The 54,817-nt window shown below is 66.8% G+C and carries 57 protein-coding genes (2 of these 57 running past the window's edge); 20 read left to right on the top strand and 37 right to left on the bottom strand.

The window, feature by feature from the left end:
• Positions 1 to 24, top strand: partial view of a YaiI/YqxD family protein gene (locus GPA22_RS10075; RefSeq protein ID WP_169255935.1) — the 3' portion only. Its footprint begins 435 nt before the window's first position; 24 of the gene's 459 nt are visible here — the last part of the coding sequence; its start codon lies off the left edge, out of view; the stop codon is at positions 22 to 24.
• 324 nt (positions 25 to 348) lie between these two features.
• A complete protein-coding gene (locus tag GPA22_RS10070; RefSeq protein ID WP_169255934.1) occupies positions 349 to 2,160 on the top strand; it encodes a M61 family metallopeptidase in 1,812 nt (603 codons plus the stop codon).
• Positions 2,161 to 2,178: 18 nt separating this feature from the next.
• On the opposite strand, the gene GPA22_RS10065 is transcribed toward GPA22_RS10070, so the two are convergent.
• On the bottom strand, positions 2,179 to 3,465 hold the full coding sequence (locus GPA22_RS10065; RefSeq protein WP_246264231.1) for an MATE family efflux transporter: 1,287 nt from the start codon (positions 3,463 to 3,465) through the stop codon (positions 2,179 to 2,181).
• Here GPA22_RS10065 and GPA22_RS22755 point away from each other — a divergent pair.
• On the top strand, positions 3,458 to 3,613 hold the full coding sequence (locus GPA22_RS22755; RefSeq protein WP_246264229.1) for a hypothetical protein: 156 nt from the start codon (positions 3,458 to 3,460) through the stop codon (positions 3,611 to 3,613). The genes GPA22_RS10065 and GPA22_RS22755 overlap by 8 nt on opposite strands.
• Before the next feature lie 43 nt (positions 3,614 to 3,656).
• Here the strand turns inward: GPA22_RS22755 and GPA22_RS10060 are convergent, their stop codons facing one another.
• From GPA22_RS10060 to ovoA, 5 genes are all read right to left on the bottom strand, one after another.
• Positions 3,657 to 5,090 carry a Y-family DNA polymerase gene (locus GPA22_RS10060; RefSeq protein ID WP_169255932.1) on the bottom strand — a complete coding sequence of 478 codons (1,434 nt, stop codon included), beginning with the start codon at positions 5,088 to 5,090 and terminating at the stop codon, positions 3,657 to 3,659.
• Positions 5,026 to 5,748, bottom strand: coding sequence for a translesion DNA synthesis-associated protein ImuA (gene imuA, locus GPA22_RS10055; RefSeq protein WP_169255931.1), 723 nt, complete (start codon positions 5,746 to 5,748; stop codon positions 5,026 to 5,028). The genes GPA22_RS10060 and imuA overlap by 65 nt, the downstream gene beginning before the upstream one ends.
• 39 nt (positions 5,749 to 5,787) lie before the next feature.
• The gene (gene lexA / locus GPA22_RS10050) at positions 5,788 to 6,399 is read right to left on the bottom strand and encodes a transcriptional repressor LexA (RefSeq protein WP_169255930.1); all 612 of its coding nucleotides are present in this window, start codon (positions 6,397 to 6,399) and stop codon (positions 5,788 to 5,790) included.
• 216 nt (positions 6,400 to 6,615) lie between these two features.
• Positions 6,616 to 9,321, bottom strand: coding sequence for a bifunctional acetate--CoA ligase family protein/GNAT family N-acetyltransferase (locus GPA22_RS10045; protein ID WP_169255929.1), 2,706 nt, complete (start codon positions 9,319 to 9,321; stop codon positions 6,616 to 6,618).
• 34 nt (positions 9,322 to 9,355) lie between these two features.
• A complete protein-coding gene (ovoA, locus tag GPA22_RS10040) occupies positions 9,356 to 11,737 on the bottom strand; it encodes a 5-histidylcysteine sulfoxide synthase (protein WP_169255928.1) in 2,382 nt (793 codons plus the stop codon).
• A 207-nt stretch (positions 11,738 to 11,944) separates the two neighbouring features.
• Here ovoA and GPA22_RS10035 point away from each other — a divergent pair, with 207 nt between their 5' ends.
• From GPA22_RS10035 to GPA22_RS10015, 5 genes are all read left to right on the top strand, one after another.
• Entirely contained in the window at positions 11,945 to 12,676 is a 732-nt protein-coding gene (locus GPA22_RS10035) for an SDR family NAD(P)-dependent oxidoreductase (RefSeq protein ID WP_169255927.1), read from the top strand.
• Between the two features lie 343 nt (positions 12,677 to 13,019).
• Positions 13,020 to 14,054 (top strand): chorismate transformation FkbO/Hyg5 family protein, encoded by a 1,035-nt coding sequence (locus tag GPA22_RS10030; RefSeq protein ID WP_246264237.1) that lies wholly within the window; start codon positions 13,020 to 13,022, stop codon positions 14,052 to 14,054.
• Positions 14,054 to 14,917: a MipA/OmpV family protein gene (locus tag GPA22_RS10025; RefSeq protein WP_246264227.1), complete on the top strand. Its 864-nt coding sequence runs from the start codon at positions 14,054 to 14,056 to the stop codon at positions 14,915 to 14,917. Before GPA22_RS10030 ends, GPA22_RS10025 begins: the two co-directional genes overlap by 1 nt.
• Positions 14,910 to 15,722, top strand: coding sequence for a lysophospholipid acyltransferase family protein (locus GPA22_RS10020; protein WP_169255926.1), 813 nt, complete (start codon positions 14,910 to 14,912; stop codon positions 15,720 to 15,722). Before GPA22_RS10025 ends, GPA22_RS10020 begins: the two co-directional genes overlap by 8 nt.
• Before the next feature lie 19 nt (positions 15,723 to 15,741).
• Positions 15,742 to 16,560, top strand: a complete 819-nt coding sequence (locus tag GPA22_RS10015) for a glycosyltransferase family 2 protein (protein ID WP_211169039.1) — start codon at positions 15,742 to 15,744, stop codon at positions 16,558 to 16,560.
• Here the strand turns inward: GPA22_RS10015 and fabG are convergent.
• From fabG to GPA22_RS09960, 12 genes are all read right to left on the bottom strand, one after another.
• The gene (gene fabG, locus GPA22_RS10010; RefSeq protein ID WP_169255925.1) at positions 16,541 to 17,260 is read right to left on the bottom strand and encodes a 3-oxoacyl-ACP reductase FabG; all 720 of its coding nucleotides are present in this window, start codon (positions 17,258 to 17,260) and stop codon (positions 16,541 to 16,543) included. The genes GPA22_RS10015 and fabG overlap by 20 nt on opposite strands.
• Complete coding sequence (locus tag GPA22_RS10005) at positions 17,257 to 17,736, bottom strand: hotdog family protein (RefSeq protein WP_169255924.1); 480 nt, start codon at positions 17,734 to 17,736, stop codon at positions 17,257 to 17,259. Before GPA22_RS10005 ends, fabG begins: the two co-directional genes overlap by 4 nt.
• A complete protein-coding gene (locus GPA22_RS10000; RefSeq protein ID WP_169255923.1) occupies positions 17,733 to 18,530 on the bottom strand; it encodes a beta-ketoacyl synthase chain length factor in 798 nt (265 codons plus the stop codon). Before GPA22_RS10000 ends, GPA22_RS10005 begins: the two co-directional genes overlap by 4 nt.
• Before the next feature lie 8 nt (positions 18,531 to 18,538).
• On the bottom strand, positions 18,539 to 19,726 hold the full coding sequence (locus GPA22_RS09995; RefSeq protein WP_169255922.1) for a beta-ketoacyl-ACP synthase: 1,188 nt from the start codon (positions 19,724 to 19,726) through the stop codon (positions 18,539 to 18,541).
• A 190-nt stretch (positions 19,727 to 19,916) separates the two neighbouring features.
• Positions 19,917 to 20,717, bottom strand: coding sequence for a polysaccharide deacetylase family protein (locus GPA22_RS09990; protein ID WP_169255921.1), 801 nt, complete (start codon positions 20,715 to 20,717; stop codon positions 19,917 to 19,919).
• Positions 20,687 to 23,050 (bottom strand): MMPL family transporter, encoded by a 2,364-nt coding sequence (locus GPA22_RS09985; protein WP_169255920.1) that lies wholly within the window; start codon positions 23,048 to 23,050, stop codon positions 20,687 to 20,689. The genes GPA22_RS09990 and GPA22_RS09985 overlap by 31 nt, the downstream gene beginning before the upstream one ends.
• Entirely contained in the window at positions 23,047 to 23,652 is a 606-nt protein-coding gene (locus tag GPA22_RS09980) for a LolA-related protein (RefSeq protein ID WP_169255919.1), read from the bottom strand. The genes GPA22_RS09985 and GPA22_RS09980 overlap by 4 nt, the downstream gene beginning before the upstream one ends.
• Positions 23,653 to 23,672: 20 nt before the next feature.
• Positions 23,673 to 24,617, bottom strand: a complete 945-nt coding sequence (locus tag GPA22_RS09975) for a lysophospholipid acyltransferase family protein (protein WP_169255918.1) — start codon at positions 24,615 to 24,617, stop codon at positions 23,673 to 23,675.
• The gene (locus GPA22_RS22620) at positions 24,614 to 24,913 is read right to left on the bottom strand and encodes an ApeI family dehydratase (protein ID WP_211169038.1); all 300 of its coding nucleotides are present in this window, start codon (positions 24,911 to 24,913) and stop codon (positions 24,614 to 24,616) included. The genes GPA22_RS09975 and GPA22_RS22620 overlap by 4 nt, the downstream gene beginning before the upstream one ends.
• Positions 24,910 to 26,205 (bottom strand): AMP-binding protein, encoded by a 1,296-nt coding sequence (locus GPA22_RS09970; RefSeq protein WP_343036002.1) that lies wholly within the window; start codon positions 26,203 to 26,205, stop codon positions 24,910 to 24,912. Before GPA22_RS09970 ends, GPA22_RS22620 begins: the two co-directional genes overlap by 4 nt.
• A 53-nt stretch (positions 26,206 to 26,258) precedes the next feature.
• On the bottom strand, positions 26,259 to 26,924 hold the full coding sequence (locus GPA22_RS09965) for a COG4648 family protein (protein WP_169255917.1): 666 nt from the start codon (positions 26,922 to 26,924) through the stop codon (positions 26,259 to 26,261).
• The gene (locus GPA22_RS09960) at positions 26,921 to 27,211 is read right to left on the bottom strand and encodes a phosphopantetheine-binding protein (RefSeq protein ID WP_169255916.1); all 291 of its coding nucleotides are present in this window, start codon (positions 27,209 to 27,211) and stop codon (positions 26,921 to 26,923) included. The genes GPA22_RS09965 and GPA22_RS09960 overlap by 4 nt, the downstream gene beginning before the upstream one ends.
• 311 nt (positions 27,212 to 27,522) lie before the next feature.
• Here GPA22_RS09960 and greB point away from each other — a divergent pair, with 311 nt between their 5' ends.
• Both greB and htpG read left to right on the top strand, forming a co-directional pair.
• On the top strand, positions 27,523 to 28,086 hold the full coding sequence (gene greB / locus GPA22_RS09955) for a transcription elongation factor GreB (RefSeq protein WP_169255915.1): 564 nt from the start codon (positions 27,523 to 27,525) through the stop codon (positions 28,084 to 28,086).
• Positions 28,087 to 28,164: 78 nt separating this feature from the next.
• Positions 28,165 to 30,093: a molecular chaperone HtpG gene (gene htpG, locus GPA22_RS09950; protein ID WP_169255914.1), complete on the top strand. Its 1,929-nt coding sequence runs from the start codon at positions 28,165 to 28,167 to the stop codon at positions 30,091 to 30,093.
• A 61-nt stretch (positions 30,094 to 30,154) separates the two neighbouring features.
• Here the strand turns inward: htpG and GPA22_RS09945 are convergent, their stop codons facing one another.
• Positions 30,155 to 31,549: a chloride channel protein gene (locus GPA22_RS09945; protein ID WP_343036001.1), complete on the bottom strand. Its 1,395-nt coding sequence runs from the start codon at positions 31,547 to 31,549 to the stop codon at positions 30,155 to 30,157.
• Between the two features lie 167 nt (positions 31,550 to 31,716).
• Here GPA22_RS09945 and GPA22_RS09940 point away from each other — a divergent pair, with 167 nt between their 5' ends.
• Positions 31,717 to 32,214 (top strand): MarR family winged helix-turn-helix transcriptional regulator, encoded by a 498-nt coding sequence (locus GPA22_RS09940; protein ID WP_343036000.1) that lies wholly within the window; start codon positions 31,717 to 31,719, stop codon positions 32,212 to 32,214.
• Between the two features lie 33 nt (positions 32,215 to 32,247).
• Here the strand turns inward: GPA22_RS09940 and GPA22_RS09935 are convergent, their stop codons facing one another.
• From GPA22_RS09935 to GPA22_RS09870, 14 genes are all read right to left on the bottom strand, one after another.
• The gene (locus GPA22_RS09935; RefSeq protein ID WP_169255913.1) at positions 32,248 to 33,426 is read right to left on the bottom strand and encodes a vWA domain-containing protein; all 1,179 of its coding nucleotides are present in this window, start codon (positions 33,424 to 33,426) and stop codon (positions 32,248 to 32,250) included.
• A gap of 48 nt (positions 33,427 to 33,474) precedes the next feature.
• A complete protein-coding gene (locus GPA22_RS09930; protein ID WP_169255912.1) occupies positions 33,475 to 34,317 on the bottom strand; it encodes an AAA family ATPase in 843 nt (280 codons plus the stop codon).
• A gap of 89 nt (positions 34,318 to 34,406) precedes the next feature.
• On the bottom strand, positions 34,407 to 34,832 hold the full coding sequence (locus GPA22_RS09925) for a DUF1841 family protein (protein WP_169255911.1): 426 nt from the start codon (positions 34,830 to 34,832) through the stop codon (positions 34,407 to 34,409).
• Between the two features lie 21 nt (positions 34,833 to 34,853).
• On the bottom strand, positions 34,854 to 35,486 hold the full coding sequence (gene nth, locus GPA22_RS09920; RefSeq protein ID WP_169255910.1) for an endonuclease III: 633 nt from the start codon (positions 35,484 to 35,486) through the stop codon (positions 34,854 to 34,856).
• Between the two features lie 14 nt (positions 35,487 to 35,500).
• The gene (locus GPA22_RS09915) at positions 35,501 to 36,205 is read right to left on the bottom strand and encodes an electron transport complex subunit E (RefSeq protein WP_169255909.1); all 705 of its coding nucleotides are present in this window, start codon (positions 36,203 to 36,205) and stop codon (positions 35,501 to 35,503) included.
• Between the two features lie 13 nt (positions 36,206 to 36,218).
• The gene (locus GPA22_RS09910; protein WP_169255908.1) at positions 36,219 to 36,881 is read right to left on the bottom strand and encodes an RnfABCDGE type electron transport complex subunit G; all 663 of its coding nucleotides are present in this window, start codon (positions 36,879 to 36,881) and stop codon (positions 36,219 to 36,221) included.
• Positions 36,878 to 37,885, bottom strand: a complete 1,008-nt coding sequence (locus GPA22_RS09905) for an RnfABCDGE type electron transport complex subunit D (RefSeq protein ID WP_169255907.1) — start codon at positions 37,883 to 37,885, stop codon at positions 36,878 to 36,880. The genes GPA22_RS09910 and GPA22_RS09905 overlap by 4 nt, the downstream gene beginning before the upstream one ends.
• Position 37,886: 1 nt before the next feature.
• On the bottom strand, positions 37,887 to 39,566 hold the full coding sequence (gene rsxC / locus GPA22_RS09900) for an electron transport complex subunit RsxC (RefSeq protein ID WP_169255906.1): 1,680 nt from the start codon (positions 39,564 to 39,566) through the stop codon (positions 37,887 to 37,889).
• Complete coding sequence (gene rsxB, locus GPA22_RS09895) at positions 39,563 to 40,114, bottom strand: electron transport complex subunit RsxB (RefSeq protein ID WP_169255905.1); 552 nt, start codon at positions 40,112 to 40,114, stop codon at positions 39,563 to 39,565. The genes rsxC and rsxB overlap by 4 nt, the downstream gene beginning before the upstream one ends.
• An 85-nt stretch (positions 40,115 to 40,199) precedes the next feature.
• The gene (rsxA, locus tag GPA22_RS09890; protein ID WP_169255904.1) at positions 40,200 to 40,784 is read right to left on the bottom strand and encodes an electron transport complex subunit RsxA; all 585 of its coding nucleotides are present in this window, start codon (positions 40,782 to 40,784) and stop codon (positions 40,200 to 40,202) included.
• Between the two features lie 96 nt (positions 40,785 to 40,880).
• A complete protein-coding gene (locus tag GPA22_RS09885; RefSeq protein WP_169255903.1) occupies positions 40,881 to 41,909 on the bottom strand; it encodes a quinone-dependent dihydroorotate dehydrogenase in 1,029 nt (342 codons plus the stop codon).
• Between the two features lie 87 nt (positions 41,910 to 41,996).
• On the bottom strand, positions 41,997 to 42,737 hold the full coding sequence (locus GPA22_RS09880) for an arginyltransferase (RefSeq protein WP_169255902.1): 741 nt from the start codon (positions 42,735 to 42,737) through the stop codon (positions 41,997 to 41,999).
• A gap of 16 nt (positions 42,738 to 42,753) precedes the next feature.
• A complete protein-coding gene (gene aat / locus GPA22_RS09875; protein WP_169255901.1) occupies positions 42,754 to 43,455 on the bottom strand; it encodes a leucyl/phenylalanyl-tRNA--protein transferase in 702 nt (233 codons plus the stop codon).
• A complete protein-coding gene (locus GPA22_RS09870) occupies positions 43,452 to 44,570 on the bottom strand; it encodes an ABC transporter ATP-binding protein (protein ID WP_169255900.1) in 1,119 nt (372 codons plus the stop codon). The genes aat and GPA22_RS09870 overlap by 4 nt, the downstream gene beginning before the upstream one ends.
• Positions 44,571 to 44,700: 130 nt before the next feature.
• On the opposite strand from GPA22_RS09870, the gene GPA22_RS09865 reads away from it, so the two are divergent.
• The 3 genes from GPA22_RS09865 (at position 44,701) to GPA22_RS09855 (ending at position 47,247) form a co-directional block, all read left to right on the top strand.
• Positions 44,701 to 46,383 (top strand): ABC transporter permease, encoded by a 1,683-nt coding sequence (locus GPA22_RS09865; protein WP_211169036.1) that lies wholly within the window; start codon positions 44,701 to 44,703, stop codon positions 46,381 to 46,383.
• Between the two features lie 39 nt (positions 46,384 to 46,422).
• The gene (locus GPA22_RS09860) at positions 46,423 to 46,740 is read left to right on the top strand and encodes a response regulator (RefSeq protein ID WP_246264225.1); all 318 of its coding nucleotides are present in this window, start codon (positions 46,423 to 46,425) and stop codon (positions 46,738 to 46,740) included.
• Between the two features lie 108 nt (positions 46,741 to 46,848).
• Positions 46,849 to 47,247, top strand: coding sequence for a hypothetical protein (locus GPA22_RS09855; RefSeq protein ID WP_169255841.1), 399 nt, complete (start codon positions 46,849 to 46,851; stop codon positions 47,245 to 47,247).
• A 158-nt stretch (positions 47,248 to 47,405) separates the two neighbouring features.
• On the opposite strand, the gene GPA22_RS09850 is transcribed toward GPA22_RS09855, so the two are convergent.
• Positions 47,406 to 48,425 (bottom strand): Fe(3+) ABC transporter substrate-binding protein, encoded by a 1,020-nt coding sequence (locus GPA22_RS09850; protein ID WP_169255899.1) that lies wholly within the window; start codon positions 48,423 to 48,425, stop codon positions 47,406 to 47,408.
• 126 nt (positions 48,426 to 48,551) lie between these two features.
• Here GPA22_RS09850 and GPA22_RS09845 point away from each other — a divergent pair, with 126 nt between their 5' ends.
• Positions 48,552 to 48,881 carry a DUF2325 domain-containing protein gene (locus GPA22_RS09845; protein WP_169255898.1) on the top strand — a complete coding sequence of 110 codons (330 nt, stop codon included), beginning with the start codon at positions 48,552 to 48,554 and terminating at the stop codon, positions 48,879 to 48,881.
• 34 nt (positions 48,882 to 48,915) lie between these two features.
• On the opposite strand, the gene GPA22_RS09840 is transcribed toward GPA22_RS09845, so the two are convergent.
• Positions 48,916 to 49,809, bottom strand: a complete 894-nt coding sequence (locus tag GPA22_RS09840; RefSeq protein ID WP_169255897.1) for an adenylate/guanylate cyclase domain-containing protein — start codon at positions 49,807 to 49,809, stop codon at positions 48,916 to 48,918.
• 336 nt (positions 49,810 to 50,145) lie between these two features.
• Here GPA22_RS09840 and infA point away from each other — a divergent pair, with 336 nt between their 5' ends.
• A complete protein-coding gene (gene infA, locus GPA22_RS09835; protein WP_169255896.1) occupies positions 50,146 to 50,415 on the top strand; it encodes a translation initiation factor IF-1 in 270 nt (89 codons plus the stop codon).
• 202 nt (positions 50,416 to 50,617) lie between these two features.
• Here the strand turns inward: infA and GPA22_RS09830 are convergent, their stop codons facing one another.
• Both GPA22_RS09830 and GPA22_RS09825 read right to left on the bottom strand, forming a co-directional pair.
• Complete coding sequence (locus tag GPA22_RS09830; RefSeq protein WP_169255895.1) at positions 50,618 to 51,601, bottom strand: HpcH/HpaI aldolase/citrate lyase family protein; 984 nt, start codon at positions 51,599 to 51,601, stop codon at positions 50,618 to 50,620.
• Positions 51,602 to 51,709: 108 nt separating this feature from the next.
• A complete protein-coding gene (locus GPA22_RS09825; RefSeq protein WP_169255894.1) occupies positions 51,710 to 52,699 on the bottom strand; it encodes a malate dehydrogenase in 990 nt (329 codons plus the stop codon).
• Positions 52,700 to 52,917: 218 nt separating this feature from the next.
• Here GPA22_RS09825 and GPA22_RS09820 point away from each other — a divergent pair, with 218 nt between their 5' ends.
• From GPA22_RS09820 to sdhA, 4 genes are all read left to right on the top strand, one after another.
• On the top strand, positions 52,918 to 53,646 hold the full coding sequence (locus tag GPA22_RS09820; protein ID WP_169255893.1) for a GntR family transcriptional regulator: 729 nt from the start codon (positions 52,918 to 52,920) through the stop codon (positions 53,644 to 53,646).
• Positions 53,647 to 53,749: 103 nt separating this feature from the next.
• The gene (gene sdhC / locus GPA22_RS09815) at positions 53,750 to 54,139 is read left to right on the top strand and encodes a succinate dehydrogenase, cytochrome b556 subunit (RefSeq protein ID WP_169255892.1); all 390 of its coding nucleotides are present in this window, start codon (positions 53,750 to 53,752) and stop codon (positions 54,137 to 54,139) included.
• Positions 54,133 to 54,480 carry a succinate dehydrogenase, hydrophobic membrane anchor protein gene (sdhD, locus tag GPA22_RS09810; protein WP_169255891.1) on the top strand — a complete coding sequence of 116 codons (348 nt, stop codon included), beginning with the start codon at positions 54,133 to 54,135 and terminating at the stop codon, positions 54,478 to 54,480. Before sdhC ends, sdhD begins: the two co-directional genes overlap by 7 nt.
• Positions 54,481 to 54,482: 2 nt before the next feature.
• Positions 54,483 to 54,817: the 5' portion of a succinate dehydrogenase flavoprotein subunit gene (gene sdhA, locus GPA22_RS09805; RefSeq protein ID WP_169255890.1), read on the top strand. Its footprint extends 1,459 nt past the window's final position; only the first 335 of its 1,794 coding nucleotides appear in the window; its start codon is at positions 54,483 to 54,485; the stop codon falls past the right edge of the window.

Here is a 54,817-nt window from a genome sequence, read left to right as displayed (position 1 = left end):
CGGCACCACCGGAGCGGTGGATAAGACGCTTATCCCCACGCGCCGTGAGCAGTCTTGTGGACAACTTGTGGGGACGTGCTGCAGATCACTGACGCACAAGGAATTGTTGTGTCTGCACAAAAATGAGGCATTCCTGCAACGTGCCCCTGGGGAAAACCCGTCGCTTATCCCCACCGGGCGTGGGCAGTCCTGTGGACAACTTGTGGGGATGCAGTGCAGGACCCTGACGCAAAAGGGAATGTTGCTCCTGCGCAAAAATGAGGCATCGACACAACGTCGCCTCGCCTCGTCCGGTCGCGGCCGCAGCAGCTAAAATCGACAACTTTGGTTCGTTTTGCGGAATTGCCGATGCCCCACCAGCCCCGTGTGTCCTACACGATTTCCCCCGCGCGTCCGGAGGCGCATATCTTCGACGTGAGCTGCACGGTCGCGGATCCCGATCCGTCCGGGCAGGTGTTTCGCTTGCCCGCGTGGATTCCCGGCAGCTACATGATCCGCGAGTTCGCGCGCAACATCGTGACGCTGAAGGCGGAGTGCGACGGCCGGCCGGTCGGGATCGAAAAGCTGGACAAGCACAGCTGGCGGGCGGCCCCCGTCGCGCGCGGGCGGGCGCTGACGCTGAGCTACGAGGTGTATGCGTGGGATCTATCGGTGCGTGCCGCGCATCTCGACGCGACGCATGGCTTTTTCAACGGCACGAGCGTGTTCCTCGCCGTCGAGGGCAAGACCGGGGAACCCTGTTACGTGGATATCCTGCCGCCGGCCGGCCCGGCGCTGCAGACCTGGAAGGTGGCGACGACGCTGAAGCGGCCTGCGGGTGATCCGCTGGCGGCGCCGGCGATGGGCTTCGGGCTGTATTACGCGGACAACTACGACGAGCTGGTCGACCACCCCGTCGAGATGGGCAGCTTCACCCATGCGCGTTTCGAGGCGGCGGGCGTGCCGCACGAAATCGTGCTGACGGGGCGCCACGACTGCGACCTCGAACGGCTGTGCACGGATCTGGCAAGCGTGTGCACGTGGCAGATCGAGCTGTTCGGCACGCCCGCGCCGGTCGATCGCTACCTGTTCCTGACGATGGTCGTCGGCGATGGCTACGGCGGGCTGGAGCACCGTTCGTCGACCGCGCTGCTGACGAGCCGCGGCGACCTGCCCTACGCCGGCATGGGCGAGCAGACCGAGGGCTACCGGACTTTCCTCGGCCTGTGCAGCCACGAATACTTCCACACCTGGAACGTCAAGCGCATCAAGCCGGCGGCGTTCACGCCCTATGACCTCGCGAGCGAGAACTACACGCGGCTGCTGTGGGCGTTCGAGGGCTTCACGTCCTATTACGACGATCTCGCGCTCGTGCGTTCGGGCGTGATCGCCGTCGAGGATTACCTCGCCCTGCTGGGCAAGACGATGTCCAACGTGCTGCGCAGCGGCGGGCGCCTGAAGCAGAGCGTCGCGGAATCGTCCTTCGACGCGTGGATCAAGTATTACCGGCAGGACGAGAATGCGCCGAACGCGATCGTCAGCTATTACGCGAAGGGCGCGCTCATCGCGTTGGCGCTCGACCTGCAGCTGCGCGCGGCGAGTGCCGGGCGCAAGAGCCTGGACGACGTGATGCGGCTCCTGTGGCAGCGGCATGGCCAGACGGGGGAAGGGGTGGCGGAAGACGGCCTGTTCGCGCTGGTCGGCGAAGTCGCCGAAGCCGGCCTGAAGGGCGCGGGCCGGCGCCTGTCGCGCTGGCTGAAGGACGCGGTCGAGGGCACGGAGGATCTGCCGCTGGACGAGTTCCTCAGGCCGTTCGGGATCGAATACCGCGCCGAGGCGGCGGCCAAGGGGGCGTCGCTGGGCGTGAAGCTGGCCGCCGGAAACGGCGAGGCGAAGCTGGCGAACGTGTTCGACGGCGGCGCGGCGCAGCGGTGCGGGCTTTCGGCCGGGGACGTGCTCGTCGCGCTCGACGGCCTCAAGGTGACGGCCGCGTCGCTCGACGGGCAGCTCGCCCGCCGCAAACCGGGCGAGCAGGTCACGATCCATGCCTTCCGCCGCGACGAGCTGATGCAATTCACCGCCGAGCTGGCGGCTCCGCCTGCCGACACCGTGAAGCTCGCGAGCGGCAAACGGGTGTCCGCGCCGATGCGGGCCTTGCGCAAGGGGTGGCTGGGCGCCTGAAGGCCGGGATCGGGCGGGTCAGGGCGCGGCAGGCAAGTCCTGCCGGCGCATCACCGCGCGCAGCAGCCAGCCGAACAGCACGGCAGCGACCACGGTGGACATCACGCCAGCTTCCCAGAAGCCCGCGACATGCGGGCCCGCCGTCCGCCACGGCGCGTGGAAGCTCGCCCAGTAGCCGCCGGCGAGGCCGACGCCCCAGAAGCACACGGCGTGCATCAGCATCGGCACGAACGTCACCTTGTAGCCGCGCAGGGCGTGCGCGGCGACCGTCTGCACCGAGTCGAACAGCTGGTAGATGCAGATGTAGAGCAGCAGCGCGAGGCCGACCGCACGGACCGCTTCGTCTTCCGAGAACAGCGCGATGACCGGTTTGCGCGCGAGCCACATGGCGAGGCCGATGAGCGATGCGAGGCCGCCCGTGACGATCATGCCGACGCGGACCGTCATGCGCGCGCGTGCCCAGTCGCGCGCGCCGGCAGCCTGGCCGACGAGCACGAGCACGGCGATCGACATCGCCAGCGGCAGCATGTAGATCAGCGCGGCGAGGTTCGCGACGACGCGGTGGCCGGCCACGGCCTCGGCGCCCAGTCGTGCCGCGAACAGCGCGATCAGGGTGAAGGACGACACCTCGATGAAGGTCGACAGGCCCATTGGCACGCCCAGCCGCAGGAGCGAGAGGATCTCCGCGGGTTGCGGCCCGCGCCAGTGCGCGAACAGGTGATAGGGCCGGTAGCCGGGATTGCGCGCGAGGTGGACGGTGCCGCAGGCGAAAGCCAGCCAGTTCACGATGGCCGTCGAAATGCCGCAGCCGAGCACGCCCAGCGGCGGCAGCCACAGGTGGCCATGCACCAGCGCCCAGGCGAGCGGGACATGCGTTGCCGTGACGACGAAGCTGATCGCCATCAGCACGCGCGGCTTGCCGACGGCGTTGTTGAACGCGTAGAAGGTGCGGTACAGCAGCACGGCGGGCAGGCCGGCAGCGGTCGCGAGGAGGTATTCGCGGGTCTTGGCGTCGACGTCGGGCGGAACGCTGCTCAGTTCGAGGAGGAAGCCGGGGAAGACCATCAGCACGATGCCCGGGACGGCCAGCATCAGGGCCAGCCAGAACCCCTGCTGCAACGTCGGCCCGATCCGCTCCGTGCGGCCGGCGCCGAAATGGTGCGCGACGGTCGGGGCGACGGCCTGCAGCACGCCCACGACGAGCATCACGATGGAGATGTAGACGCCGCTGCCGACCGCGACTGCCGCGAGGTCCACCGTGCCGTAGCGCCCGACGATGATGGTGTCGGCGATCAGCATGCTCATCGACAGGATCTGCGCAACGAGTATCGGCCATGCGTGGTGCAGCAGTTGGCGGACGATGGTGGATGGCGAGGCGGACGACGAGGAGGACGGCGAGATGGACGACGAGGGGGAGGCGCTCAAGCGAAAGGGGCCTTTGGGCTGCGGGTGAGGTCGGGGCCGGACACGACGTCCGGGCGCGGAAACTGCGGAGTCTAGCCAAAATAGCCATGCACGTACCAGCCGCCCGGCGGGTCCTGCAGCTCGAACACCCACCACAGCGCGGCATCGGGTGCGCGGGCGACGTAGTAGTCGCGGCGCACGTCGGTGCCGTCCCACCATCCGGACTCGATGCGCTCCGGGCCGTTCAGCAGCGTCAGCGCGCGGATCGAGTCGAGCGCGCGCGGTTCGCGCATCAGCCACAGGGGGCGCGGTCCGGCGGCTGGCGGGACATCGCGGGGGACGAGGCGGCCGGGTTCTGCCAGTCGCCAGGCGCGTTCCGGGCGGTGTTCGGAAACGGGGTGCACGGTGCGCACCGCGTCGCGTCCCAGCCTGGCGCGCAGGCGGTCGAGCAGCAGCGCGGCCGAGTCGCGCGCGCTGTCCGGATCGCCGAACAGGTCCGGCGTGCGGCCGGGCGTGCTGACCGGGTTGTCGGCCGACAGGCGCAAGGCCTCCACCGGGGCCGGCAGCGCCAGCGCGGCCAGATGTTCGCGGGCGAGCATCAGCAGCCGCCCGTCGTCGCGTCCGGGCGTTCCGGTGACGATCTCGAGCACGGTGTCGGGGCGGTCCTCGTGTTCCAGGCACAGGCAGCAGCGGTCGAGTGCGGCGTGGCGGGCGGCGAGCCAGGCGGACAGCCCGGAGAACAGCCGTCCGGCGGCGAACAGCAGCGGCTCGGTGTGCAGGATGCTCGCCGGCAGGGCGAGGCGCGCTTCGAAGCGTTCCGGCGGGATGAACCAGCGGCGCGGGTCGGGACGCTCGCCCCGTGCGCGCGCCAGCGTGTCGAGCACGACGCCGGCCTGGCGCCGCGCCAGTCCGTCGCGCGGCAGGCGGGCGACATCGCCGATACGGCGGGCTCCGATGCCGTACAGCAGGTCGAGCGTGGCGCGCGCCACCTCGGCGCCGTCGCCGAGGAGTTCCACGGGAAATTCGTCGAGCTGGCACCGCCACCCGGCAGTGCCCCGGATCTGCCGGCCCGGGTGCGTGCGGGCGAGCCAGCGGGCGGCAAGCGGGGTCGGGGCGGCGGCGATCGCGGCGTTCAGGCCGAGCGGCACGAGTCCGGCCCGGATGCGCCGCACCAGCCCCGTGACGCCGCCGAAGAGGCGCAGGCTGGCGCTCGTTTCCAGCACCAGCGTGTCGGGCGGGTCGATGCTGACGCAGGGGGTGAATTGCGCGGCCCAGGCGGCGAACTCCTCCAGTGTCGCCGCTTCGAGTGCGGGATCGCGTTCGCGCAAGTGCAGCGACGGGGCGACGGCGAGCGCGCCGGCAACCCCCTGGCCGGCCTCCACGCCGCGCGCGAGTGCCGTGGGCGTGGCCGCGACCACGCGCGCGCCGGGCGCATGCTCGACGACCGCGAGTTCGCCCGGCTCATCCACGCCGCGCGTGAATACCTGCAGCGGCAGGTCGGACAGGATCAGGGCGAACCAGAGCATCGTTGAAGACCGGGGCCCGGCGCGGACCGGGACGTTGCGGAAGCGGCAGGCGCAGCGGTGCGGCGAGGCCGGGGCCGCGTCGCTTGAGGATATCGAGCACGAGTCCGTCGTCGCGCGCGGAGAGCCGCAGGCGCAGGCTCGCGGGGGACGGCTGGCGTGCGGCGGACGCGGGGCGGAACAGGAACAGCGGCGTCGCAGAGGATTCGGCCGCGAGCTGCAGGCGCCGCAAGGCGGCGGTGTCCGCGCGCGCGAGCCAGGCGAGCACGGCGCTGCTGCCGCCCGAGATCAGCGCCTGGCGGGTTGCCCACAGGGTTTCGGCGTGACTGGCCGCTTCGAGCAGCAGCAGGCGTTCCAGCGGCACGCCTGCCGCGGCGAGGGCCGGGGCATAGGGAAGATGGGGCGGGGTGATCCAGACGATCCAGCGTTCGGCCGGCAGCGTGCGCAGGACGGGCAGCAGCAGCCCGATCTCGCCGATGCCGGGGCTGTCGGACAGCAGCTCGATCAGCGCGTTACGCGGCCAGCCGCCTCCCGGCAGCTGGGCGTCGAGCGCCGCAAAACCGGTTGCGATGCCTGCTTCGGCTGGCTGTGCAAGCCGATCGGCCTGCCAGACGAGGCCAGGCGGCAGGGCAGCGAGGGTGGCTTGGGCGAGGGCGGACATCGGGAGGAAGGCGGAACCGGGAGGGCACGGGGACGGGCTTCACAGCGAACCGTTGCGCACCAGGCCGACGGCGATCCCCTCGATCGTCAGGGGGGTGTTGCGGGTGTCGACGACGATGGGCTCGAAGTCGGGGTTGGCCGGCAGCAGGCTGACGATGGGGCCTTTGCGGGAGAAAGTCTTCACGGTGACCTCGTCTTCCACCCGGGCGACCACGATCTGGCCGGAGCGCGCCTCGGGGCTGCGGTGCACGGCGAGCAGGTCGCCGTCGAGGATGCCTGCGTCGCGCATGCTCAGGCCGCGCACGCGCAGAAGGTAGTCGGCGCGCGGCGAGAACAGCGCCGGATCGATCTGGTGGCGCGCTTCGATGTGTTCGACCGCAAGGATCGGACTGCCGGCGGCGACCCGCCCGATCAGCGGCAGGCCCAGCGCCTCGGCGAGGCGGATGCCGCGCGCCCGGCCTTCCTCGAGCAGGATCGCACCCTTGGCGGCGAGCGCGCGCAGGTGGCTTTCGGCCGCGTTCGGCGAGCGGAAGCCGAACGCGCTGCACACTTCGGCCCGCGTGGGCGGACGCCCCTCGGATTCGACCGTCTGGCGGATGAATTCGAGGATTTCGCCTTGTCGGGCGGTCAGGTTATGGTCGCTGCTGCTCATGGGGATATCCGGGCTGCAAATTTGAAAAGGAGCATCCTGTCGGTTCGGTCGGGGGTGCGAGTACTGAATATTTATATAATAGCGCCACTTGCCGGCATGGACCAGCCCGAGCCGGGAACGAAATTTCCGGAATCGTTTCGGGCGCCACATCTGCCCGAATCGGCGCCCTGCCGGGAGCGGGCCGCCCGTGCGGGTCCGGGTGGCCGGACTCGCGCCTCAGGCCTTGACCGAAGGCTCCTGCAGCGGCAGCCGCACCGCGAGGATCCCGGGTTCCTCGGAACCCTTGATGGTGAAGCCGAAGTGTCTGAGCAGCTTGAGCATCGGCTCGTTCTCCGCCATGACTTCGCCCGCCAGCACCTGCAGGCCGCGTTCCCGCGCGTAGCGGATGACCTTCTTCAGCAGGGTCGAGCCAATCCCCAGCCCCTTCATGTCGGAGCGCACGAGGATCGAGAATTCGGCCGTGTGGTTGTCGGGATCGGCGACGGCGCGCACCACGCCCAGTGTCTCCGGGCGGCCGGAGCTGTCCTTGCCGCTCGCGATGAAGGCCATCTCGCGGTCGTAGTCGATCTGCGTCAGGCGCGCCATCTCGGAGCGCGGCAGCGTGCCGATGTAATGGAAGAAGCGGAAGAGGATGTCCTCGGGCGTGACGCGGGACAGGAATTCGTAATGCGTCGCTTCGTCCTCGGGCCGGATGGGGCGCAGCACGGCACTGCGGCCGTCGCGCAACCTGGCCGTTTCGGCGAGCGCTTCGGGATAGGGGCGGATCGACAGGCGCTGGGGATTCGGCGGCGCGGCGGAAACCTGGATGTGCGCGTCGACGGCGAGGACTCCCTGGTCGTCGACGAACATCGGGTTGATGGCGAGTTCCTCGATTTCCGGCAGGTCCACGACCAGCTGCGAGATACGCGTCAGCATCAGCGCCACGGCTTCGCGATCGGCCGCCGGGTGGTTGTGGTACGCGTTCAGGAGGCCCGCGGCGCGGCTGCGGTTGATGAGGTCGTGCGCGAGCGGCAGGTTGAGGGGCGGTAGGCCGATCGCGAGGTTGCGGTACACCTCCAGTCCGCGGCCGCCTTCGCCGAACACGATCATGGGCCCGAACAGCGGGTCCGTGACGACTCCGACGATCAGCTGCCGCGCATGCGCCCGCGTTTCCATGGCTTGCACGGCGAACCCGGAAATCGCGATCTCGGGGCGCAGCGTGGCGACGCGCGCGAGCATGGCCTTGGCGGCCGATTCGGCGGCTTCGGGCGTTTCGAGGTCCAGGGCCACGCCGCCGACTTCCCACTTGCGGCGGATGTCGCGCGACATGACGGTGACCGAGACGGGCGTTCCGAGCTCCGTCGCGATCGCGGACACGTCCTGCGGCGTTGCCGCGAGGTGGGTCGGGACGATGGGGATCTCGTACGCGGCGAGGATGTGCTTCGCCTCGGGTTCGGTCAGGTGGGTGCGGCCTTCCGCCAGCGCCCGGCGCACCACGGCGCGCGCGCCGTCCACGTCGGGCCGGAAGTTGACCGAAGTGGACGGGGGCGCTTGCATCAGCACTTCGCGTGTGTGCCGATGGTTGACCATGTGCAGGAAGGCACGCGTGGCGTTTTCCGGCGTGTCGAAGGTGGCGATGCCGGCATCGACGAAGAGCTTGCGCTCGGCCGCCGCGGTCTCGTCGCCGATCCAGCAGGTGAGCAGGTTGCCGCCGACGCTGCGGATCGTCCTGATCACCGTTTCGGCGATCTCCACACTCGGCGTGAGCGCGTTCGGCGTGTGGATCAGCAGGATCGCGTCGCCGTCCTGTTCTTCGCACAGGATCTTCAACACGTCCTCGTAGCGCTTGGGCGGCGCGTCGACGCGGATCGCGATCGGGTTGCGGCCATTCCATTCCGGCGGCAGCAGGCGGCGCAGGCGGGTGAGCGTGTTCGGATGGAGGTCCGGCAGCGCGTAGCCGCCGAGGTGCAGGCTGTCTTCCGCCATGATGCCGGCGCCGCCGCCGTTGCTGATGACGACGAGGCGGTCGCCGTGGATCGGCCGCGAGCGCACGACGGTCTCGACGGCGCCGAACAGTTCGTTGAGGTGGTCGACGCGCAGGATGCCGGCGCGGCGCAGCACGGCATCGGCCACGTCGTCGCTGCCGATGAGGCCCGGGCTGTCGAGGAACAGGGGGTCGCCGACGTCGTGCCCGACGCGCTGGGCGCGTCCGGCCTTGATCGCGACGACCGGTTTGTTGCGCGCCGCGGCGCGTGCGGCAGCCATGAAGCTGCGGCGCTCGCGGATGGATTCGATGTACATCAGGATCGCGCGCGTGCCGGGGTCGCTGCCGAGGAAGTCGAGGACTTCGCCGAAGCCGATGTCGAGCGCGTCGCCGAGCGACACGAAATGCGAGAAGCCGACCTTCTTCGGCAATGCCCAGTCGAGCACCATCGTGCCCACCGCGTCCGACTGCGACACGAAGCCGATGTTGCCCGACAGCCCGCCGACCTGGGAGAAGGTCGCGTTGAGGCCGGCCTGGGGCACCATGACGCCGAGCGTGCTGCCGCCGAGAATGCGGATGTCGTGGCGGCGGGCGATCTCGAGGAGCGTGACGTCGAGCGGCCGGCCGTCGGTTCCCAGGGTGGTCGCGAGCTGGCTCGCCATGATGATGGCGGCGCGCGTGCCGCGCTTGCCGAGCTGCTCGAGGATGCCGGGGATCGCGGACGGGGGGGTGCAGATGATTGCGAGATCCGGCGTGCGCGGCAGGGCGTCCACGTTCGGGTAGGCCAGCACGCCTGCGACCGCGTCGCGCTTGGGGTTGACCGGCATGATCACGCCGCCGAAGCCCCCCGCGAGGAGGTTCCGCATCACGACGCTGCCGATGCGGCGCGGGCGGGCACTCGCGCCGATGACGGCGATGGATTGCGGATTGAACAGGCTCTGCAGGTATCGGAAGCTCATGATGGGGGACGGGAGTCGGTTTTCAGGGAAGGCGTCAGCGTACGCGCTGCCACAGCATGGCGTGCGTGACGATGTACTGGTACTTGCGTGCATGCTCGCGGATCACGAGCGGAAGTTCGGTTTCGCGGCGCAATTCGAAGCCGTCCGCGGTCAGCAGCGATTTCAGCGCGTCGCCGCTGCGCACCGGGCGCTCGCTGTCCAGGTAGCCGCCCAACCAGGCGCCGCGGGGGGTGAACTGCTCCATCCAGGTGTAGGGCGAGAGGATCGCGACGACCCCGCCGACGCGCACCAGCCCGCAGGGCCCGCCGAGCCGTCCGAGCAGCGACTTCGGGCTGGGGAGGCGGCACAGCAGGTTTGCGAGCAGGATGGCGTCGTAATCCATGAGCTCCGCCGGCAGCGAGCAGGCATCGGCCTGGCGGAAGCTGACCCGGGTGCGATCGATCGCAGGGTCGACGTGCGCCCGCAGCGGGTGGCCGAGGTCGCCTTCGTCGCGGCAAGCGTAGTCCAGCGCGCCGTCGCGCTGCAGGGCCGTGGCGGCGTCGATGAAGGCGCGGCTCAGGTCGACGCCCAGCACCTCGCCATACGTGCGCGCGAGTTCGAAGCAGGCGCCGCCCACCGCACATCCGACGTCGAGTGCCCGGCCGGTCGTCACGCCGAGCTCGCGCGCGCCGTCGATCAGCCAGCGCGCGGAACGCTGCGGGAACTGGCATGCGTCGCGCGGCCCGGACGCCCAGGGCATCTGCTCCTCGGCGCTGCCGTAGTGCAGCAGCAGGTACTCGTTGGTGACCTCGGCGCTTTCGTACACCTTGCCGCGCGCGCCGGTGGCGTCGAGCGTCACGGCGCCGCCGTCGTGCGCCGCCTGCACGACCCGGAAGCCGGCGTGCTGGAAGAAGTGCGGGCGGAAATGGAAGCGCGACCACACGCTCGCCTCGTCGCCGGTCGAGACCCACGATCCGCCGAGGATCATCTGGTGCTCGCCGTCGTAGCACGGGCTGCTGAAGTCGTCGTAATACGGATGCACCTGCGCGCCCGGCAGCGGGTTGAACTGGTCGCCCAGCCACTGCCAGACGTTGCCGAAGACGTCGTGGAAACCGTGCGCCGTCGGCTGTCCGTTGGCGACGGGCGTCGAGGAGCCGCAGCCGAGGTTGAGGTTGAGGCCGCGTTCGCGCAGCAGGGTCGCGCCGTCGGCGGCCATGACGGGATCGTCCGCAGCGGCGCCGACGGGGTCGCGCAGTGCGTTGTGTTCGGCCTCGCTCGGCAGGCGGCAGGGTACCCCGTCGCGCGCGCTCAGCCACGCGCAGTAGGCGCTGGCCTCGTGCCAGTTCACCTCCGCCGGCCAGTCCCAGGGCATGTCGATGACTTCGAACAGCGTGCGCAGGCGGAACTGGTGCGACCCCGCGGGGCCGTCGGGCACCCAGAAGGTCGGCCACTTGAGGTTGCGATAGGTGCGCCACGCCCAGCCCGTGTCCGACCACCAGCGCTGCTCGCGATAGCCCCCGGCCGCGACGAACTCCCAGAACTGGCCGTTCGTGACCAGGCAGCGGCCCGCGCGGAACGGCTGGGTGTCGACGCGGCGGCTGCCGTATTCATTGTCCCAGCCGTAGGAAGGCCAGTCGGCCGGTTTGCCGAGGCGCAGGCTCGCGGCGCCGACCGGCAGCAGTTCCAGTTCCGGGTAGTCGCGCCCGGCGACCGGCGGGAATGCCGAGGGCCGCGTCGCCGACGGATGCAGCGGCGCCCAGCCCGCGGGCCTGCGCACGAGTCGCAGCGGCAGCTCGTGGATCAAGACGGACGAGGTCTCGAGGTGGATGCGTTCGTGCTCGAAACCCATGAACAGCGCCCACAGCGGGTCCTGCTGCGTGATCGGCGGATGGCCGTCGGCCAAGCCGGGATGTTCGTCGATGACCCGGCAGACCAGCGCATACACCGCCTTGCGATAGTCCTGCGCCTCATCGAAGGCGGGCCAGCGCATCGCGTTCTTGGACATGTCGTCCCAGCGCATCTCGTCGACGCCGGTCTCGAAGATGCGCTCGAAGTACGGGTTGAGCGGCTCGGCGATCAGTCCCGCGACGCGCAGCTTGTTCACGTACAGCGCCGGCGGATGGCAGTAGTAGAACACCATCGGATGGCGCAGGTGATGGTAGGGCGGGCGGTAGAACGCCTCCTCGCCGACAAGCGCGGAGAAGAGCAGTTCGGTGAGCGTCCAGCCATTGTCGAAATACGCGCGCACCTCGGCACGGGTGCAGCTTGCGAGGTTCGGCAAGGGCAGCGACGTCAGCATGCCGTCCGCAGTCCAGCCGGGGCAGCGCTCGGGCGGCAGCGCCGTCCACCAGTCCGGACCCCGCGGCACCCGCAGGCGCTCGCCGAATCGACCGTCGAGGTTCTGTCGCCAGCTCTCTTCCATCACGTCGCCAGTCATCGCGGATCTTCCTCGCTACGCATTCGCCATCGTGTGGAGGCGCGGGAGGCCTCATCGGACGAGGATAACCCCGGACGCGGCTGCGCGCCAACGCCCTCGCGCACCGCGCCGCGTCGGCGGGCAAGGCGCGCGCGGTGGACGTGATCTAAGCTGAACTCACCGGCGGCCGTGCCATCGCACGGTACGCGAGCGGCAGAGGAGGCAGTCATGGAACAGCGGAAACTTGCACTGATCGTCGGCGCGGGGCCGGGGCTGGGGCGCTCGCTCGCTCGCCGTTTCGGCGCAGCCGAAATGAACGTCGCGCTCGCCGCGCGCAACGTCGATCGGCTGGAGAACCTGAGCGTGGAATGCGCGGGCATCGGCCGCGGTGCGCATGCCTATTCCTGCGATGCGAGCCGCGAGGCGGACGTTGCGGCGCTGTTCCGGGCGATCCGCGGCGACTACGGCTGTCCCGACGTCGTCGTGTATAACGCGGGCGCGTTTCTCGCGCGCGGCATCGTGGAGACGAGCGCGGAAGAATTCGAGCGCTGCTGGCGGGTCGGCTGCTTGGGCGGCTTCCTCGTAGGGCGCGAGGCGGCGCGGGCCATGCTCGAGCGCATCGGGCAGGGCGGTGCCGGGGGCACCATCCTGTTCACCGGCGCGACCGCGAGCCTGCGCGGGAGCGCGGGCTTCCACAACCTCGCCGTGGGCAAGTTCGGCCTGCGGGCGCTCGCCCAGAGCATGGCGCGCGAGCTCCAACCCAAGGGCATCCATGTCGCGCACGTGATCATCGACGGCCGCATCAGGCCGAGCAGCGTGGTCGAGCATACGGACGCCGCGGACGGGGATTCCCTGCTCGATCCGGACGCGATCGCCGAGGCCTACTTCCAGTTGTACCGGCAACCGCGCAGCGCCTGGACACAGGAGCTGGACCTGCGTCCGTGGGTGGAACGCTTCTGATCGGCCGGGCGGGCACCATCGCGAAATTCGCGACGCCCGCGCGCGGCACCGGGCACGTCGCACCCATCGTTCCGCTGCTCCTTGCAACTTGCCGGACGGTGTGTGAAGATTCGCCCCTTGTATGCGCTGTGTATTTGTAACTACATGTTTTGTAATGAAAAACATGTGGTGCATCGAGGTTTCGGACGGTCCCGGAATCTCCTTTCCTGCCGTACAGCGAAACCCGTTTTCCCGGTCGCGGTCCCGTCCCGGCTTGCGGGGTTTCCCGCGTCCGGCACGGGTCTCCCGAAAAAAATATCGTTCCCGGGCGTGTCCGCCCGGGGCAGGAAGGCGTGGTGTGCTGATGGAAGTGGTTCGCGGTTTGTCGCTGGCATTCATGCCGGCGGCTTCGCTCCGGGCGTACCCGGAACAGTGGTGGGACGACGTGCTCGGCATCGCGATCCTCGGCGACGGGGACGCAGGGCTCGTACCGCCTGCGATCCCGACCGCCCGCATTGCCACCCCCGTCCTTGAAGGGCCGCAGTCCATGTGCGAGATCTGGCGCACGCGCGGGCCGCTGGAGACGGGCTTGCGCGGGCGGGTCCGCTACCGGTGCAGCGACACGATGCTGTTCGGCGCCCTCGAGATCGGGGAGGGCGCCGTGCCGGTCGGGGGAGCCTCGCGATTGCAGCATGCGACGGAGGCCGCCTATCGGGAAGTGTTCGGTCTGCTCGACGAGAAGGGCTATCGGGCGCTCTTCCGTGCCTGGAACTACTTTCCCGGGATCAATGACGAGGCCGACGGCAGCGAGCGTTACCGGCAGTTCAACGCCGGGCGCCAGGAAGCCTTCCGCGCCGGCGGCCGCAGCACGACCGGGCACGTTCCCGCGGCATGCGCGCTGGGGACGGCGGGCGGACCCTTCACCCTGTATTTCCTGGCATTGCGCGAGGCGCCCGTTGCCATCGAGAATCCGCGCCAGGTCTGCGCGTATCATTACCCGCAGCAGTACGGGCCGCGCAGTCCGACGTTCGCCCGTGCGAGTCTGGCCCTCTCCGAGGCGCCGCCGGTGCTCTTCGTGTCGGGAACGGCGAGCATCGTCGGGCACAGGACGCTGCATCCGGCGGACGTGGTGGCGCAGACCGAGGAATCCTTCCGCAACATCGCGGCGGTGCTCGCCGAGGCGGGACGGGTTGCGCCCGATGGGACCCGGTTCGGGCTGCGGGATCTTTCCTACAAGGTGTACGTGCGCCATCCTGCCGACCTGGGCGCCGTGCGGGCGGGCGTTCGCGAGCACGTCGGCAGTGAGGCGCCGGTGGTATTCGTGCAAGCCGACGTGTGCCGCGCCGATCTGCTGGTCGAGATAGAGGCCTCGGGCGGGCATGCAGTGGAGGAGGCTTGATGGGGATGGCTGATGCGGTGGCGGTGCGTGGAATGCCGGGGCCGGCAGTGCTCCTGCTGGCGCTCGCTGCGCTGAACGCGGGCGGCGCAATGGCTGCGGAGAAGCCCCTGTGGGAACTGGGTGCAGGCCTCACCGTGCTGCAGTTCCCCGCCTATCGCGGTTCGGACGAAAACCGCCTGTTCGTGCTGCCCGTGCCCTATGTCGTGTACCGGGGCGAATTCCTGAAGGCCGACCGGCAAGGGGTTCGCGGCACCTTCTTCGATAGCGACCGTGTCGAAGCGAGCCTGAGCCTGGGGGCCTCGCCGCCCGTGAGCAGCGATCGGGTGAAGGCGCGCGAAGGCATGCCGGACCTGAAACCGACGGTGGAGATCGGGCCGTCGCTCGATGTGCGCCTGTGGCGGTCGGACGACGAGCGCCTGCGTCTGCGCACGCGGCTGCCCTTGCGTGTCGGTTTCACGGTGGAAGGCAGCCCGGAATCGACGGGCTGGCAATTCTCCCCGCAACTCAACCTGGACTGGCGTGATCCGGCCGGGATGGCGGGCTGGACGCTGGGTGTCGTGGCCGGGCCCGTCTATGGCGACCGGCGGCAGAACCGGTATTTCTATGCCGTGGAAGCGAACGAGGCGACGCCGCTCCGCCCGGCCTTCGATGCGCGCGGCGGCTACGGCGGGACACAGGTGCTTGCCGCGCTGTGGAAGCGGTTTCCGGGCTGGTGGGTCGGGGGCTTCGTGCGCTACGACAGCCTCCGGGGAGCAGTGTTCGAGGACAGTCCCCTCGTGAAGCGCAAGGATTACGTCGCCGCGGGCCTGGCGGTGACCTGGGTGCTGGGCGAGTCTTCGCGACGGGTCGAGGCCGATGAGTGAGCGCAGCAGGACGAGGCCCGGCCTGGTGCGCCGGCTGCGCGAGTACGTGCTGCTGTATCTCGGGCTGGGCTACCTCGGCGCGATCTGCCTCCTGTGGACGCCGTTCGCGATGGTGCTGCACCCGCTCCTGCCGGCGCGCGCCGGACGCCGGATCGGCCGCTTCATCATCAACCAGGGCTTCAACAGCTACATCCGCTTCCTGACCCTGATCGGCGCCTGCCGCTTCGACCTGTCGGCGCTGGACAAGCTGCGCGGGCAGGGGCCGCTGATCCTCGCACCGAATCACCCGAGCCTGCTCGACGCGGTGATGGTGATCTCCCGCCTGCCGGACGTCGCGTGCATCATGAAGGCGGGGCTGATGGACAACATCTTTCTCGGCGCCGGCGCACGTCTCGCTCGCTACATCCGCAACGACTCGCCGCTGCGCATGGTGGGCAGCGCGACGAGCGACCTGTCGGCCGGCAGCTTCCTGCTGGTGTTCCCGGAGGGCACCCGCACGACGCGCATGCCGCTCAATCCGCTGCTGAGCAGCGTCGGACTGATTGCGCGGCGGGCGAAGGTGCCGGTGCAGACGATCTTCATCGAGACGGAGTCGCCCTATCTGTGCAAGGGCTGGCCGCTCTTCCGCAAACCCGAGATGCCGGTGACCTACCGCGTCCGGCTGGGGCGCCGCTTCGACCCGCCGGTCAGCGTGCAACCGTTCATGGCCGAACTCGAGCGCTATTTCGTTGCCGAACTCGCGGGTGCGGTTCTACCGCGACCGCCGCGCGGCGACGGTGGCAAAATGTCGTCGTCCACGATCTGAACCTGTTCCGGTTGCAGCCATGACGTTCCATCAGGTCACCCTGCCGAAATCCGCGCCGCTGCCGAGTCCGGTGGCCGCCCCGACGTCCACGCATCTGGTGCTGATTCCGAGCTACAACCCGGGACCCAAGGTGTTCGAGACCGTGCGCGCCGCGCGCCACCAGTGGATGCCGGTATGGGTCGTCGTGGATGGCAGCACGGATGGCACGACCGACGGACTGCGCCGCATGGCAGAAGAGGATCCGGGCCTGCGCGTGATCGTGCTGCCGCGGAACTCGGGCAAGGGCGCAGCGGTGCTGCACGGCATCGGACTCGCGGCGAAGCAGGGGTTCACGCATGTGCTGACGATGGACTCGGACGGCCAGCACCCCGCGGAGCTGATTCCCGATTTCATGGCGGCGTCGGCTACCAGGCCCGAGGCGATGGTGCTGGGCATGCCGGTGTTCGACGCCAGCGCGCCGGCGCTGCGTGTGCGCGGACGCAAGGTGTCGAACTGGTGGGCGAACCTCGAGACGCTGTGGATGGGGATCGGCGATTCGCTGTTCGGCTTCCGCGTGTATCCGATCGACCCGCTCGCCAAGGTGATGCATGGCCAGCGCTGGATGCGTCGCTTCGACTTCGACCCCGAGGCAGTCGTGCGCATGGCCTGGCTGGGGGTGCCCCCGGTCAATCGCCCGGCGCCGGTGAAGTATTTCGGCGCCGACGAGGGCGGGGTGTCGCATTTCAACTACGCGCGCGACAACCTGCTGCTGACGTGGATGCACACGCGTCTGTTCTTCGGTTTTCTCGTGCGCCTGCCGATGCTCGTCGCGCGCCGCGTCAGATCATCCCGCCGTTGATCGAGATCACCTGCCCGGTGATGTAGGCCGCCTCGGCGGACGCCAGGAAGCCGATCAGGTCGGCGACTTCCTCGGGCTTGCCGGCACGTTTCATCGGCACGATGCGGGCGATCGCGTCCGCGTCGAAGGCCTGTTCGCTCATCGCCGTGTCGATGATGCCGGGGGCGACCACATTCACCGTGATGCCGCGGCTGGCCAGCTCCTGCGCGAGCGATTTGCTGGCCGAGTGCAGCGCGCCCTTCGCGGCCGCGTAATTGGTCTGGCCGCGGTTGCCGGTGATGGCCGCGACGGAGGAGACCGTGATGATGCGCCCCCAGCGCGTGCGGATCATCGGCATCGTCAGCGGCTGGGTGACGTTGAAGAAACCGTTCAGCGACACGTCGATGACGCGCTGCCACTGGTCGGGGCGCATGCCCGGGAAGACCGCGTCGTCGTGGATGCCGGCGTTGTTCACGAGGATCTGCAGCGGAGCGTCGGCCGTGATCGCTTCGAGCGCGGCGGCGGTTGCGGCCGCGTCGGTGACGTCGAACGTGACCGCCTGCGCGCTGCCGCCCGCGGCACGGATTTCGCGCGCCAGTGCCTCGGCCTTGTCGGCCTGCCGGTTGGCGTGGATGAAGACGTGATGACCGTCGCGGGCGAGGCGACGGCAGATCGCCGCGCCGATGCCGCCGCTGCCGCCGGTGACGAGGGCGTGCTTCAAGATCGACTCCCGTTGGGGTCGCCGGCGAGGACGCCCGCGTCGAGGATCACCGCGGCACGCCCGGAGACGAGCATGCGGCCGGCGGCCGCGACGGTGAAGGCATAGAGGATCTGGTTGTCGTTGCCGGTGATGCGTTCGGCACGGATGTCGAGGTCGGCGGCGAGCGTGTCGAGGCGCTCGACGCCGATCTCGACACCGCGCACGCTGGCGAGGTAGCCCGCGCGCGGCGCTTGTCCGGAAGGCGCGAGCAAGGCGCCGTGCATCGCCATGGCCTGCGCCGCGTACTCGATGGCGCTCGTCGCCGGCAGGCCCCAGGCCTCGCGCAAGGGGTTGCCGGCGTCGCGATGGCTCGTCGCGTGGCAGCGGATCGTGTCGGCATCCCATTCGTCCACGCCCGCGAGCAGGCACATGCTCCCCTGATGCGGAATGCGCAGTGCGATGGCGGCGCGGTCGAGCGCTGCGCTTGGCTGGCTCATGCGCAGAAATCCACTGCGAGGCGGGCGTGGTCTAGATAGTCGAGCACGACGCGGCCGCTACGGTCCCGGGCGATCGCGGCCAGCAAGGGCAGGCTGCGGGCGGCCGGGATCGCGCGGCGCAGTTCGTCGAGCGCCGGGTCGGCGAGCGAGTCCGCGGACCCATCCGTGAGTTGGGCGGAAATCCGGCCGATCGCTCGCCCGTCGGTCTCCGGTGTCAGCAGCAGCGCAACGCCGAAGGCGTCCGGGACCGGGCGTTTCGCGCGCAGGGGTTCGGGGTAGTCGGCGTCGTAGGCGATCAGCAGGCACGGCGCGCGATCGACCGCGACCTGGGTGATCGCTTCGAGGAGCCCCGCCGCGAAACTGCCGTCGTAGGCGCACAGGACCGCCGCGGACGCGGTCGCGCCGGTCGCGATGCTCCAGTAGCCGGCGGCAGCGTTATGTACGGAGTTGTGAAAGCGTGTCGGGGAGATCTGCCGGTCGTCGGAGGCGAGCGTCTCGCAGATCTGATGGCAGTTGACGCCGTCGCCGCCGGATGACGAGAACACCGTCGCGAGTTCGGCAGGATCGACGCCGGCGGCGCGCGTGGCTTCGAGGCCGACGGTCAGGGCGAGTTTGACGACGCGCACGGCGCGCCGGCGCTCGGCGGGCGGGAGGAGGTCCGGCGCGGCGAGGACGGTCTTCGCCGGGGCCCAGGCGGTCTCGCCGGAGAGGATCGCGGCGCAGGCGGGCCAGTCGGCGAGTCCGGGACCGAGCACGCCGATGCTGCGGATCGAGGCGGAAGGCGGGGTAGCCATCGTCGGATTCATGCTGCACGGCCGAGGATCAGGCTGCAGTTCGTGCCGCCGAACCCGAAGGAATTGCTGAGCACGCGCCGCACGCTGCGCCGGCGCGTCGCGAGCACGTAGTCGAGTCCCGGCTCGGGATCGTTTGTCCCGGCGCCGGCGGGAAGGATGCCGTCGCGGATCGCCAGCGCGGCGATCACGGCCTCGACGCCGCCGGCGGCTCCGAGCGTGTGCCCGGTCGCACCCTTGGTCGAGCTGCAGGGCGCCGCGTTGCCGAACAGGTCCGTCACGGCCCGGCCTTCGGCCGCGTCATTGCTCGGCGTCGCGGTGCCGTGCAGGTTGATGTAGTCGATATCCTGCGGCGCGAGTCCGGCGCTCGCGAGCGCGGCGGCCATCGCATGGCGCGCGCCGCGCCCCTCGGGATGCGGCGAGGACATGTGGTAGGCGTCGCTCGATTCGCCGCTGCCCAGCAGCAGGATCGCGTCGGGCGGCAATGCGTCCGGCGTGCGTTCGAGCAGCGCGAAGGCGGCGGCCTCGCCGATCGAGATGCCGTCGCGCGCGCGGTCGAAGGGCCGGCAGGCGTGCGAGGACGTGAGCTCGAGCGAATTGAAACCGTACAGGGTCGTCAGGCACAGCGAATCGACGCCGCCGACGAGTGCCGCATCGATGAGTCCGGCCGCCATCATGCGTGCGGCAGCGGCGAAGACCTTCGCGCTCGACGAGCAGGCCGAGGACACGACGACGGCGGGTCCCTTCAGCCCGAACCAGGCCTGCACGAAGGCGCCGACGGAAAACGTGTTGTGCGAGCCCGCGTAGTCGAAATCCTGCGGCAAGGCGCCGGTCTGCGGGTCGCGTCGCCGATAGGCGAGTTCGGTCTCGAGGATGCCGGAGGTGCTGGTGCCGAGGAACACGCCGATGCGGTCGTTGCCGTAACGGGCCGCAGCGGCGCGAACGGCATCGGCAAAGCCGTCCTGGACGAGGCCGAGCTGGGCGAGGCGGTTGTTGCGGCAGTCGAAACGGGCGAGCGCAGCCGGCAGCTTCTCTTCGTCTGTGCCAGCGACCTCGCCGATCCAGGTGGGCAGGACGACGGTTTCGAAATCACACGGCTTGAGGCCGGATGCGCCCGCGAGCAGGGCTTCGCGCAGCGGCTCCCGGCCGCGCCCGAGGCAGGTCGTCGCGGTGTAGGAGGAGATCAACAGCGGATGCACGGCGCCTCGGAAGCTAATGAAAAAAACGGCATTTTAGCAAAAGGCCGGGCGCATCCGGACCCCGTCGGGCGCAAGGAGGCACGGCCGGGTCCGGAGGGCCCAGAAGCGAAGACGGCATTGGCGACGCGCTCTTCGGCGGGGCAGCAGCTACTCGCCGCGTGCGAGGCAAAGGTACGCACGGAAGGGGTAGTCATGCCAGCGCAGCGGCAAGGGTGACGGGGGTGAGGCTGGCGCCGGCGCAGCGCTCGAGAAGGCGTGGGAGGGCGTCGAGGATCACCGCCCGGCCCGACGTAGTCCGCGCCGCGTTGCCGTCGTGCAGCAAGAGGATGTCGCCCGCAGCGAGGCCGTCCGAGAGCCGGCGGACGACGGATTCCGCATCGCCGTTACGCGTGTCGTAGGCCCGCCGCGTCCATGAAGCAAGTTGCAGGTCCAGTTGCGCGAGGACGGGTTCGAGGAAGGGGTTGCGCAGTCCGGCCGGTGCGCGGAAGAAGCGCGGCTTGCGGCCGCAGGTCTGTTCGATCGTCTCCTGCGCGGTGGCGATCTCGCGTGCGAGCCAGCGCGGCCCGCGCAGCGAGAAGGTCTTGAGGTGGTGCTCGCTGTGATTCTCGACGGCATGCCCGCGCGCGACGATTTCGCGGGCCACCGCCGGGTGGCGCCGTACCTGCCGGCCGATCACGAAGAAGGTCGCGCGCGCGCCGTGGGCGTCCAGCAGGTCCAGCACGCGGGGCGTGATTTCGGGGTCGGGGCCGTCGTCTATCGTCAGCGCAAGCTCGCCGCGTGCGGCGGCGGCGTCGGGGAGTCGCGTCCAGTTGGTGCCGAGCAGGCCACAGCGCGGCAGGAGTCCGGCGGCTGTCAGCAGGCCGTGGTTGGCGACGAGGGCACCGGCCGCCCACGGCCATGCGTCGGGGCGCAGCGCGACCCCGGCCGCCGCGGCCGCGTGAAGCGCGGCGGAGAGATGGATCAGCGCTCCGGGGCGCCAGCGGCGGGGCATGAGGGGCGTGCGAGGGTTGCTGCGAACAGCAGTGCGAGGAGGGCGCCGGGGCCGACGGTACCGCCGATCGCCTGCAGCACCGGAACCGACGAGAAGGCGAGGACGCCGAAGCCGGCGACCGTCGTGAGGTTGGCGAACAGCATGGAGGCGAGCGTGCCGGGTGGGGGGCCGTCGCCGTCGCCCTTGCCGTCGAAGAACAGTGCATAGTTGGAGCCGACGGCGACGATCAGCAGCAGCCCCACGAGGTGCAGGATCGTCAGCGCGACGCCGGCCAGCAGCAGCCCGGCGACCACGACCAGCACGGATGCCGCGAGCGGCAGCAGCACGCGGATGACGCGCCGTGCCGAGCGCAGGGTTGCCCCGAGCAGGGCGACGATGCCCAGCACGCCGGCGAGCGAGAGCTGGAGCGCCTCCCTGAAATAGCCGGCGTACAGGCGGTCGGATTCGCCCTTCATGTCGATGAACAGGGCGTCGGATCCGGGTGCGCCTTCGAGCGCGTGGCGCACGGCGGCGGTGTCGATCTCGCTCGGATGCGCTCCCGTCGTCGGTGCGCGCAGCGGCAGCAGCGCCGTCCAGCGTTCGCCCTGGCGCATCAGCAGCGAATCGACGGCGATGGCGAAGCTCGTGCCGTCGAGGTCGGCGCGTGTCAGGGGGGCGCGCTCGCGCGCCGCGGCCACGTCGTCGACGAAGGGTTCGAGCCGCGTGGCCGGGAGAGGAAGCCCATGCGTGGCTTCCGGCAGGCGGGCGCGAAGTTCGGCCGCATCGGGCAGCGCCGCCTTCCGTTCCAGCTGCCGCGCGCGGGAAGGCAGGTAGAGCGACGGGCTCTCGAAGCCACCGATCGCCCCGGACTCGACGAGCGGCTGCAGTCGGTCGGAAGCCGCCTCGGCGGCTTGCAGCGCCGCTTCCGCGTCGGCCGCGCGCACGACGACCATGTAGCGCACGTCGGGCGCACCGACATCGGTGCGCAAGGCGAGGTCGAGCGCCTGGGCCGCCGGCGGCACCGGACTCAGCGCTGCCAGCTCGTGATTCCAGAGGCGGTCCCGCTGCGCATACACCACGCCGCCCGCGGCACAGGCCAGTGCGATCAAAGGCCAGCGCAGTTTTCTCACAGCGGCGGCCAGCCCGCGAAGCCGCACGCCGAGGGGCGTGACGTCGCGGATCGCGAACCCGGCGGGCAGCAGCTGCGGGAGGATAAAGCGCGTCGTCAGCGCGGCAGCCACCAGTCCGGCGATCGAATACAGCCCCAGCTGCGCGAGTCCGGGAAAGCCGGAGAACATCAGCGCGCCGAAGCCGCAGATCGAGGTCAGCACGCCCAGGCGTATGGTCGGCCAGAAGGTATCGCGGCCGCCGCGCGTGCCCGACTGCACGAACAGGTAGATCGCGTAGTCGACGGCTTCGCCGATCAGCGTCGTGCCGAATCCGAGGGTCACGCCATGCACCATGCCGAACCCCAGGCTCACCGCGGCAACCCCCGCCAGTGCCCCGGACACGACCGGCAGCAGGCCGAGGACGAGCGCCGTCGGCGAGCGATAGATGAAGAGCAGCAGGGCGACGATGATCGCCGTCGATACCAGTGCGAGGCGCGTGACCTCGCTCTCGATGGTCGCGCGCGAATCGACCGCGAACGCCGGAGCGCCCGAGATCAGCAGCTTCAGGTCCGCTCCCGCGGGGAGCTTCGCCGCCTCCGCAGCAAAGGCGCTGCGCAAGGTCGAGATTGCTGCCTGCTGGCGATCGAGGTCCGAACCCGAAGCGCGTGTCTGGGCGAGCAGCAGTGCGCGGCGACCGTCGCGCGATGCCCATACGCCTTCCCGCGTGGCCGGGCGCGCCCCGCCGTCGAGCCGTTCCAGCAACTGCATAAGCTCGCCGGTCGGATCGCGCGGCAGCAGCGCCTTCGTGAGCATGCCGAGCGGCGATGCGAGCAGATCGACCGACTCGCCGATCGCCTGCTGCAGCCCGGCCGTCGTGAAGCGTTCGGTGGCGGTCGCCGGACTCAGCAGGTAGCGGTGCGTGAACAGCAGCGCCTGGTCGCGTTCGCGGTGCACGGGTTCGCCGTTCGCGACCATGCCGAAGGCTGCGTCGGTACGCAGCCGTTGCGCCAGTCCGCGCGAAAGCTGCGCGCGCTGCCCCGCGTCGCCGCCTTCGATGCCGACCAGCAAGAGGCGCGACACCATGCCGTCGCGCAACTGTTCGACGAGAACGCGCTGCTCCTCGTTGGGGGCTTCGGGCAGGAAGGCGGACAGGTCGGTCGTGAAGCGCGTCTGGGCGGCCACGGCGATGCAGGCCCCGACGAAGGCCAGCCACAGGAGCAGGGCCGGCACGAAGCGGCGCGTCACCGTATCGGCCCCGTCGCGACGATCTCCATCACCGAGCGGTCGCCGTCGGCCTGGATGATCTCGATCTCGCGCAACTGTCCGCGCGTTCCGGCGATATTGATGCGGACGATCACCTCTGCCATGCGCTGATCGCGCGGCAGCAGCGTCAGCGTCCAGCGTTCGGCACTGCCCGCAAGATGCAAGGCATAGGTGCGCTCCAGCGTCGCGCGGTCGCCGGCGAGGGTCGCGCGGATGCTGTCGATGAAGCCGGCGACTGCGCCGTAATCGGACAGACGGACGCTGAACTGCTTCTTGCCGCGCGTGACGGTCAGGTTGTCCCCCTCCAGCACCAGCGATTCCGGCCGCGGCTTGAGCGTGATCTTCTCGAGACGGTCGGGTGCCTGGAAACGCAACTCGCCCGAGGACTCCACCGGTTGGTCGAGGACTGCGAGGTGCTTCCGCTCCACGAACGTCGCCTGCCCGCTGCTCTGTTTGCCCAGGGCCTGCATCAGCTGCGCGATGGTCCAGCCCTCGGCGGCTGCAGCCGGCCCCGCAATGCCCAGGGCGGCGCCAAGTGCAAGCAGGATCGCGATTGACCAGCGCAGGTATGCGGCTCGTGACACGGAAACTCCACTCCCTCCGGTCAGCGGGCGTCGCGGCGGCGCGCGCTTTGCCAGAAGTCGAAAAAATTGAACCAGTTGAACGGCGCCTGCCGCGCGTAATAGGCAAGACGGGCGGCGTAGTGTTCGATAGCGTCGTGCTGCAGGCGTGCCCGGTTCTCGCGCGTCGCGGCGGAAAAATCCGCGATCCGCTCGAAATGCACGTCGTAGCGATTGCCGCCGCGATACAGGCCGACCATCAGGATCACCGGGCGCTTCAGCATTGCGGCGAGGCGCCACGGGCCGACGGGAAAACTTGCCGGCGCGCCGAAGAATTCCACGATCTGTCCAGGTTCGTCGCCCGGACTACGGTCCGCAAGGATGCCGACCAGCGAGCCGTCGTCGAGCCGCTCCTTCACCTGCAGCATCGAGTCCAGCTTGCCCAGCGCAATGATGTCCTGCCGCGCCGCCGGATTGATCGCCGCGAGCGTGTCGTTGATCTTGCGCGCGTTGTCCTCGTACATCACCATCGCGACGCGCATGCCGGGCTGCTGGCGCCCCATGGCCCGCATCACCTCGAAGCTGCCCATGTGCGCGCCCATCAGGAACACCCCTGCGCCGCGCGCCACCGCCTCCTTGACGAGTTCGCCGCCGTGCACGCGGATGTCGAACAGGTCGAAACGCTCATTCACGAGATAGACGCGATCGTGGATGGTCGCGGCGAAGGTGTAGACATGCCGGAACAGCTCGCCCAGTGACGGCTTGCGGCCGAGCGCATGGGCGAGCCAGTCGCGCGAAGCACGGCGTGCCTTCGGGGCAAAGAGCAGGAAGTAGACGGCGATCAGCCCCAGCACGGCGCGGCCCGTCGGGCGCCCGAGGCGCAGCGAGATCCACGTCATCAGGCGCAGCGTCGCGTAATTGCTGCGTTCCGTCTGCGTGGTCCATTCCGCGCTGCCGCGGGGGGCGCGTTCGGCGGAAGTATCCGTCATGGTGCGCCGACCCGCAGGGTTCCGGTCGCGACCACGTCGTCCGCGGCGAAGATGTCGAAGCGCCAGCCCGACGCGGATTCGCCGAGCCGGATGCGCAGTTCGGTGTCCGGGCCGACCGGCCGCAGGAATTTCGCCGCTGCGATCTCGTAGCGCGGCAGCGGATGTCCGCTCACGTTGCCGAGCGCACGGACGGCGAGCCCGAGCAACACGACGCCCGGCAGGATGGGGCGTCCGGGAAAATGGCCCGCGAACGCCGGATGATCGGCGGCAACGGTGATGGTGGACTCGTGGATCATTCCGCGTTGCCCAGTTTTCGCCGCAGCGCGTCGAGCGCGGTACGCGGAAGCTTGCCCGTGGCGTTGCGTGGAAGCTCGTCGGCGAAGAGCAGGGGGCGCGGCAGGAACAAGGGGTCGATGCGCTCGCGCAAGGCCTGCAGCAAGGTCGCGCGGTCCAGTTCCGGCGCCACGACCACGGCCGTGAGGCGGGTCACGCCGTCGGCCTCGTCGTCGGGCACGAAGAAGCTGCCATCGACCACGCCCGGGATGGCATTCAGCTGGTGGTTCAGATAGCCCAGCGAGCTGCGCTTGCCGGCGATGTTCACGAGATCGGCCGAGCGCCCATGCAGCAGGAAGCGGTCGCCCGACGTCGGTTCGATGATGTCCCCGAGGGCCGTCGGCGTCTCGACGTGGCCGCCGCGCGCCCAGGTCTTCCCGTCCTCGACACTCAGCTGCAGGCCGCGCATCAGCTGCCATTCGGCCGTCTCCGCGGTGCGCCGCGTGGCCGTCTGGCCCGTCTCCGTGCAACCGTAGATTTCGACCAGCGGGCACTGCAGGCGCGCTTCGACCGCAACGGCGAGGTTGCCCGACAGCGGAGCCGTCGCCGACACGACGAGATCGGCCGGCGGCACGCTCACGTCGGCAGCGAGGAGCGTGCGCAGGTGGAAGGGCGTCGACACCAGGACGCGCGGACGGGGAACGGCGTCCAGGGCTTCCGCGATGTCCGCGGGATAGAACGGCCGCCCGGACCAGATCGCGCCGCCCGACAGCAGCGCGAGCAGCACGGTGGACTCGAAGCCGTACATGTGTTGCGGCGGCACCGTGCCGACCAGCGTGAAGGGCGTGCCGACGACGCCGAGCCGGTCGGCCTCCGCCGCGATGTTGCGCACCAGCGGACCCCAGGTCTTGCGATGCGGCACCGGCGTGCCGGTCGACCCGGACGTGAAGACGTACGCGACGATCTGATCGGGGTCGATCGCCGGCACCGCCAAGCCTTCGGGCGATGCCTCCGCTTCGCCGGCTTCGCGGTACCGATGCTGCGGCAGCTCGATATCGCACGCCGCGCTGTCGGTCAGGCAGAACGCGTCGGGTGCGAATGCCAGCAGCTGACGGACCGTTTCCGGCGTATGCGTGGATGGCAGCAGGCTGATCTTGCCGCGCACCAGGCTCGCCGCGACCCCGACGGCAAAGCGGTAACGGTCTGCGCACACGTTCAGGACATGGCCGCCTGCGGGCAAATCCGAGGCGAGGCGTCGCACGTCGGCGAGGAAGCGCCCCGCCGTGACCGGGCCATCGGGCCGCCAGGCGACCACGGCGTCGGATCGTTCATGCGAAAGGAGCGGCAGTGCCGCGGGGCACGGCGGCGTCATCGCTCGTTCACCGGCGCCGTGCCTGTCGTCGACGACGCCCGCCGATACGCATGGAAGGCGTCGAGGATGCTGCTGCGGTCTTCCGGCACCACCTTCAAGCGCACCAGGTACTCGGCAACGAACATCAGGCCGACGAGCGGCATCGTCAGCAGGTTGGCGAACGTCGACCACGCTTCGAGCGTCCCGAACGCGAACAGTGCGCACGAGATTGCGGCGGTCGCGATGAAGAACACGGTCCAGGCGATCGTCACCTGCCGGGTGTAGCGGGCAAGCGCGGGGCTGATCGTGCCGTGCATGGCCCGTGCGATGCGCGTGCACATCGGCTCGCGTCCGGCCGCGAGCGTGCGGCCGAAGCCGATCGCGAGCAGGACATTGGTGCCGACGTGCTGGACGAAATACAGCCATCCGACGTTGTGCGCGAGCGTCGGCCAGACCAGTGCGAGCGCAAACGATCCGGCCGCGAGCAGCGCGAACATCGCGCCGCGCCGGGGCGACTGCCATGCAAAACCGGCCGCGATCGCGGCGAAGGGGGCGATCGCCAGCAGCGCTCCCCAGGACGACTCGTCCACCAGCGCGCTCGTGTAATGCGCGATCGCCGCCCAGGCGATCACGACGACGGCGACCGCCAGCCCGCGCCCGGCGCGGGCGAGTCCGGCCCTCATTTCGTGCGGTTGGCCGCGACGTACTCGGTGAGGCTGCGCAGGGAGCGGAAGATCCTGACGTTGTCCTCGTTGTCGGCGCGCAGCTGGAAGCCGTAGCGCTTTGACACGACCAGGGCCACTTCGAGGATGTCGATCGAGTCGAGGCCGAGGCCCTCGCCGAACAGCGAATCGTCGGCCGGGATCGACTCGGGCGCCATGTCCAGGTTGAGGGCTTCGACGACGAGTGCCGCCACTTCGAGGCGCAGTGCGTCGAGATCGGCGGGAGAGGAATTGGCGGCTTGATTCATGGATGGGCGAGAGAGGTGTTGATCCTGCGGCGGTGCGCGTTCCCGAAGGCGCGGCGCACACCGGCCGCGAGCGTACCGGAGTCTGGCGCAAGGGCGCCCGGTCACGATAGCTGCTCGCGGTTGCAAAATGTTTGTCAAAACCCTGCAGTCTAGCGGATCCGCGTGATGCGTGCAGCCATGGCGAGGCTCACCGCTATTGGCGTACGGTACGCCGCCGGGGCACTTGTCCGCTATCATGAAGCGCCGACGCCGCAGCCTTCAATGCGGTTTCACACGGTAACAGAACGCCCGCAACAGGATGGACTCCCAAGGTGAGCAAGGCATTTACGAAGGAAGGCGAAGGCCAGGACGAAGACGACGACGTCCCCGTTTCGGTACGCCTGCCGCCCGGCAGCAAGAACTACATGACGCGCCGCGGCTATGACGCGCTGCGGGTCGAGCTTGACCAGCTCGTGCGTGTGGAGCGCCCCAAGCTCGTCGAGACCGTGGCCTGGGCGGCGTCGAACGGTGACCGTTCCGAGAACGGCGACTACATCTACGGCAAGAAGCGCCTGCGCGAGATCGACCGCCGCATCCGCTTCCTGATCAAGCGCATCGAGTCGGCCGAGGTCGTCGATCCCGAGCGCCAGCAGGGCATGGAGCAGGTGTTCTTCGGCGCCACCGTGACCGTGCTCGACGTCGAGGACGAGAGCGGCGAAGGCGAGCAGACCTGGCAGATCGTCGGCGTCGACGAGGCGGACGCAACCTCGGGCCGCATCAGCTGGATCTCGCCGCTCGCGCGCGCACTGATGAAGGCGCGCGAGGGCGACATCGTGCGCTTCCAGAGCCCGGCGGGTCCGCGCGAGATCGAGGTCGTCGAAATCCGCTACGAGTGATCCGTCCGGGCGGTACTTGAAATTCCGCGAACGCGCCCCATATGCAGGCGCGTTCCTGTGTAACTGGAGTTTCCACCGATGACCACCGCCGCCGGCGCCCAGACCCTCAATTTCCAGGCCGAGGTGAAGCAGCTGCTTCACCTGATGATCCACTCGCTGTACTCCAACCGCGAGATCTTCCTGCGCGAGCTGATCTCCAACGCGTCGGACGCCTGCGACAAGCTGCGCTTCGAGGCGCTCGACACGCCGGCGCTCTTCGAAGGTGAGGGCGAGCTCGCGATCCGCATCTCGTTCGACAAGGACGCGAAGACCGTCACCGTCGCCGACAACGGCATCGGCATGAGCCGCGACGAAGCGATCGCCCACCTCGGCACCATCGCCAAGTCCGGCACCAAGGAATTCTTCTCGCAGCTCACCGGCGACCAGAAGAAGGACGCCCACCTCATCGGCCAGTTCGGCGTCGGCTTCTACTCGGCCTTCATCGTCGCCGACAAGGTCACCGTCGTCACCCGCCGCGCGGGCCTCCCTGCCGCGGAAGGCGTGAAGTGGGAATGCTCGATGACCGGCGATGCCGCCGGCGAGTACACGGTCGAAGCGGTCGACAAGGCCGGCCGCGGCACCGAGATCACGCTGCACCTGCGTGACGACCAGGAAGACCTGCTTTCCGGCTGGAAGCTGCGCGGCCTCATCCGCAAGTACTCCGACCACATCGTCCAGCCCATCCTGATGAAGAAGGAGGAATGGGACCAGGACAAGAACGAGCAGGTCACGACCGACGAGGACGAGACCGTCAACCAGGCCAACGCGCTGTGGACGCGCTCGAAGAGCGACATCACCGAAGACGAGTACAAGGCCTTCTACAAGCACGTCGGCCACGACTTCGACGAGCCGCTCGCGTGGAGCCACGCCCGCGTCGAAGGCCGCCACGAATACACGCAGCTCCTCTACGTCCCGTCGCACGCCCCGTTCGACATGTGGGACCGCAACGCCCGCCACGGCATCAAGCTGTACGTGAAGCGCGTGTTCATCATGGACGACGCCGAGAAGCTGATGCCGATGTATCTGCGCTTCGTGCGCGGGGTCGTCGATTCGAGCGACCTGCCGCTCAACGTATCGCGCGAGATCCTGCAGGAGAGCAAGGACATCGACACGATCCGCGCCGGCTGCACGAAGAAGGTGCTGGGCCTGCTCGAAGACCTCGCGACCAGCGAGGACGCCGCCGAGAAGGAGAAATACGCGACCTTCTGGAAGGAATTCGGCAAGGTGCTGAAGGAAGGCGTCGGCGAGGACGTCGCCAACAAGGAGAAGATCGCCGGCCTCTTGCGCTTCGCCTCGACGCACAACGACACGCCGGACGAGACCGTGTCGCTCACCGACTACATCGGCCGCATGAAGGAAGGCCAGGACAAGATCTACTTCGTCACTGCCGAGACCTTCAATGCCGCGAAGAACAGCCCGCACCTCGAGATCTTCCGCAAGAAGGGCATCGAAGTGCTGCTGCTCTCCGATCGTGTCGACGAGTGGGTGATCGGCAACCTGACCGAGTTCGACGGCAAGCAACTCCTCTCCGTCGCGAAGGGTGGTCTGGACCTGGGCAGCCTCGAGGACGAAGCGGAGAAGAAGGAAGCCGAGAAGGCCGCCGACGAGTACAAGGACCTGCTCGAGAAGATGAAGACGAGCCTCGGCGAGCGCGTCAAGGAAGTGCGCGTCACACACCGCCTGACCGATTCGCCCGCCTGCCTGGTCGCCGACGAGCACGACATGGGGATGAACCTTGCGCGCATCCTGAAGGCTGCCGGTCAACAGGCGCCGGCGTCGAAGCCGATCCTCGAGATCAACCCGAACCACCCGGCGGTGATGCGCCTCAAGTACGAGGAAAGGCAGTTCGACGACTGGGCCGCGGTGCTCTTCGACCAGGCGCTGCTCGCCGAAGGCGGCACGCTCGACGACCCGGCCACTTTCGTCAAGCGTATCAACCAGCTGATGATGGCGATGAGCGGCAACTGATCCGCCTCCGCCGCCTCTTCGGCATCATCGAAACCGCCCGCTTTTGCGGGCGGTTTCGCGTTTACGCGGCGCCCGGCTTCCCTGAGGCCACGGAGGCGACCTCCGCCTGGGCGCGGTCCAGGGCGGGTGCCGCGAGGGCGTCGTAAAGGGCGCGCGGCGACACCGACTTGGAAAAGCCGTAAGCGATCACGGAGGCGGCCATCAGCGGGATCAGCATCTGGTGATTGGCGGTCATCTCCATGACGATCACGAAGGACGTGATCGGGGCGAGCGTCATTCCGGAAAGGAAAGCCACCATCCCCAGGATCACCAGCGCCGGTTCGGCATTCCCGGGACTCAGGCCGGCGAGGGCGGAACCCAGCCCCGCGCCGACCGCCAGCGCGGGGGCGAAGAGACCTCCGGGAATCCGGCTGACGAAGGCGAGCCAGATCACCAGCATTTTTGCCGCGAAGAAGTAGACCGGCAAAGGGGCGAGGCCTTCCAGTGCTGCCTTCGACTCGGCGTAGCCGGTCGCGTAGGTGGCGCCTCCCGTTGCGAGCCCGACCAGGGCTGTCGCGAGTCCGCAGCCGCCCGCGAAGGCGATCGGGTGCGCTGCGGCGAAATCGCCGACGCGGCCCGGCAGGCCGCGTGCCGACGCGACCAGCAGCCGGCTGAACGTACCCCCCAGGAGGCCCCCGGCGGTACCGCATATCAGGACCGGCCAGATGCCGAGCGGCCAATTGAGTGCGGCGGGCGTGCTGCCGAAGTACGTGTAGTTGCCGAGGATGCCGAGCGACATCAGGCCCGCGAAGATCACTGCCGTCAGCGTCGTGCCGTTGGCGCGGAAGGCGTGATCGCGGCACATCTCCTCGATCGCGAACATTATTCCGCCCACGGGCGTGTTGAATGCAGCGGCAATGCCCGCACCGCTGCCGGCAACGATCAGGTTGCGGCTGGATGCGATGCGGCCGAAACGTCGCCCGGCCAGCGCATGCATCACCGATGCGCCGATCTGCACGGACGGCCCCTCGCGACCGATGGATGCCCCGCAGAGCAGGCCGCCCAGAGTCAGGAACACCTTGGCCACGGCGATCTTCAGCGACAGCAGCCGGCCGCGTACTGCGGGATCAGGGCTGAGCGAAGCGGCAATCGTCTGCGGGATGCCGCTGCCCTGGGTCGCGGGGACGAAACGGCCGGAGAGCCACGCCATGGCGGCAAATCCGGCCGGGGCGACCAGGAGCGACAGCCACGGCGAGGTCGCAATGAGCCGGGCGTGCAGGCCGATTGCACGTTCCGACCCGATGGCGAAGACGATGGCGATGAGGCCGGCGAGCAGCGCTGCGCCGACGAGGAGCGCACGCCTGCGCCAATGGCCCACCGATATGAGCGGGTTGGTGTAGCGGCGGCCTGTACGCGCGATCTGACGGAAGGTGAGAGAGGCGCGTTTCTCGTCCGTCGGCAGCTTGGGGGGCGACACGATGCTCCGTTGCGATCGAAGTCCGGAAGGTCCGGATTGTTGGGAATAAGCGGTGTCTCCGCTACGATATCCGTAAAAGACGGTATCCGGACATGAAGCGTCCGGTATAACATTTGTGAAAATATTTTCCGGGGTTTCCCGGCATTGAGCAAAGGGAAGCTTCAAGCGTGAGCAAACCGTCTGACCCCAAGCAGCAATCGCAGGTGACGCCGCTGTCCGTACTGCAGCGCTTCCGGGTACTCATCCGCACTGCGCAGCGCCACTCCCAGTGGGTCGAGAAGCAAAGCGGCGTGACCGGCGCCCAGCTATGGGCACTGCAGGAGCTTCTCGAGGAGCCCGGGTTGCGCGTCGGCGAGTTGGCCAAGCGGATGGCGCTGCACCAGTCGACCGCCTCCAACATGATCGACAAGCTCGAGACCAACGGGCTCGTCCTGAAGGAGCGAACGAGTGCCGACCAGCGGGTCGTGCGCCTGTCCCTGACGACGGCCGGGCGCCAGTTGCTCGCGCGTGCGCCGTCGCCCGCGCGCGGCGTGCTGCCCGAAGCCCTGCGCCTGCTCGACGAAGCGGCGCAGGCACGCCTGCAGCAGGAACTCGACGGGCTGCTGCATCAGATCAAGGATCTCGACGAGGGCTTCGGCATGCAGCCCTTGCCGTTTTCGGAATAAGGGCGGCGCCGCGGGGCGGGTGCCCGGCGGCGTTCAGGTCTTCTTCGACAACTGCCGCATCGCCCGCTCGAGTCCCTCCAGCGTCATCGGATACATGCGCTGCCCCATGATGCCGTTGATGATCTCGATCGACTGACGATAAGGCCATAGCCGCTCGGGTTCGGGATTGAGCCAGGCGGCGGCGGGCCAGGCATCCAGCAGACGCCGCAGCCAGGTCGCTCCCGCTTCCGCGTTCATGTGCTCGATCGAGCCATGCTGGTGCAGGATCTCGTACGGGCTCATCGTCGCGTCCCCGACGAAGATCAGCTTGTAGTCGGGCCCGTACTTGTGGATCAGGTCGTGCACCGGGAGTGTTTCCGCATGCCTGCGGCGGCTGTCCCGCCACACGCCCTCGTACACGCAGTTGTGGAAGTAGAAGTGCTCCAGGTGCTTGAATTCCGCGCGGCAGGCCGAGAACAGCTCCTCGCAGGCCTTCACGTGATCGTCCATCGATCCGCCGACATCGAGGAAAAGCAGCACCTTCACCGCATTGTGGCGCTCGGGGCGCATCATCAGGTCTAGCCAGCCCGCGTTGCGCGCGGTCGCCGCGATCGTGCCGTCGAGGTCGAGCTCGTCCGCCGCGCCTTCGCGCGCAAAGCGCCGCAGCCGCCGCAGGGCGACCTTGATGTTGCGCGTACCGAGTTCGATGGAGTCGTCCAGGTTGCGGTATTCGCGCTTTTCCCAGACCTTGATCGCGGTGCGATTGCCCGCCGACTCCCCGCCGACGCGGATGCCCTCGGGGTGATAGCCGCCGTTGCCGAACGGGGACTTGCCGCCCGTCCCGATCCACTTCGAGCCGCCCTGATGGCGCTCCTTCTGCTCCTCGAGACGCTTGCGGAACTCCTCCATCAGCTTGTCCCAGCCCAGTTTTTCGAGTTGTGCCTTTTCCTCGGGCGACAGATGTTTCTTCATCATCGCCCGCAGCCATTCCTCCGGCAGCTCCTTCTCCAGGCCGGGAATCTCCGTTACACCCTTGAAGTACGCAGCGAACGCCTGATCGAAGCGGTCGTAGCGCGACTCATCCTTCACCAGGCAGGTGCGCGCGTAGAAGTAGAACTCGTCGATCGCGTGCCCGCACACGCCGTCGCGCAGCCCCTCCAGCAAGGTCAGGAACTCGCGCGTGGAAACAGGCAGCTTGCTCGCCTTCAGATGCAGGAAGAAATCGATGAGCATGTGATTCGCCCTTGGCGTGGCTTCTCGGCTTTCGAACGCATCCGTTCGTCAGCGGTTGTGCCGGGCCATGAAGACCAGTCGTTCGAACAGGTGCAGGTCCTGCTCGTTCTTGAGCAGCGCGCCGGCAAGCGGCGGCACGACCGCGCGCTGATCCTGGCTCCGCAGCGTCTCGGGCGGAATGTCCTCGGCCACGAGCAGCTTGAGCCAGTCAATGAGCTCGGAGGTCGAGGGCTTCTTCTTCAGGCCGGGAACGTCGCGCAGGCCGAAGAACACTTCCAGCGCCTCGCGCAGCATATCCTTCTTGAGGTCGGGGAAGTGGACATCCACGATCTGCTGCATCGTGTCGCGATCGGGAAAGCGGATGTAGTGGAAGAAGCAGCGGCGCAGGAAGGCGTCCGGCAACTCCTTCTCGTTGTTCGACGTGATGAAGACGATCGGCCGGTGGCGCGCCTGGATCGTCTTGCGCGTCTCGTACACGTGGAACTCCATGCGGTCGAGTTCGCGTAGGAGATCGTTGGGGAATTCGATGTCCGCCTTGTCGATCTCGTCGATCAGCACGACGCACGGGCTGTCGGACTCGAAGGCCTGCCACAGCACGCCCTTGACGATGTAGTTGGCGATGTCCTTGACGCGGTCGTCGCCCAGTTGCGAGTCGCGCAGGCGCGAAACCGCATCGTATTCGTAAAGCCCCTGCTGGGCCTTGGTCGTGGACTTGATGTGCCACTGCAGCAGCGGCAGGCCGAGCGACTCGGCCACCTCTTCGGCGAGCATCGTCTTGCCGGTGCCGGGTTCTCCCTTGATCAGCAGCGGCCGCTGGAGCTTGATGGCCGCGTTCACCGCGAGCATCAGGTCGGGGGTGGCAACGTAGTCGCGTGATCCTTCAAAGCGCATCGGAGAAGTCCTTTCGTTGGCGAACCCTGATTATAGGGTGTCCAACCGAAGACACGAGCGTTGAAGCTCGGGACGCAGCCTGTTCCGCTTCAACCGGCCCGACGCAGGACGCAGCTGACGTACGCCTCGCCGTCGGGCGGGGTGTTGTTCCGCTGAGCGTCGAACATCGTTTCGCCGAGGCACTCGAGGACATCGTGCAGTGCGTCGTGACGGTCGCCGCGCCGGGCCTGGCACGCCTCGAATGCGGCGCGCAGTCCGGGGGGCTGGTCGATCGACAGTTGCTCCTCGATCGCCAGATGCAGCGAAAGGTGCAGGAAGGGATTGAGCTGCCCGCCTTCGGGCGAGAACTCCTTGTCGACCGCTTCGGGGTCTTCGAGCAGTGCGTGGTATTCGGGATGCAGGAGGATGAGGTCGTTCGCCATGTGCTCGAGCGGCGTCTGGACTTCCTTTGCACGGTACTTTCGCCAGCTCTCGATGAAGAAGGAACGTACCTGATCGCGGGATGGATTGAACATTTCGTCTCGATAAGTGATGGATCAAGCGGTCTTGTCACGGTACTCGCACAAGTCCCGCACCAGGCATTCCGCGCATTTCGGCTTGCGCGCGGTGCAGACGTAGCGGCCGTGCAGGATCAGCCAATGGTGGGCGTCGCGCAGGTAATCCTTGGGCACGCGGCGCATCAGGGCATTCTCCACAGCCAGGACATCCTTGCCGGGCGCGAGTCCGGTACGATTGGCCAGGCGGAAGATATGCGTATCGACGGCCATCACCGGCTCGCCGAAGACCGTATTCAATACCACATTCGCCGTCTTTCGTCCGACACCGGGGAGTGCCTCCAGCGCGACACGGTCGCGCGGGACCTCGCCGGCGTGGCGCTCGAGCAGCAAGTGCGACAGCGCAACCACGTTCCTCGCCTTGTTCCGGTACAGGCCGATCGTGCGGATGTGCGCGGCCACCCCTTCCTCGCCCAGGGTGATCATCGCCTCGGGGGTCGGTGCGGCCTCGAACAGCCCGCGCGTGGCAAGGTTGACGCTCTTGTCGGTCGCCTGCGCCGACAGGACGACCGCAACGAGCAACTGGAACGGCGAACCGTATTCGAGTTCGGTCGTGGGATGCGGATTCGCGGCGGCAAGGCGGCGAAAGAACTCGCGCACGGACTCCCGATTCATGCCTGGCATGCGGGTCAGGCCGCCGATGCCGGCTGGTCGGTCGCCGGGGTGGGGACCGTCGGGTGCGGGGCCGCGGTCTTGTGCCTTGCCGCACGGCTGCGGATCAGGTTCGAAAGTGCGATCAGGCAGCCGAGCGCGAAGAAGGCCCCGGGCGGAAGAATACCGATCAGGAAGCCGGGGTAGTCGGGGCCGAACAGCGAGATCGCCGAAAGCCCCGGGAACACCATCTCGATGCCGGAAAGCAGGGTCCCGTTGCCGACGAGTTCGCGCAGTCCCCCCAGGACGGCGAGGAGACAGACAAGGCCCAGGCCCATCATCACGCCGTCTACGGTCGACGACACCGGATCGTTCTTGGCGGCGAAGGCCTCCACGCGGGCGAGGACGATGCAGTTCGTCACGATCAGCGGGATGAAGATGCCCAGCACGAGGTAGAGGTCGTGGAAATAGGCATTGAACGAGAGATCGACGACCGTGGTGAGCGCCGCGATGATCAGGATGAAGACCGGGATGCGGATCTCGTAGGGGATGAAGTTGCGCAGGGAGGCGACGGCGAAGTTCGACACGGCCATCACGACAACGGTCGCGAGGCCCAGGCTCGCTGCATTGACGACGCTGGTGCTCACCGCGAGGATGGGGCACAGGCCGAGCAGTTGAACGAGTCCGGTGTTCTGGCGCCAGAGGCCATTCCAGGCCGATTCTCGAAAGCTTTGCAGGTTCATGGCCATTTTCCGGTCAGAGTCGCCCGCCCGCCGGGGCGGTGAACAGCGCGTCGCGGTGACGAATCGCATAGTCCGCAGCACGTGCCGCGGCATGGGTCACCGCACGTGCGCTGATGGTCGCACCGCTGCGGGAGGCGAACACGCCGCCGTCGCGCCTGACCTTCCACTTGTCGAGGCCGATGTCGGCGAAGGAGACGTCCGCAAACTGCTCGATCCAGGGCTGGGACTTGTTGCGATCCTTCTTCGGGTCGATGTAGTCGCCCAGGCCGGGGGTTTCCCTGTGTCCGGTGACGCGCACCCCATTCACCCGCCCATCGGCGCCGACGGCGACCACCATCTGGATCCGCCCGGCGTAGCCGTCCGGCGCGATGACCTCGAGCACCAGCGCCGCCGGCTCGCCGGCCTTGCGTGCGCGAAAGATGTGTCCGCCGTCATCGAGTCCGAGCTCCGGGGTCGGTCCGAGGGTGACGAAGTCGTCCAGAAGGAGGTTGTCGTAGCTGGCGCGCGGCAGCACCTCGTTGATCAGGCGCATCTTCCCTTCCTGCGCCGAGGCTTCGATCGTGGGGCGGGTGACTTCGAAGGTCGCCGCCATCAGCGCGGTAAAGGCCACCGTGAACACCACCATGATGCCGGCGGTGCGCAGCGACGTCCGTGCCGCAGTGCAGCGGGCGCTCATCGTGCCTTGTCTCCGCGGTAGCCGAAGACGCGCGGCTGGGTGTTCATGTCGATCAGCGGCACGCAGATGTTCATCAGCAGGACGGCAAAGGCGATGCCTTCGGGGAAGGCGCCGAAGACGCGGATGATGTAGGCGACGAGAGCGACACCGGCCGCGAAGATCAGCTTGCCGCGAGGCGTGGTCGCACCGGAGACCGGGTCGGTGACGATGAAGAACGCCCCGAGCATGGCGCCGCCACTTGCCAGGTGAAACAGCGGGGAGGCGAACTGCCCGGGGTTCGCGAGCCAGAACGCGCCCGAAACGACCGTCAGCGCGGCAAGAAAGGCGGCCGGCATGTGCCAGGTGATGACCCCGCAGGCGAGCAGGTAGGCGCCTCCCGCTGCATACGCCGGCGCCAGCCATTCCCATCCGCGCCCGGCGATCACGCCGAAGCTGCCCGCGCTCATGATCGCGTCCACGGTTGCGCCTGCGGCCCGCAATCCCGTCTTGACCGCATCGAGTGCCGTTGCGCTGGCAACGCCATCGAGTTCGCGCACGCCCCCCAGCACCAGCCCCAACTGCGTCTGGAAGTCCAGTTGGCCGGCGGGCGGCCATTGCGACATCAGCGCGGGGAAGGCGACGATCATCGCGCAGTAGGCCACCATCGCGGGGTTGAACGGATTCTGTCCGAGGCCGCCATAAAGGTGCTTGACCGCGACGATGGCGATCAGCACACCCAGCATCGTCGCCCACCAGGGAAGGATCGGGGGGAAGCACAGGACGACCAGCCAGGCCGTGACGACCGCCGAGAGGTCGGACAGCGCCGGCGCGATCGGCCGACCGCGCAGCTTGAGCACGAACGCTTCGCCCGCCATGGCCGTCGCCGTGGCAATCGCGAGATTCACCAGCACCACCGCGGCAATCTGCGATGCGTAGACGGCAATCGCCGGAGTCAGCGCAACGAGGACGGCCAGCATGACCCCCTGAACACTGGCCGGCTTGCGGATATACGGAGAATTCAGCATGTCAGGGCGTCTTGTCGGCGTCTTGCGTGTTGCGTTTTTCGCGCCGCGCGTCGATTGCGGCAATCTCGGCCTGCGTTTCGGCACTCAGGCTGTCGGTGTTCTTCGGCGTTACGGCCGCTTTCTGCTGCTTCGCGCGTGCGAGCGCGGCGGCGACCAGCGCCTTCTTCAGGTCCTCCGGCGATGCTGCGGGTTCGGCAGCGACAGCGGCAGCTGCAGTGCCCGCGGCAGTAGCAGCGGCTTCGGGAAGTTTGGCGCGTGTCTCGGCTGCCTTGGCCGCCAGCTTCGCCGCCTTTTCCGCCTTCTCCCGCTCCTGGCGGAAATTGCGGAACTCGAAGCGCGCGCGTGCCTGGTCCGACGCCGTCCGCTCGCGTTCGCGGGCCCAGATCTCGCCCTTCGAGAACCTGAAGTAGTCGACCAGCGGGATGTGCGAAGGGCACACATAGGCGCAGCAGCCGCATTCGATGCAGTCGAAGAGGTGATACTCCTGAGCCTTGCCGAAGTTCTTCGCGCGCGAAAACCAGTACAGCTCGAAAGGCTGCAGATCGGCAGGGCAGGCGCGGGCGCATTCGCCGCAGCGGATGCAGGGCTGTTCGGGCGGAGGAGGCGGGAATAGCGTGGGCGATGCGGCAATGATGCAGTTCGTGGTTGCCGTGACGGGGACGCCGAGGCTCTGCAACTCGATTCCCATCATCGGCCCGCCCATGATGTAGCGATCCGTGTCCGCCTTGGGGCCGGCCAGTGCAAGCAGTTCCGCGACCTGCGTGCCGAGCAGGACTTCGTGGTTTCCGGGGTGCGCAACGTTGCCGGTCAGCGTGACGATGCGCGAAAGCAGCGGCTCGCCGAAGTGGATGGCGCGATGAACGGCGTGTGCCGTGCCGACGTTGAAGCACTGGACGCCGAAATCCGTGCCGAACTTGCCTTGGGGAATTTCGATTCCGGTAAGAACCCGGATCAGCTGCTTCTCGCCGCCGGCGGGATAGAGGGTCGGTACCGCCACGACCGCGACGTCATCGCCGATGGTGCTTGCAGCAGCCCGCATGCGCTCGATCGCATCGGGCTTGTTGTCCTCGATGCCGACCAGCACCCGGCGGGCGCCTATCAGCTCGCGCAGGATCATGGCCCCCGAAAGCACGCCTGCCGCACGCTCGCGCATCAGGCGGTCGTCACAGGTGATCCACGGTTCGCACTCGGCACCGTTGATCACCAGGGTGTCGATGCCCGTTCCGCTCCCGAGCTTCACGTGAGTCGGGAAACCCGCACCGCCCATGCCGTGAATGCCGCAGCTCCTGAGCCAGCCGAGCGCTTCTTCGCGCGACACCTTGCGGTAATCGAACGGAACACGATCGATCCAGCGATCCTCGCCGTCGGGCGCGATCACGACCGACAGGGTTTCGAGCCCCGACGCGTGCGCCATCGGGTACGGCGCAATCTCGACGACAGTACCGGAGGTGGATGCATGGACGCCGGTTCCGAGACTCCCTTCGCCCTGGCCGATATGTTCGCCTTTCAGCACCTTCTGACCGGGCTCGACGAGGCATCGTGCAGTCGACCGGATGCTCTGGCGCAGCGGGATCACCAGCCGCTTCGGCAGCGGCGCCTGGTCGATGGGCGTGCCGGAAGACTCGGTCTTGTGCGATTCCGGCTTGACCCCGCCGCGGAAATTGAACAGGCGGGAAATCATGCCGCGGACCTCAATTCATGCACCGGATATTTCCATTTCCACGTTTCGACGGTTTCCGCGAGCGGCGCCATGGAAATGCAATCGACGGGGCAGGGCGCGACACACAGTTCGCAGCCCGTACACAGGGGCGCGACCACGGTGTGCATCTGTTTTGCCGCACCGACGATCGCATCCACCGGGCAGGCCTGAATGCACAGCGTGCAGCCGATGCACACCTGCTCGTCGATGCGCGCGACCGATTTCGGCTTCTCCGTTCCGTGTTCTTCCGAGAGCGGCTTCACCTCGCGTCCGAGCAGGTCGGCGAGCTTGCGGATGCCTTCCTCGCCTCCGGGGGGACACTGGTTGATATCCGCTTCCCCGTTCGAGATGGCCTGCGCGTAGGGCTTGCAGCCAGGGTAGCCGCATTGGCCGCACTGGGTCTGGGGAAGGATCGCGTCGATCTTTTCGACCAGCGGATCGCCCGCGACCTTGAACCGGATCGAGGCGTAGCCCAGTGCCGCACCGAGCACGATGGCTATCCCGGTCATGATGAGGATGGCGGTCAGCATCGGGGCAGGGCCGGGGTGGCGGCGGAGCGCCCGCAGCGGGGCGCATGCGCAATTTCAGACATGAATGAGTTCTCGCCGACGAGTCCTAATGAAAGCGATCCAGTCCGGCGAATCCCATGAAGGCCAGGCTCATGAATCCAGCCGTGATCATCGCAATTGCCGTACCGCGGAACGGGGCCGGCACGTCCGCGCCGTCGAGGCGTTCGCGAATGCCCGCAAACAGCACCAGGGCCATTGTAAAACCAATCGATGATCCGAAGCCGAACAGAAGGGATTCCAGCAGGTTGTGCTTGAGTGCGACATTCAGCAGCGGAATGCCCAGCACCGCGCAGTTTGTCGTGATGAGCGGAAGATAGATGCCGAGGACCTGATGCAGAACCGGACTGGTCTTCTGTATGACCAGTTCCGTGAGCTGCACGATCGCTGCAATCACTACGATGAACGCGAGCGTGCGCATGAACGCGAGATCGAACGGCTGCAGCAGGTAGTGGTCGATCAGGTAGCTCGTGCCGCTGGCCAGCGTCAGCACGAAGGTCGTCGCCGCGCCCATCCCGATCGCCGTCTCGAGCTTCTTGGACACCCCCATGAAGGGGCAGAGGCCGAGAATGCGGACGAAGACGACGTTGTTCACGAGAACAGCGCCGATGACGATGAAGATGTAGCTGGTCATGATCCCGGATCGCCTGATAATCGCGAAATTATCGCCCGCCGTTATGCCCCGCTCAACCCTGGATCGCTCACAGGCATCGGGAGCAAGCAGGCCATGTCAGCGAGCGACGGCAAAGTCGTCGGATGCGGTCGCGCGCACGCACTCTTCCACAAGACCGGGCCCGCGGTAGATCAGCCCGCTATATACCTGCACGAGCTTTGCGCCGGCTTCGAGTTTCGCCCGTGCCCCCCGTCCGTCGAGCACGCCACCTGCCGCAATGATCGGGACTTCCCCGGCAAGCGCCTGCGCAAGCTGCGAGACGACCATGGTCGAGCTTTCGAACACCGGAACGCCGGACAGGCCGCCTTGTTGCTCGGCGTAGCGAATTCCCTGCACCTTCTCGCGCGAGATCGTCGTGTTCGTCGCGATCACCCCGTCGATGCGATGGCGCCGCAGGGCGTCGGCGATGTTGACCACCTGGGCCGGCTCGAGATCGGGGGCGATCTTCAGCGTCAGCGGAACGTAGCGGCCGTGCTTGTCCGCCAGTTGCGCTTGCCGTCCCTTGAGTCGCCCGAGCAGGTCGTCGAGTTCGGATTCGCCCTGCAGCTGGCGGAGGTTCTTCGTGTTGGGCGAGGAAATGTTGACCGTGACGTAGCTAGCCAGCGGATACACCTTGTCGAGGCAGGCGAGGTAATCGTCGGCGGCATTTTCGATCGGCGTGTCGAAATTCTTGCCGATGTTGATCCCGAGAATGCCCTTGAACCGGGCGGCATTGACGTTTGCCACCAGCGCATCGACGCCGTGGTTGTTGAAGCCCATGCGGTTGATGATCCCGCGCACCTCCGGCAGCCGGAACAGGCGCGGCCGCGGATTTCCCGGCTGAGGCCGCGGGGTGACGGTGCCGATCTCGAGGAAGCCGAAGCCGAACCGGGCAAGTCCGTCGATGGCTTCACCATTCTTGTCGAGGCCGGCGGCGAGTCCGATGCGGTTGGGGAACGCCAGTCCCATGACCTCGACCGGATCTGCCGGCAGTGGCTTGCCCGTCGGCAGCAGGCGACCGGCGAGATTGAGGGCGGCGAGGGAGAATTCGTGGGCGGTTTCCGCGTCGAGCGAAAACAGGATGGGGCGCGCGATGTCGTATAGCATCCGCGGATTCTACCGTTTCATGCGGGACCTCGCCCCCCGGATTTCCGAACAATGCGCCCTCGCGGACTGTCCGGCGCCAAGCGCGGCCTATTCCGATTCCACGTCGGCCAGGGGGTCCAGGGTTCGCCACTCGCCCCGGATTCGCCCCTCGAGCGGGCGGAAGCGAGTCTTGTAGTTCATCTTCCGGCTCTCCTTGATCCAGTACCCGAGATACAGGTACGGCAAGTGCAGGCGGCGGCACACCTCGATCTGCCACAGAACCCCGTAGGTGCCATAGCTGGCCTTCGGGGTGTCCGGATCGAAGAAGGTGTAAACGCTGGACAAACCGTCGCTGAGGCGGTCGATGACGCTCACCATGCGCAGGACCCCCCGCTCGCGGAACTCGACGAGGCGGGTGTCTACCTGGCTCTGCAGCAGGAAATGGGTGTACTGCTCGCGATTGTCCTGATCCATCCCTCCGCCTGCATGGCGTGAGCCCTGGTAGCGCTGGTAGAGGGTGTAGTGCTCTTCCGAAAACGCGAGATCCCTCTCGCTCGCCTCGAGGGACCGGTGCCGCGCCCAACTGCGTTGCTGGCTGCGGTCCGCGACGAACGCCTCGACCGGAACGCGGACCGGAACACAGGCGCGGCAATGATCGCAATACGGGCGGTAGGTGAACATGCCGCTACGCCGGAAACCGTTGCGAACCAGTTCGCTGTACACCGCCGAATCGATGAGATGGCCCGGCGTCGCGACCTGCGAGCGGGCGACCCGCTCCGGCAGGTACGAACACGCATACGGCGCCGTCGCGTAGAACTGGATGAGTGCGTAGGGGTAATCTTTCTGCATCTCGGTGAGTGTGCGCTCAGAACAATCCTCGGCTCGCATCTTCGGGCCACCGCCCCGGGCCATCCCCCTCCCGCGTCCATATCGCCAGACCGGCGCGGAACTCGGCACGCGGGATCTCGAAGGCACCAAGCGAAAGCAGATGCCGCGTGGTCATCTGGCAATCGATCACGGCAAAGTCCCTTGACTCGAGGTAGCGAGCCAGATGAGCAAGGGCGACCTTGGAAGCATCGGTACGGAAGCTGAACATCGATTCGCCAAAGAATGCCCTTCCCACCGCCATGCCGTAAAGCCCGCCCGCGAGCACCCCCTCATCCCACGCTTCGACACTGTGGGCATATCCGAGTTCGTGCATGCGGTGGTAGGCGACCTGCATCTCGGCCGTGATCCAAGTGCTCCCGCCTGGTTCGCGCGGCTGGGCGCACGCCTCGACGACCGCCTGGAAGGCCGTATCGAAGCGGATCTCGAACCGGTGTTGCCGCACGGTGCGGCGCAAGGAGCGCGAGACCTTCATCCGCGATGGCGTCAGCACCAGACGCGGGTCGGGACTCCACCAGAGAATCGGTTCCCCCGCGCTGTACCACGGAAAGATTCCCTGTCGGTATGCCGCCAGTAGCCATTCCGGCGTGAGCGCGCCACCGGCGGCAAGCAGGCCGGGCGGTTCGTCGAGCGCACACTCGACGGGGGGAAAATGCGGTGCGCCCGTCAGCCAGGGGATCATCTGTTCACGGCAACCGGTCCTTGAACGGGCACTGCGCGTACTGCTTCGTCGGAACCGTCGTGGAAGGTCACCACGTGATCCACATCCAGGCGGATGCCGATCCTTTCCCCGATCGCATGGTTGTGATGGCTGGGCACGAGCGACAGTACCTTCGCCCCGCTTTTCAGCCTGAGCGTGTACAGGATGTCGGCGCCGCGAAATGCCTTGTGGACCACCTCGGCCTTCAGCGTGCTCGAGTCGTCATGCACGACGTCGTCGGGGCGCAAAAGGACCGACACCGTGCAGTCCCGGCCGCAGTTTCCGCAACCGATGCCGCATTCGACCGGGATCGCACTGTTGAGCGTACCGAGTTCGACCCGCACCTGGTGATCGTTGAGGACGACTCCCTGAAGAAAGACCCCCTGTCCGATGAAATCGGCGACGAAGCGGTTGCCCGGGCGGTGATACAGGTTGTAGGGCGTGTCCCACTGCTGGATGCGGCCCTCGTTCATGATCCCGATCTCGTCCGCGACCGCGAAGGCTTCGTTCTGATCGTGCGTCACCAGAATCGCGGTCGTGTTCGTCGCCTTGATGATGTCGCGCACTTCGTAGGACAGGCGCTCCCGCAGCTCCACGTCCAGATTCGAGAAAGGTTCGTCCAGCAGGAGCAGGCTGGGGCGCGGGGCGAGCGCGCGTGCGAGTGCGACCCGCTGTTGCTGGCCGCCTGACATCTCGTGCGGATACTTGTGCCCCTGATTGGCAAGACCCACGACGCGCAGCAGTTCGCCGACGCGTTCGCGGCGTTGCTGCGGTTCCAGTCGGCGCAGCCCGAAGCCGATGTTGTCCGCGATCGAAAGGTGGGGAAAGAGCGCGTAGTCCTGGAACACCATGCCGATGCGCCGCTGCTCGGGGGGTAGATGCTCGTCGCGCCCGCTCACCAATTGCCCGTCGAGACGAATTTCCCCCGCCAGTACCGGCTCGAACCCGGCAATGCAACGCAACACGGTCGTCTTGCCGCAGCCGGACGGCCCCAGCAGGCAGCCGATGCTGCCCGTTTCGAGACGGAGCGAAAGTTTGCGGACGACTTGATGGCCGCCATACGCCAGATCGATGCTGGCGAGCTCGAGATGGGACATTGAGAATCCGATACAGCGTTTGTGTTGTGCGATGCCATTATTGCATCGCGGTAATCCAAATGCGATGAATTATAATTCTCGACTACCTGCTGCGCGGGATGGACCCTGCAGCGTGATCCTCGGGAGCGAGATGAAATTCAAGGAAGGGCTGGGAAGGCTGCGCAAGCGCTGGTCGTCGCTGACGGCCGGTTCGCTGCTGATCTCCGTGTTGATCGCAATGCCCGTGATCTCCGTATTCTCCAACGTCTTTGTCGGAGGAACGTCGGGTACCTGGAGCCACCTTTCCGCCACCGTCCTGCCCGAATTTCTCCGAAACACACTGATTCTCTGCATCGGTGTCGGTCTCGGCGTGTCCAGCATCGGTGTGACGACCGCCTGGCTGACGACGATGACGGACTTCCCCGGGCGCCGCTTCTTCCAGTGGGCACTCGTCCTCCCGCTCGCGGTTCCCGCCTATGTGATGGCATATGTTTACACCGACTTCCTCCAGTTCGTCGGGCCGCTCCAGAGCTGGCTTCGTGAAGTGTCCGGATGGAAGGCGGGTGACTACTGGTTTCCCGACGTCCGCACGGCAGGCGGGGCGGTGGCGATGTTCATGTTCGTCCTCTATCCGTACGTCTACCTCCTGGCCCGAACGGCCTTCCTGGAGCGTGCTTCCGGCATGCTGGAGGCGGGGCGCTCGCTGGGGCTTGGTCCGTGGGGCAGCTTCTTCCGCGTTTCGCTGCCTCTTGCGCGACCCGCCGTGGTTGCCGGGTCGGCATTGGCGTTGATGGAAACGCTCGCGGATTTCGGAACCGTCTCGTATTTCGGCGTGCAGACCTTCACGACCGGAATCTACCGCGCGTGGTTCTCGCTCGGGGACCGCGTTGCCGCGGCGCAACTCTCGGCTGCGCTGCTCGCGTTTGTCGTCGTGGTTCTGGTCCTCGAGCATGCCAGCCGCGGGCGGGCGCGCTTCAACAACACCTCGCGCCAACAGACGACACCGACTCCCGTCAAGTTGTCACGCGCCCTCGGCCTTCTGGCCACGCTGCTGTGTTTCCTGCCACTTTTCCTCGGTTTTCTGCTGCCTGCGGCCTTGCTCCTACGCATGGCGCTCGTCGAGGGCGATGCGCAGTTCGGAGCCCGCTTCGTGCAACTGGCGCGCAACAGTTTCGTGCTCGCCTCGGTCACTGCACTGCTCGCGGTATTGCTCGCAATCGTCCTCGGCTACGCGGCCCGGCTCGCGCGCTCGCGTCTGCCACGTGTCCTGAATCGCACCGTCGGGCTGGGTTACGCAGTACCCGGTTCGGTCATCGCCGTCGGAGTATTGATTCCCGTGACGCGCCTCGACCACGTGATTGCAGGCTGGTGGCAGGAGTTGACCGGCGTGAATCCGGGGCTCGTACTGACCGGAGGAATCGCGGCGCTGGTGTATGCTTATCTAAGTCGCTTTCTTTCGGTGGCGCTCCATACGGTCGAAAGCAGTCTGGGCAAGATCACGGCGAGCATGGATGACGCATCCCGTAGCCTCGGGGCCGGAAAGTGGGCTACGCTACGGCGTGTCCACGTGCCGATCCTGCGCGGCAGTCTGCTGACCGCAGGCCTGCTGGTCTTTGTGGATGTCATGAAGGAGCTGCCGGCAACGTTGGTGATGCGGCCCTTCAATTTCGATACCTTGGCAACCCAGGCGCACACCCTCGCGTCGGACGAGCGACTGGCCGAGGCATCGACGGCGGCCGTGACGATCGTGGCGGTCGGACTGCTGCCGATGTTCATCATCTCCCGGCAGATCGTGCACGGGAGCCGCCGCACGGTCGAAGAGACAGAAGTCTAGAGCACGGATCGAACGGATTCACGTCTACGGAATTTTGGGATGACAATCAAGATATTGCTGCGATGCGATGACCTGATGAGTCGCATGCGTCTCGAATCTGCCTGGAAGGCAGCTGGTGCCACGATGTTGAAGAAACAGAGCACGGAGACTCCGGACTGTATCGTCGTGGATCTCGGCATGCGCAGCGCCTGCACCCAGATCGCACAGCTGCGGGACACCTTTCCACAGGTTGACATCGTCGTTTTCGGCCCCCATTTCGACGCAGATGCATTTCAAGCAGCAAAGCAGGCCGGGGCGACGGAGGTGGCCGCCAAGGGATCGATCGTCGAGCGTGTCTCCCGCCGCTTCCCCAAATGAGGCCCATTGCTCGAACACTCGGCATCGCACTCCGCCACATGTGACCACGCCGCGCTTTTTTGAGAAAGAACAAGAGCAGCGACGCCCGAACGATGGGATAATTCACCGATGAATGCACCGCAATCGACTTCCCCACGTCGTCGCCTGCAGGAACTGCTGGCCATTCCCGACAATCAGCGCACCGACGCCGAATGGGACGAACTGAATGAACTCGAAATCAGTCTCGCGCCCGGAAACCGCGAAGGTGCCCCCGATCCGAACCTGAGGCGCCCGACTCCTTCCACAGGGCTGGTGGGACCCAAGCCGTCCCGCGGCCCGAGGTCGGGCGGGCGGCAACAGAAGGGCGGCGGACAAGGCAAGCCTCCCGCTCAGGCAAAACCCGCAGGACAACCCAAGAATGCCGCCGCCGCGGCGCCGGGCGAGGACGCGCCTGCCAAGAAGCCGGCGCGCAAGTTCCGCAAACGTTCTCCCAAGCCTAATTCCGCGCCGCCTGCGCAGACGGAATAGGAAAACCGCCGGGAGCTGCCGGCTCCCGGGAATTCAGGCTACAAACACAAACGCCTTCCGAAGTCATCGGAAGGCGTTTTGCTTTTGCGTGTTCGCCCGTAGGCGGGCGACACCTCTGCGAGAGGCTCGCTCACGAGCCCCTCGCAGATCCCGGCCGATCAGCGGAATCCCGCGCGGTCGTAAATCTTCTGCGCTTCTGCCGCCGTGCTTGCGAGCTCACCGACGGGCAGGGCGTCGGCCTTGAACTTGCCCAAGGTGTCGAGCGCCGGATTGCTGACCTTGACGCTTCCGACGACGGGCCATTCGTTGTTCCCGTTGGCGAAGTAGGCCTGCGCTTCGTCGGAGGCAAGGTATTCGAGGAACTTCACCGCGGCGCCCTTGTTCGGAGCGTTCTTCAGCATCCCCGCGCCCGAAACGTTGATGTGCGTACCCCAGCTCTTCTGGTTGGGCCAAACCGTTCCGACCTTCGCCATCACGGCCTTGTCCTCGGCCTTGTCCGAATTCATCAGACGGGCGAGGTAATAGGTATTGGCGATCGTGACACCGCATTCGCCGGCAGCCACCGCCTTGATCTGGTCCGTGTCGCCGCCCTTGGGGGCACGTGCGAAGTTGGCAACGACGTTCTTCGCCCAGGTCTCGGTCGCTTCGGCGCCGTTGTGCTTGATGAGCGCTGCGCCCAGCGAGATGTTGTACGGATGGCTACCCGAGCGGGAGCACACCTTTCCCTTCAGCGCCGGACCGGCAAGGCTCTCGTAGGTTTGCACGTCCTCCGCCTTGACCGATTCCTTGTTGTACACGATCACACGGGCGCGCGTTGAATAGGCATACCAGTTGTCGGCACGCAGATGTGCAGGGATACGCGCCTCGAGAATTTTCGATTTCACCGGCGCAAAGATACCCAACTCGTCCGCCTTTGCCAGACGCGAGGCGTCGACCGTGATGAACACGTCCGCGGGGCTGTTCGCACCCTCGTTGCGGATGCGCTCCAGAAGTTCGTCTTCCTTTGCCTCGATACGGTTGATCTTGATGCCCGTCTGCTTCGTGAAGTTCGAGTACAAGGCCTCGTCAGTCTGGTAGTGACGCGCGGAGTACAGGTTCAGTTCGCCGTCTGCTGCGATGGCCTGGATGGTCATGGTGCCGAAACCGAGGAGGGCAGCGGCGAGGAGCGTCTTCTTCATGTCATTCCCTTGCGTGGTCGTGGACTAATGGCACCATACTAACGAGAACAATTCCTACTTGCAATTAGTTCCCATTGGGTCCAGTATGGATGCGAATGGTTCTCAATACTGAATTAAGGGGGTGGCATGGATGCGCTGATCGTCGGAGCTGATCGTCTCGGGAACATTCCGAACGTCCTTTCGGAATTTGGCATTCGCATCGCTGCGCACGTCAGTGGTCGTGAAACCGCCCACCAGCGGCGAAACGCGTCACTGCCGGCCGGGATCGGCATGGTGATTCTGTTCACCGACTTCCTCGGGCATAACGTGATGCAGCGTTTCCGGGAGGCCGCCAGCAGGGAAGGGGCGTCAGTCGTGTGTTGCAGGCGGTCCGTATGTGCGTTGCAACAGGCACTCGGCAAGCGCGTTGATCGGAGCAACTGCGCTAACTGCCCGCGCGACTGCGCGAAGCCTTGAAATCCTGCAGAAACGCGATCGATGGCGCAGGCAGCTACAGGCAGATGAATTCGATCACGTCGCGGCTTTCAGCGGATGAACGGCCGAGCGCCAGGCGGCCCCGTTTTCTGAGGACGACCTCCTCATGCGAAAGGACGAATTCACGCTCACCGTCGATGGCCACGAAGGTCCCGTTGCTGCTGCGGTCGACGAGCACGAATTTGTCGCCACGCAACTCGATGTGCGCATGCTCGCGTGATGCACGGGTGTCCGTCACGCGAATATCGGACGAGGCCGCGCGACCGAGGCGGGCGCTCGGTGTTTGCGCATTCAAGGTCAGCGAGCGGCTTCCAGCGGTCAGTCGAAGCTCCGGAGAGTCGTCGGCGTCCAGATTCACCGTTTGCACGACCGTCAGATCGCCAACCGATTCGCACACAAGCTCGAACGGGGCGGTAAGTCGCGACACGCCGCGCAAGCTTCGGCTTTGAAGCGGGTGCATCAGATTGCGCCATTCCGGCTGCAGCTCCTGCACGCTCTGTTCCGAGGCTATGGCGCGTCCGGGGGTTGCGAGTTCGAGCAACCGGGCGGCAACGTTCACGGTGTCGCCGAAGACGTCCTCATCGCTGACGATGACCGTTCCGGTGTGGAAGGCAACACGGACAGCCATTTTTTGTCCGGATACGCGAGGCAGGTCCTGAACCGCGTTATGCATCCGGATCGCCGCCTCCGGAGCGCCATTCGGGTCGGAAAAAACCGCCAGCAGGCCGTCGCCCGTATTCTTGACGACCCGGCCTCCACAGGCCAGGATCTCCTGTCGCATGCCCTGCAGGCATTGTTCGACAAGACGATACGCAACGGCGTCCCCGGCCCGTTCGTATAGACGGGTGCTGCCAGCCAAGTCGGCAAAGAATACCGTGCAAGCGTCCGGGACGGATTCGGGGACAGTCATCGCGCCATTATAAAGAAAGAAAGCCGGTGGACTGGACGCATATTCGCATACGAGGCTCCCGGATTTGGGGGGCGGTGGTGCCTTCCGGTACAATGTAATGCTGAAGTTCATGGCCGGGCAGTCATTCCGGCCGGTTCTCTGCCGGTTGTCCCGGTCATCCCTGGCGTCTCAGTCGAGACGCCATCGCCCGTCACTGCCTCGTAGATTTCCGTCCGCCTGGATTGGTCCGGTTCGCCCCGATGGTCGTCGTGTGCCGGGCGTGGCCCCACCTTGCAGTCTTGCCGATGGAGCCTCCATGAGGTCGACGCGGTTATTGGTTGTTTTGAAGGAGTCGAAATGGCGAAGGAAGAACTGCTGGAAATGGAAGGCGTTGTGAATGAAGTGCTGCCAGACACGCGCTTCAGGGTGACGCTGGAAAATGGGGTCGAGGTTCAGGCGTACGCGTCGGGCAAGATGCGCAAACACCGCATTCGCATCCTTGCTGGCGACCGGGTGAGCGTGGAACTCTCCCCGTATGATCTTACGAAGGCCCGCATCAGCTTTCGCCACAAGGAAGAGCGGCTTGATGCGCCCCGGCCGGGCCCTCAGCATCAGCGCCGGCGTTGATGCTTCATCGCGTGCCGCGCTCGCGCGCGGGGTGCGCGGGAAGTCGCTGAGGGGAGACGGCGCGTCGCAGTGCTCCCGGCCGCGCGCAAGCGTTCTTGTCGGCGTCGCAAGCCACCGCATGTCGGGCTACGGGAGCGCCTGAAGATCACTCCCCCTTCGGATGGAACGTCGTATTGCGTCTGCAGGTAGCGCCCGTCGCGCTTCAGGAAAAGAAGCGCCGTTCCGCCTCGTCGCCAATCGCCATGCCCGTCGCCTTGGCGCGTGAGAGCAGCTCCCAGTAGTACCGGTAAGACGCCCGATCGTGGAGTTTGCCGCGGTGCTGCGTGGGCCCCCAGCCAACGTCCTGCGCGTTGACAAGAATTTCCACGGCAGCCTCCACCTCGGAGAAATCCGGGCGCATTGCCTCGACGATGGGGAGAATCTGGTTGGGGTGGATGCTCCACATGCGCAAGTAGCCGAATTCGCGGCGGGCGCGTTCGGCGTCACTGCCGATGAACGCGACGTCCTTGAGTTCGGTCGTGACGTTGTGGGACGGCACAACGCCGTTGCCCAGCGCCGCCGCGGCAATCTCCGCCTTGGCGCGAACGATCAAGGGGTGCGTGAACTGTCCGGGGCTTGTCATCGCGCTTCCGGGAATGGCTCCATGGTGCCCTGAAACAAAATCCATCAGGCCGAAATCGAGGGATTCGACGCTCTCCAGCGCTGCGATCTCCCATGCCTCGCGAAGGGCTCCGTGCGTTTCGATCAACACGTGCACGGGGATTTGCGTTGCAAGTCCGTGGGCCTGCTCGACGGCCCGCAGCGCGTCGATCTGGGCGGCGACATCCGCTGCGGTACGCACTTTCGGCAGGGTCACGAAGGCAAGCCGGCGCCCGGCGTTTCCGACGAGGATCTCGAGATCCTTGCGCCAATGGGGGTGCGTGATGTCGTGGATGCGGGCTCCGACGCGTCCGAAATGGTTGTCGGCGGAGAGGATGATCTCCGCCGCCATGGCCGCATGCTCCGCTTCGGCGCCCGCGTGGGCGCCGTCTTCGCAGTCGCAGGTGAGGTCGAAGATGGGTCCGAGCTCCTGCTGAAGCTGGAGAGCCTTCCGCATCAGCTTTTCCGAGCCGGCGTAGTGATCCACGGCGGGCAGGACCGGAAACGGCTTTTCGCCGGCAAAAAGAACTTCGGCAGGATGTTTCATTCGGTTATCCACGGTGCGTCGTGATGGACTGATTTTGCGGAAATCCACAGGCAAAAAAAAGCCGCGGCGCTTCGCCGCGGCTCTCGGTGCGATGTTGCGGCAGCCGATTTACTTCAGCATGTCGGCAACTGCGGCGCGCTCGTCCTCGAGCTCGGCGAGGGTCTTGTTGATCTTTTCGCGCGAATATTCGTCGATTTCGAGACCCTGGATGATCTTGAATTCGCCGTTCTTGCATTCGCAGGGGAAGCCGAAGACGACGTCCTTGGGAATGCCATAGGAGCCGTCCGACGGAACGCCCATGGTGACCCAGTCGTCCGAACCGAGCGCCCAGTCGTGCATGTGGTCGATCGCTGCGTTTGCGGCCGAGGCAGCGGACGAGAGACCGCGCGCATCGATGATGGCCGCGCCGCGCTTGCCGACGGTCGGCAGGAACACGTCGTTGTTCCAGGCGTGGTCGTTGACGAGCGCCTTCACCGAGTCGCCGTTCGAGGTGCAGAAGCGGTAGTCGGCGTACATCGAGGGCGAGTGGTTACCCCACACAACCATCTTCTTGAGGCTCGAGACCGAACGGCCGGTCCTGGCAGCGAGTTGCGACAGGGCGCGGTTGTGGTCCAGGCGCAGCATGCCGTGGTAGTTGTTCGGGTTGGTGCGGCCGACCTTCTTCGCGGCGGCGGCGGCGATGTAGGCGTTGGTGTTGCAGGGGTTGCCGACGACCAGAACCTTGACGCCCTCCTTGGCGTTCTCGGCGATGGCCTTGCCCTGCACCGTGAAGATCGCGCCGTTGGCCTGCAGCAGGTCCGCACGCTCCATGCCGGGGCCGCGCGGGCGGGCACCGACGAGCAGGCAATAATCGGCGTCCTTGAACGCGACATTCGGATCGTCGGTCGCGACCATGCCGGCGAGCAGCGGGAAGGCGCAGTCTTCCAGCTCCATCATCACGCCCTTGACCGCCTTCTGTGCTTGCGGCAGATCGAGCAATTGCAGGATCACGGGCTGATCTTTGCCCAGCATTTCGCCGCTGGCGATGCGGAACAGCAGACTGTAACCGATCTGGCCTGCGGCGCCGGTGACGGCGACACGGACGGGGGCTTTGCTCATCTGAGTACTCCCTCTAAAGCGAATTGAAGACGGTATTGATTGTAGATCGTGCGCCCGCGATTGCTGCTTGGCGTTCGATTCTGGGTAACCGGAAACCGGATTCCGGGGCGAAGCGATGGTAGAAGCAAGTCGGTTGTGTGTCAATGAATGTCACTTGTCTTATATAAGACATTAGACTGATAATGGACGCTGGAAAATTTTTATGATGAAATGCGCCCATGGCACAGGAATCCCCAACCTTCAGTCCGCTGTACCGGCAGATCAAGAGCCTGATTCTTCAGGCACTTGAATCGGGTGAATGGCGCCCCGGTCAGGTGATTCCGAGCGAACAGGAGCTCGCGTCGCGGTTCAGCGTCTCGCAGGGTACCGTCCGCAAGGCGATCGACGAGATGGCCGCCGAGAATCTTCTCGTGCGCAAGCAGGGGAAAGGGACGTTCGTCGCATCGCACAACGACCCGCGCGCCTTGTTCCGCTTCCTGCGGCTCGTTCCTATGGATGGCGACCTTGCGCATCCGCAAAGTGTGCCGATGGATTGCTGGCGCGCCCGGGCCGGCCAGGAAGCGTCACGGATGCTGGGCATCGAGCAGGGTGAGCCGATCATCATCGTGCGACGTCTGCTCAGGTTTGCGCAGAAGCCCGTCGTGATCGACGAGATCTATTTGCCGGGCGAGATATTTCAGGGTTTGACGCTCGAAGTGCTGCAGAGCTGGAACGGCTCGCTTTACAGCCTGTTCGAAGCGCGCTTCGGTCTGCGCATGATTCGGGCGCAGGAGCGGATACGGGCCGTGGGTGCCGATCGATCGACGGCAGAGGCCCTGCGCGTGGCGGAGGGGACGCCGCTCCTGTCCGTGGAGCGCGTCACCTATACGTACGGAGACAGGCCGGTGGAGTGGAGGCGAGGGCTGTATTCCACGGCCGAGCATTTCTATCTGAACGAGCTGAACTGAATTGGCAAGCGGGATGTAGGGGTTTCCGCGTATATAATTCTCGCGCTTTACAAGTTGGGAGAACCGCGGCGGGCAACCGTCGCTCATCTAGGGGTAAAACAATATGTCAGAAGCCATAGCGCGCAAGCAGCGACCCAAATTCCTGGCGCTGCACGAAATCCGGCTCCCGTTGCCGGGTTTTGTTTCCATTCTCCATCGGGTCAGCGGGGCGGGGCTGTTCCTGATGTTGCCGTTCCTGCTGTATCTGCTGGATCGCAGCCTCGGATCGCCGGAATCGTTCGCGACATACAAGAGCGTTGTCGGGAATCCTCTCGTCAAGCTTCTCCTGCTGGGGCTGCTTTGGGCCTACATGCATCACTTCTGCGCCGGCATCCGTTTCCTTCTGCTCGATCTTCACAAGGGCATCGACCTGCAGTCGGCCCGTAACAGCTCGCGCATCGTGCTGGTCGTCAGCATCGCGCTGACCGTGATCATTGGGGTGAAGCTATGGTAAAGCGTATTGTCGTGGGCGCTCACTATGGTTTGCGCGACTGGATCGCGCAGCGTGCGACTGCCCTGTTCATGGTGATCTTCACCGTCCTGTTCGCTGCGGCTGCCTTGGGCCTGCCGGAGATGACCTATCAGACCTGGTCCGGTCTGTTCCGCAACAGTCTCGTCCGCTTCTTTGCCTTCCTCTTCTTCCTCGCGCTGTTCTATCACGCCTGGATCGGGGTGCGTGACATCTTCATGGATTACATCAAGCCGGTCGGCGTCCGCCTGACTCTGCATCTTGTAACGATCTTCCTGCTCGTCGGCTATGCCGGCTGGGCTGCCCAGATTCTTTGGAGGCTGTGAGCGTGACTGTCGCTAAGCGTACTTTTGACGCAGTTATCGTTGGTGCCGGCGGTGCCGGCCTGCGTGCGGCCCTGCAACTTTCCGAAGCCGGCCTGAAAACTGCCGTGCTGACCAAGGTGTTTCCGACCCGTTCGCACACCGTGGCAGCCCAGGGCGGCGTCGCGGCGTCGCTCGGGAACTCCACCGAGGACAACTGGCACTGGCACATGTACGACACCGTGAAGGGGTCGGACTGGCTGGGCGACCAGGATGCCATCGAATTCATGTGCCGCAAGGCGAACGAGGTCGTCGTCGAACTCGAGCATTACGGCATGCCGTTCGACCGCACCGACAACGG

Origin of the sequence: Aromatoleum toluvorans (assembly GCF_012910905.1) — a bacterium.
Taxonomy (GTDB): domain Bacteria; phylum Pseudomonadota; class Gammaproteobacteria; order Burkholderiales; family Rhodocyclaceae; genus Aromatoleum; species Aromatoleum toluvorans.
Note: the sequence above shows the minus strand (reverse complement) of the source record. Positions and strands in the feature narration are given on the sequence as shown.

Excerpts from the sequence above, each read along its gene's own strand:
- GPA22_RS09960 (WP_169255916.1), bottom strand. The coding sequence starts at position 27,211 with ATGAATCAAGCCGCCAATTCCTCTCCCGCCGATCTCGACGCACTGCGC.
- GPA22_RS09820 (WP_169255893.1), top strand. The coding sequence starts at position 52,918 with ATGGCACAGGAATCCCCAACCTTCAGTCCGCTGTACCGGCAGATCAAG.
- sdhD (WP_169255891.1), top strand. The coding sequence starts at position 54,133 with ATGGTAAAGCGTATTGTCGTGGGCGCTCACTATGGTTTGCGCGACTGG.
- aat (WP_169255901.1), bottom strand. The coding sequence starts at position 43,455 with ATGATCCCCTGGCTGACGGGCGCACCGCATTTTCCCCCCGTCGAGTGT.
- GPA22_RS09905 (WP_169255907.1), bottom strand. The coding sequence starts at position 37,885 with ATGCTGAATTCTCCGTATATCCGCAAGCCGGCCAGTGTTCAGGGGGTC.
- imuA (WP_169255931.1), bottom strand. The coding sequence starts at position 5,748 with ATGTCCGCCCTCGCCCAAGCCACCCTCGCTGCCCTGCCGCCTGGCCTC.
- GPA22_RS09865 (WP_211169036.1), top strand. The coding sequence starts at position 44,701 with ATGAAATTCAAGGAAGGGCTGGGAAGGCTGCGCAAGCGCTGGTCGTCG.
- GPA22_RS10060 (WP_169255932.1), bottom strand. The coding sequence starts at position 5,090 with ATGCTCTGGTTCGCCCTGATCCTGTCCGACCTGCCGCTGCAGGTATTC.
- GPA22_RS09880 (WP_169255902.1), bottom strand. The coding sequence starts at position 42,737 with ATGCAGAAAGATTACCCCTACGCACTCATCCAGTTCTACGCGACGGCG.
- infA (WP_169255896.1), top strand. The coding sequence starts at position 50,146 with ATGGCGAAGGAAGAACTGCTGGAAATGGAAGGCGTTGTGAATGAAGTG.
- sdhC (WP_169255892.1), top strand. The coding sequence starts at position 53,750 with ATGTCAGAAGCCATAGCGCGCAAGCAGCGACCCAAATTCCTGGCGCTG.
- rsxB (WP_169255905.1), bottom strand. The coding sequence starts at position 40,114 with ATGCTGACCGCCATCCTCATCATGACCGGGATAGCCATCGTGCTCGGT.
- GPA22_RS09870 (WP_169255900.1), bottom strand. The coding sequence starts at position 44,570 with ATGTCCCATCTCGAGCTCGCCAGCATCGATCTGGCGTATGGCGGCCAT.
- GPA22_RS10000 (WP_169255923.1), bottom strand. The coding sequence starts at position 18,530 with ATGGCTACCCCGCCTTCCGCCTCGATCCGCAGCATCGGCGTGCTCGGT.
- rsxC (WP_169255906.1), bottom strand. The coding sequence starts at position 39,566 with ATGATTTCCCGCCTGTTCAATTTCCGCGGCGGGGTCAAGCCGGAATCG.
- GPA22_RS09975 (WP_169255918.1), bottom strand. The coding sequence starts at position 24,617 with ATGACGGATACTTCCGCCGAACGCGCCCCCCGCGGCAGCGCGGAATGG.
- htpG (WP_169255914.1), top strand. The coding sequence starts at position 28,165 with ATGACCACCGCCGCCGGCGCCCAGACCCTCAATTTCCAGGCCGAGGTG.
- GPA22_RS09825 (WP_169255894.1), bottom strand. The coding sequence starts at position 52,699 with ATGAGCAAAGCCCCCGTCCGTGTCGCCGTCACCGGCGCCGCAGGCCAG.
- GPA22_RS10005 (WP_169255924.1), bottom strand. The coding sequence starts at position 17,736 with ATGAGCCAGCCAAGCGCAGCGCTCGACCGCGCCGCCATCGCACTGCGC.
- GPA22_RS09845 (WP_169255898.1), top strand. The coding sequence starts at position 48,552 with ATGGATGCGCTGATCGTCGGAGCTGATCGTCTCGGGAACATTCCGAAC.
- GPA22_RS09885 (WP_169255903.1), bottom strand. The coding sequence starts at position 41,909 with ATGCTATACGACATCGCGCGCCCCATCCTGTTTTCGCTCGACGCGGAA.
- GPA22_RS10035 (WP_169255927.1), top strand. The coding sequence starts at position 11,945 with ATGGAACAGCGGAAACTTGCACTGATCGTCGGCGCGGGGCCGGGGCTG.
- GPA22_RS22755 (WP_246264229.1), top strand. The coding sequence starts at position 3,458 with ATGCTCATCGACAGGATCTGCGCAACGAGTATCGGCCATGCGTGGTGC.
- GPA22_RS09830 (WP_169255895.1), bottom strand. The coding sequence starts at position 51,601 with ATGAAACATCCTGCCGAAGTTCTTTTTGCCGGCGAAAAGCCGTTTCCG.
- GPA22_RS09925 (WP_169255911.1), bottom strand. The coding sequence starts at position 34,832 with ATGTTCAATCCATCCCGCGATCAGGTACGTTCCTTCTTCATCGAGAGC.
- GPA22_RS09855 (WP_169255841.1), top strand. The coding sequence starts at position 46,849 with ATGAATGCACCGCAATCGACTTCCCCACGTCGTCGCCTGCAGGAACTG.
- GPA22_RS10015 (WP_211169039.1), top strand. The coding sequence starts at position 15,742 with ATGACGTTCCATCAGGTCACCCTGCCGAAATCCGCGCCGCTGCCGAGT.
- GPA22_RS09915 (WP_169255909.1), bottom strand. The coding sequence starts at position 36,205 with ATGAACCTGCAAAGCTTTCGAGAATCGGCCTGGAATGGCCTCTGGCGC.
- lexA (WP_169255930.1), bottom strand. The coding sequence starts at position 6,399 with ATGAGCAGCAGCGACCATAACCTGACCGCCCGACAAGGCGAAATCCTC.
- GPA22_RS10020 (WP_169255926.1), top strand. The coding sequence starts at position 14,910 with ATGAGTGAGCGCAGCAGGACGAGGCCCGGCCTGGTGCGCCGGCTGCGC.
- GPA22_RS22620 (WP_211169038.1), bottom strand. The coding sequence starts at position 24,913 with ATGATCCACGAGTCCACCATCACCGTTGCCGCCGATCATCCGGCGTTC.
- GPA22_RS09990 (WP_169255921.1), bottom strand. The coding sequence starts at position 20,717 with ATGCCCCGCCGCTGGCGCCCCGGAGCGCTGATCCATCTCTCCGCCGCG.
- GPA22_RS09850 (WP_169255899.1), bottom strand. The coding sequence starts at position 48,425 with ATGAAGAAGACGCTCCTCGCCGCTGCCCTCCTCGGTTTCGGCACCATG.
- GPA22_RS10070 (WP_169255934.1), top strand. The coding sequence starts at position 349 with ATGCCCCACCAGCCCCGTGTGTCCTACACGATTTCCCCCGCGCGTCCG.
- GPA22_RS09860 (WP_246264225.1), top strand. The coding sequence starts at position 46,423 with ATGACAATCAAGATATTGCTGCGATGCGATGACCTGATGAGTCGCATG.
- GPA22_RS10030 (WP_246264237.1), top strand. The coding sequence starts at position 13,020 with ATGGAAGTGGTTCGCGGTTTGTCGCTGGCATTCATGCCGGCGGCTTCG.
- GPA22_RS10065 (WP_246264231.1), bottom strand. The coding sequence starts at position 3,465 with ATGAGCATGCTGATCGCCGACACCATCATCGTCGGGCGCTACGGCACG.
- GPA22_RS09965 (WP_169255917.1), bottom strand. The coding sequence starts at position 26,924 with ATGAGGGCCGGACTCGCCCGCGCCGGGCGCGGGCTGGCGGTCGCCGTC.
- GPA22_RS09840 (WP_169255897.1), bottom strand. The coding sequence starts at position 49,809 with ATGACTGTCCCCGAATCCGTCCCGGACGCTTGCACGGTATTCTTTGCC.
- GPA22_RS09930 (WP_169255912.1), bottom strand. The coding sequence starts at position 34,317 with ATGCGCTTTGAAGGATCACGCGACTACGTTGCCACCCCCGACCTGATG.
- GPA22_RS10025 (WP_246264227.1), top strand. The coding sequence starts at position 14,054 with ATGGGGATGGCTGATGCGGTGGCGGTGCGTGGAATGCCGGGGCCGGCA.
- nth (WP_169255910.1), bottom strand. The coding sequence starts at position 35,486 with ATGAATCGGGAGTCCGTGCGCGAGTTCTTTCGCCGCCTTGCCGCCGCG.
- GPA22_RS09935 (WP_169255913.1), bottom strand. The coding sequence starts at position 33,426 with ATGCTCATCGATTTCTTCCTGCATCTGAAGGCGAGCAAGCTGCCTGTT.
- rsxA (WP_169255904.1), bottom strand. The coding sequence starts at position 40,784 with ATGACCAGCTACATCTTCATCGTCATCGGCGCTGTTCTCGTGAACAAC.
- ovoA (WP_169255928.1), bottom strand. The coding sequence starts at position 11,737 with ATGACTGGCGACGTGATGGAAGAGAGCTGGCGACAGAACCTCGACGGT.
- GPA22_RS10045 (WP_169255929.1), bottom strand. The coding sequence starts at position 9,321 with ATGAGCTTCCGATACCTGCAGAGCCTGTTCAATCCGCAATCCATCGCC.
- GPA22_RS09910 (WP_169255908.1), bottom strand. The coding sequence starts at position 36,881 with ATGAGCGCCCGCTGCACTGCGGCACGGACGTCGCTGCGCACCGCCGGC.